Raw genomic sequence first — 44,837 nt, forward strand, 5'->3', positions numbered from 1 at the left:
AGTCGAGCGTTTTATAGGCCGTCAGACACACCGTAGAGAGGGGACCTCACCAAGGGGCCGATAACTCTCCCCTTATCTACGCTATAGCCCTCCAATTCGCAAGATTGATTCTTGCGAAAACGTGGAAAGCTGTGCCTGTCGTCCGCGCCGTCATGTCCTCCGAAACGGAAGGACGAAGGGCATATGTTGAGGACGCAAATCGCGGCCGTGATCGGCTGCGCGCGCGGGAACGCGCTTGAAGAAATCATGCGGGACGTTTGGAGCCGGCACGGAGCCGGGAAGCTTTCCGACGACGAGGCCAGCCAACTTTCCGCACTCGCCTACGAGCGCCGGGACGCTTTGCGGGGATCAGGGGCGCAGACCGTGTTCAACCTGGTTCTCCCTCCCCCGACCGAGCGATGCCCGACGCCAGTTCGCCGGCATAGTCATATCCGGGGCCGATCGGAGGGCAGGATATGGCAGCCGACGACACGCAAGAACGTGCAGGCGATCTTGAAGGCGGCCGAAATCTACAACGAGGCCGGATTGCACGAGAAGGGCGAGCGCAGCGGCCCGCTCGGATCGGTGGCGCTGGACGTGCTGCGGTTGTTCGTCAATCTCATCGACTTCCGCACCGGCCGGCTTGAGCCGTCAATCACCACGATCATGGACCGCTTGGGCCGGTCGCGCGATACGATCGTGCGGGCGCTGAAGAACCTGCGGGCGCATGGGTTCTTGGACTGGATTCGCCGCTACGAGCCGACCGGGAACGAGGGGCGCGGCCCACAGGTGCAGCAGGCCAGCAACGCCTATCGCCTGTCCCTGCCGGAGAAGGCCCGGCAGTTCCTAGGCCGGTTCAGGAAGGCCCCTCCCCCGCCTGCGGATCATGGACAGGACCAGAGGGCTTGGAGCGAGGCAATCGACGCCTACAAGAAGGCCCTGCCCCTCGATGAGCGAACGCAGCTCGACGTGGGCGACAGTCCGCTAGGACAGGCCCTTGTGCGCATGGCAAGGAGCATGATGAATAAACGTGAGTCCGATAAGCAGACTGAATCCCCCTCTAGTTCTATTCTCTATGTGAAAACATAAGCGGTCGCCGCTGTTCGGGCCGCTTGCGCGGCCCTGCGGCGGTTCCGGCCCGCGTATAGGCGGGCCGGCAAACGGCATCCTCACCACCTAAACCGCAACGCTTGCCCCTGCGGCCACCGTTCTATGGGCTTTCGAGAGGGAGCAAGGGGCAAGGGCTGCGCGAAACATGAAATCATGTAATCATGCTTGCATGTCAGCATGAAATGTGCGATTGTTGTTTCGTACGATACAAAAGAGGCCGCTATGTCCCCCGCCAATCCGACCGCAAAGACCTATGCCGCGCTGAATCGGGCGTTCGATTTTTTCAACGCCCGGCTTTTCGGCGGCGAGCTGCCGGCCTGCCTCGTGACCTTGCAGCGCAAAAACAAAGCCTATGGGTATTTCGCCGGCGGCCGGTTCGGATCGAAGGACGGCGCGGAGATCACCGACGAAATCGCGTTGAACCCGTCGCACTTCAAAAGCCGGACGGACGAGCAAAGCCTTTCGACGCTGGCGCATGAGATGGCGCACCTTTGGCAGCACCATTTCGGCAAGCCGTCGCGCGCCGGCTATCACAACAAGGAATGGGCCGCGAAAATGCACGCGATCGGGCTGCACCCTTCCGATACCGGCCGGCCGGGCGGCAAGGAAACGGGCCAATCGTGCAGCCATTACATTATCGAGGGCGGCCCCTATGCCCGCGCCTTCGCGGAGCTGGCGGCGCAACCCGACTTTTCCGCCCTCTATGTCGAGCTTTGGGACGATGCCGACGCCCGGAAGAAGCGCAAGGCGAAGTCGGCCAGCAAGACCCGCTACACCTGCCCGTCATGCGACATGAACGCTTGGGCGAAACCGGGCGCGCGGTTGGTGTGCGGTGAGTGTGACGAGCCGATGGCGGCCGAGGAAGCGGATGGCAGTTAACGGCTCAGAAATGCAAACATGCTTTCATGTTGAGTGGAAAGCATGTAACCTTCCTTGCATGAAAGGATGCAAACATGATTACAGTAGCGTTCTGCACGCAAAAGGGCGGGACCGGCAAAACGACGATCGCGACGGCGCTTGCGGTCGCGGCGCATCGAGCCGGGCAGAAATCGGCCCTGCTCGACCTCGACCCACAGACGAACGCCGTCAACTGGTTTGACCGGCGCGAGGGCGACGGCCCGGACGTGGCTTCGATTCAGCCCGGCGCTATCCGGCGCTCGCTGGACGCCTATCGCGGCCTTGGCATGGATTGGGTGTTCATCGACACGCCCGGCAAGATGGACAGCGCCTCGACCGAAGCGGCCAAACACGCCGATATGGTCGTGATCCCGACGCAAGCGCAGATTTTCGCGATCGACACCTTGGAGCCTCTAAAGCGGCTGCTGGACATGGCCGGTAATCCGCCCGCGTTCGTCGTGCTGAATCAGGTGCATCCGAACGCCGGGGGCAGGGCGGCTGACGACGCGGCCGCGATTGCGGAGCGGTTCAGCATGGCGGTTGCCCCTGTCCATATGTCCCGCCTGAAAGCCCATGAGGACGCGCCAGCCTTGGGGCAGACCGCGCAGGAGTTGGAGCCAGAAGGGCGCGCAGCGCAGGAAATAGCCGGCCTGTTCGCGTTTCTTTCTAAGCAAGCAAGCATGATTGCAGGAAATCATGAAAGGATGAAAGCATGAGCCGCAAGCCGTCCCTCTTGGCGAGCGCCATCAAGACCGCAGAGCAACCCGCCGCCGCCCCGGCAGTCGAGGACGTTTCGGATACGCCGGTAGAGCCGAAGCGTGGCGCTCGCAACTCGCAGCCGGCCGGGAGCTATGTTGCGCCGTCGCGGGCCAATAAGACGGCCAAAACGCACTACCTGCCGCCTATCTATTGGGAAACACTGGAAGAAGTCAGCTTTCGGACGCGCGACCCGCAAGGCAAGCGGATTCCGCAGGAGCGGCTTGTTGCCGAGGCGCTGAATCTGCTTTTCGCCAAATACAATTTCCCGGTCGTTCGAGAAGGTGGGGAGTAGGGAGCAAACATGATGACATGCAAGCATGTTTGCCGAAATGAGAATTGGATTGCGCTTTATATCTGTTCAGGTATAAGATGGCTATGAAACAGGACGAACGCCCGCTCGAATGGATTGCGAGCAGCTACAAGGATTTGATGGCGCTGCCGCCAGCCGTGCGCAGGTATTTCGGTTTTGCGTTGTCGTTGGCTCAGGCGGGTGACCAAGCCGATACGGCAAAGGTGCTTAAAGGTTTCGGCGGTGCCGGGGTGCTGGAGGTTGTCGAGAACGATGCGGGCGGCACGTATCGGGCCGTCTATACGGTGAGATTCGCGGAGGCAGTGTTTGTCCTGCATTGCTTCCAGAAGAAAAGCAAAAGCGGGATCGCCACGCCGAAGGCGGACATGGACATTATTCGCACCCGGCTCAAGGTGGCCGAAGCGATGGCGCAGGAGATGCGAGATGGAAAAACGGATCGTTGATGGTGTCGAGGTTTACCGCAGTTCCGGCAATGTCTTTGCCGATCTCGGGTTGCCCGATGCCGAAAAGCTCAAGATCAAGGCCGGTTTGGTGATCGAGATCAGGAAGGCGATGCGTGCCCGTGGCTTGAACCAGCAGGAGGCCGCAAAACGCATGGGCGTCCCACAGCCGAAGGTGTCGGGAATGATGCGTGGCGATTTCACCAACTTGTCCGAGCGTAAGCTCATGGACTGCTTGAACCGCCTTGGTTACGACATCGAAATCACCGTGAAGCCGGCGGCTGCCCCAGTCGGCCATTTGACGTTGGCGGTTGCGTGATCGTCATGGCCCGCTCCAGACGGAAAAACCCCGGTTGCGGTATAACCACGGCTGCGAGTGACAAGCCCTATAAGCAGCGCGAGCATCGTCGGGAGCGCGCGGCCGTGCGCAGTATCGACCTGATCGCCGACGAGCCGCCAGCAAGCCGAAGGTTCGGGAGCCGATGGTTTGGCGAGAAGGACGGCAAGCAATGGTTCGATCCGAAGCGTCATCCCAAGGACATGCGCAAATAGTCGGCGGTAATATGCTTATGCGAGATCGGCAATCATGCTTTCCTGCAATCATGTAAGCGTGAAAACAACTCGCCCCCGGCCGTCCCTACGGCCCGATTTGAAAGAGCGGGCCGGCCGGGGGCTACCGTCGCGGGTGTGGCTAGGTTGAGCGATGCCGGCGAGCAGCCGGCCCCGGCCCGGAGGGAACGCGCTCCCACATAGCGCCGAAGTGACCGGAGGGCCGCAAGAGAGAAGCCCCGGCGCGTCACAGGCTGTGTGAAAAGTCTGGGGTGAAATAAGCGGACAAACGATATGGCCGCGTGCCGATTACCTCGTCCTCGCTCTCATATTCGTCGCCCGCATGATGTTGAATGCTAAGATCGATAGAGCCATCTCGGTTCTGGTAGCTGGAAGGTTCCTGGTCAGAAAGCGTCCTCCAGCGGTCATTCGTTTGATAGTTCCGAAAGGGTGTTCGACGGAACAACGACGTTTCCGCATCATCTCGGGCGTTGCGCGCGCATTCATGCGATTGAGTGCGTCCTCATCGAAGTGCCTTTTGACAGACCGCCTGGCGACATTGGTGCACTTCGATTTGAGCAAGCAAGCAGCACAATCGCGAGCCTTGGCGATATATGCAACTGAGCGTGTTGTATCGTCGGACCGTCTGCGCTTCAGTATCTTGCCGCCAGGGCAAGAAAAACAGTCTTCCTGAGAATTATACGAGAAGAGGGTGCGATCAAAAAATGTGCCGTCACCCATGTTATTGACGGTACGTTTCGCTGGCGCACAAGCGACGATACCTTCGCCTTCACAGGCGGTGGCATGCTCGCCGCTGGAATAGCCAGCATCGGCCAAAACTGTCAGTTCCTCGATTTCCAGAACTTCGCGGGCTGCTTTTGCCATAGGGAAGAGCATACGGTTATCGGTCGGCTCATCGGTTACCTCATGATGCACAATGAAACCGGTTTCGACATCAACGACAGTCTGGACATTGTAAGCTGGCAGCTTCCGGCTCTTTCCAATACCCATAAGGCGGGCGTCATCCTCGCCACTGACGACTGTCGCCCGTTTTTCTTCCTCTAATCGCTTGGCCAGCCGATCCAATTCGGCCTTGCGCTCACCTAATGCGGCAACGGCGTTCGCGACTGCATCATCAGCGTCGGCCGGCTCGCTTTTGTCTGCAACGTCCAGGCCGGAGAGGTAGTCTGCGATCTCCCGGTCGAGCTGGTAGCGTTCATGATCTATCTGCTGATGGTTCAATACTTTCTTCGGGCTGGCAACGGCCCTGAACTTCGAACCATCGATGGCTACTGTGCGCGCATTGAAAAGGCCTGTGTCACGGCAAAGCAATACAAAAGCCCGACAGGCTCCGACAATCGATGGTCCGTTATTACGGCGAAAATCGGCGATCGTCTTAAAATCCGGTGCAAGCTGCCGCATTAGCCACATCGTTTCGATATTACGGCGACATTCCCGCTCCAACCGGCGTGAAGAACGAACTTCGTTGAAATAGCCGTAGATATACAGCTTCAACAGGTCGCGAGGAGAATAGCAGGGCCGACCGGTGCTAGCCGGAACTGAGCGACCGAAACCCAGTTCGATCATATCCAGACTGTCAACAAAAGCGTCAATTACCCGCACAGGAGCATCAGTCGCGACATAGTCTTCGACGCGATCCGGCAGTAAAAGGACCTGTCCGCGCTCCGTTCCGGCAATGTAACCCATTGATACCGCCACATCATTCGTGATGTGGCGATAGTAACTGATTTGCCAACCTTTTCACACAGCCTGGTCAGCGCCGGGACCGCTTATCCCATCTGGCGGGTTCGGGCAGGGGGGCTTTTCGCTTTTCGCGCAGCTCCGCTTTCATTTCCTCGCCCGAAATCCCCGGCCGGGGATCATCGGCCGCCGCCTTGATGCAGCGCTTGAGCAATTCCCGGCGCAGATCGGCATGGGGTTCCAGCTCCTTATGCTCGCCCAAGATCACGAACACGGCTTCGGACGGGTCGAGGAACTGGCCTTGTTCGATCCTGTCGAGCAGCCACAGGGCCAGAGAGGGCGGCAAATAGGCTTCAAACCGCAACCCACCCTCGTTGACCTGGTTGCGGAGCCGCTTGGCCTGTTCGACGGCATGGGCCTTGTCGGCGGGATCGGGCCATTCAAAAGCGTCGGTGTCGGTCATGGCTTCATCCTTCATGCTTGATCGAACAGCCCCCGGAACTCGGAATCGGCATAATAGGCCAGCTTGCCGGCGACGATCGGCCGTTGCCCGGCGAGGAACAGCAGCTCGATATGCTGCGGCAGGTTGCGGACCTCATCCGGCGTCAGCAGGGCGCGCGCAATGTGTTGTTGGCTGTAGGTGAGGCCGGTTTCCTCCGCGTCGATCGCGCGGGCCATGGTCTGGAACACCACGGTTTCCTGTCCGAGCAGATCGGAGACGAGGCGGGCGCTGTCGTGATCGTTGACGCCGAAGACCTGTAGGACGCCGGCGTTTGACAGGAAGGTGCCGGCGCGCTGCCCGTAGGTGGCGCGGAGCTGGTGAACGTCCTGCAGGATGGGCCAGAGCTGGACGCCATAGCCGGCCATGAGGCCCATTGCGCGCTCGACAGGGGCCAGATGGCCGAGGGCGGCGAACTCATCCAGCAGGTAGAGGACCGGCGCGGCCGGCTTGGCCGGATCGCGGGCCATGTCGGTGAGGCTCTGCGAGACGAGCAGGCGCAGCCATCGCGAATAGGTCGCGAGGCGATCGGGCGGCAGGACGAGGAACACGGAGACGTTGCGGCGCTTGAGATCGGCAAAGCGGAAATCGGAGCGGCCGAGAACGGCGGCCATGCGCGGGCTGTCGAGGAAATGGGTGTGGCGCTGCGCCGACGACAGGACGCCGGCCGCCTCGCGGTCGGATTTGCCAAGGTGGCGGTTTGCGGCGCGGGCGATCAGGCCGGAGGCGGCCGTTGACGCCTGCATGTCCTTCAGGAGCGCGGAGAACGCTTCAGGGGCGAGAGTGAGATATTCGCGCAGGGTGGCGAGGTTTCGCCTGTCGCGCGGCTCCACGGCGGCGATATGGAGGATCAGGCCGGCAATGAGCGCCTTGGCTTCCTCATTCCAATGCGCCTCGCCCGCCATGCCCGGTTCATCGAACACGAGGGCGTCGGCAAGGGTGCTGGCATCTTCGGCGACATCGAGGCCGGCCGGGTCGAGCGTGTCGAGGGGATTGAAGGCGGCCGAGGGCTGGCCGGAGACGGCGAAGGGGTCGAGGACGTGGACCGGGCCGAATTTCTGGCGAGCACGGCCGGCGATCTTCGCATTCTCGCCCTTGGGGTCGATGCAGATCACGGAGCGGTCAGCCGTGAGCAGATTCGGGATGATGGTTCCCACGCCCTTGCCGGTGCGCGTCGGGGCCATCGTCAGCAGATGGGCCGGGCCGTCATAGCGCAGCAGCTTTGCGGATTTCGGATCGCGGCCGATCAGCAGGCCGGAATCGGCGCGGGTGAGGGCGGCGGTTTCCTTGTTGGTGGCGAAGCGGGCCGAGCCGTGGGTTTCGCCGTCCATGTCCCCGAAATGCATAATCAGCGGATTGGTGATGAGCCGGAACAGGAGGATGAGCAACACCACGATCACGAAGAGGCCGAACACCACATTGGCGACGGGATTCTTTTCGATGCCGAGCGAAAGGAGCAGCCCCGATCCGGCAAAGGCCAAGACAAGGGCGACGATACCGAAGAAGACGAAACCGCCAATAACGGGCTTGATGGCCCGGAAGGGCGCGAGGCACAGCGCCGTAATCGCCCATACCGGATCACGGCGAGCCTCGCGCATCATGTTCTTGAGCGCGCCCCATGCAAGTGTCGCCTGATTCATGAAGCAGCCTCCCCGCCGTTCGGTGCCGTTTCCGCCTTGGGCGAGCCGGTGAGCAGATCGGCAAAGAGTTCCTTGTCGCCGTCGCGCGTCAGGAAGCCAGGCAGTTCCTTGCGCAGCCAGTCGCTTAGCCGCCGCGTGAAATCGGGATCGTTGGAGTTTTCGAGCCGGTGCAGGACGAGCGCACCGAGCAGCACCTTGCGGCGCGTGTCGTTCGCCCGTTCCTGTTTTCCCAAGCGGGCCTTGAGGCTGGCGCGCTGCGCGTCCAGTTCGGCTAGTCTCTGTTCAATCGTCTTGCGCGCCATGCTTCTCTCCTACGGATGGGGGCCGCGAAACACCATGATTTCCTTGCCATTCTTATCGCGAATTTCCACAAACCAAAGGTCTTTGTGATCGGCCATCATCTTTTCGGCCGCCCTGCGCAGTTCTTCCGGCATGTCGTCGGAGTAAAGCGTCGTCACGTCGTCGCGCTCCGGCTTCTTTAGGCCGCGCAGCAATTCGATTGCCGATTCGTCGTATGTGTCCTTGCTCATCTCTGGCCGCCTCCATTGGCTCTAGCCGTCCACTATAGCCGAAACCGTGCGTCGTTTCATGCAAAAGCGGCCATCGTGCTTGAAACTTCAACGCTTTTGCAGCACAATTCCGGCCTCAGCTTCATTGCATCGACCTTGCCACAGGCGCGACACCAAGCGACGAAAGAGCGAAGCGATTGAGTTGAGAAGGGCGCACTTACGAGTTGCTACGCAACTCAGCGCGCCGCCAGCTTGAAGGCTGGCGGGAGATGGCGAAACGGTATCGAGGCAACGTGTTGGCGATCTACCATTTCAGCATGAAGCCAGTTTCGCGGGCGAAGGGCCGTAGCACCGTCGCCTCAATGGCTTATCGTGCCGGGGAGAAGCTGACCAACGAGCGCGACGGCATCACGCACGACTACACGGCAAAGCAGGGCGTCGAACATGCCGAGATCGTCTTGCCGGAAGGCGTGAACACCGATTGGGCGCGGGATCGGTCGGACTTGTGGAACGCCGCCGAGTTTGCCGAGAAGAGGAAAGACGCCCGCGTTGCCCGTGAGTTCGAGATTGCCTTGCCGCATGAGCTTTCGGCCGAGCAGCGGCTAGAGGCAACGCGGGAGATTGCGCAGGAATTGGCGAACCGCTATGGCGCGGCCGTGGATTTCGCCATCCATGCGCCGCATGACGCCAGCGACGTTCGCAATCACCACGCCCATGTGATGATGACGACGCGGCAGGTTGGCGAGAACGGTCTTGGCGACAAGACCTATCTTGAGCGCGAAAACAAATGGCTGCTGTCGAATGGTCTAGCGACGACCGACATGCAGCTTCGCGACCTTCGGCAGACATGGGAGGGGATCGCGAACGAGCGGCTGGCGATGGCCGGGCTTGATATTCGGATCGACCATCGTTCGCACATGGAACGCGGGTTAGAGATCGCACCCACCGAACATATGGGCGTCCATGCCACGCAGATGGAACGGCGCGGCCTCGACGTGGCGCGCACGCGGCTGGACGAGGAAGCGGCGCAGCGGAACGCCGATCTTATCCGCGAGAAGCCGGAGCAGGTTCTAACCCTCATCAGCGGCGAAAAGAGCGTGTTCGACCGGCGCGACATTGCCCGGACGCTGCATCGCTACATCAACGACGATGTGCAGGAGTTCCAGAGCGCCTTTGCGAAGGTGATGGCCTCGCCGGCGCTTGTGGAGCTACAGCCGGAGAGGGCGGACCCGGCAACCGGCGAGATCGAGCTTGCGCGCTACTCGACGCGCGAAATGGTCGATATCGAAAGCGCCATGGCCGAGCGGGCGGTGCGAATGGCTCATGCCCGCAGCCATGGCGTTGATCGTCATCATGTCGATCGCGCATTAGAAAGACAGGATGCGGCAATCCAGGCAAGCGCCGGCGATAGTTCTGCACGGCTTTCCGACGAGCAGCGGCGGGCGATCGAGCATATCACCGGGCCGGAGCGGATTTCCGCCGTTGTCGGTTATGCCGGCGCTGGCAAATCCACCATGCTCGCGGCCGCCCGCGAGGCGTGGGAGGCCGAGGGCTATCAGGTCCACGGCGCGGCCTTGTCGGGGAAGGCGGCCGAGGGCTTGGAGGAATCTTCCGGCATCCAGAGCCGCACCCTTGCGTCATGGTCCCGCGGTTGGGACAACGACCGCGGCACGCTCGGCCGCGGCGACGTGTTCGTGATCGACGAGGCCGGCATGGTCGGCTCGCGCCAGCTCGCCCGGTTCGTTGGTGAGGCCGAGGCGCGGGGGGCGAAGATCGTCCTTGTAGGCGACCATGAGCAGTTGCAGGCGATCGGGGCCGGCGCACCGTTCCGGGCGATCACCGAAGAAATCGGCCATGCCGAGCTTTCCGAAATTCGCCGGCAGCGCGTGGACTGGCAGCGGGAGGCGTCGGTTGACTTCGCCACGCATCGCACGGCCGAGGGGCTGGCCGCCTATCATGAGCATGGCAATATCACCTTTGCCGAGACGGGCGAGGACGTGCGCGGTGAGATCGTGCGCGACTACCTTGCCGATCGCGATCAACGTCCGGACGGCACCCGGGTTGCGATGGCGCATCGCAGGGCCGATGTTCGCGCCATCAATGACGCGATCCGGACGGAGCTACAGGACCGGGGCGAGCTGGCGAAGGGTGAAGAAAACGGCGCGCTGACCTTCCAGACCAATAACGGTAGCCGAGAGTTCGCGCCGGGCGACCGCATCGTGTTCTTGGAGAACAACCGCGACCTTGGCGTGAAAAACGGGATGCTTGGCACCGTTGAAGCCGTCGAGCCGGGCCGGATCGTCGCGCAGCTCGACGGCCGAGGCGGGGATAGCATCAGCGTGCCGATGGGTGACTATCAGGCAATCGACCACGGCTATGCGACCACCATCCATAAAAATCAGGGGGCGACGGTCGATCGGTCCTATGTGATGGCGTCGGGGACGATGGACCGGCATCTAACCTATGTCGCCATGACCCGGCATCGTGACGGGGTGCAGCTCTACGCGGCACAGGACGAGTTCACCAATGCCGGCCGGCTGGTCGAGCATGGGGCCGCGCCGTTCGAGCATAAGGAAGGGAACAGCCAGAGCTATTTCGTGACGCTGGAAAACGACAAGGGCGAGCAGCGCACCCTATGGGGCGTTGATCTTGAGCGGGCCATGAAGGAGGCCGCGCCGGAGATCGGGGAGAGGATCGGCCTACAGCATGAGGGTTCCACCCCCGTCACCTTGCCGGATGGGACGCAGACGCACCGGAACACATGGAAGGTTCAGGACGCCGGGGAGCTGGCCTATAGCCAGCTAGAGCGCCGCCTGTCCCGGTCGGGCGTGAAGGAAACCACCCTCGACTATACCCGCGACTTTGCCGAGCGGCGCGGGATCGCGGAGCAAATGGGCATCCGCAGCGAAATCGAGATTCCGGCCGGGCTACGTGCGGAGCGGGAGTCGACGGCCGGGGATCATGCGCTTGATCGGAGATCCTCGCAAAAAGTCGGCGTGGATCTCGCGCAGGATCTTCGTGCAGATCCGCGCGAGGATCTCGCCGGCGATCGACAGCAGCGCCGCAATCCGTTCGAGGGCCTGAAACTCGGGCGCGGCGCGGCGGCCGAGGGGCCGCAGCAGGACCGCGCCGGCGAGGACGGCCCGCAGATCGACCAGAAAGGCCCGCAGCAGGCCGAGAAGCAGCGGCGCGGTATGTTCGCCGGCCTCAAGCTCAATGCGCGTCCTGCCCCCTCTCAGGAGCGCAGCGAGCGGCCGGAAAGGGAAGGGAGCTTGCGGCCGGCGCCGGCACCCGACCGGCTGGCCGAGCGGACGCGGCGGCAGTCGCCGCTTGAGGCGGCCGTTGACCGCTATGCGCGGGCCTATCAGTCGATCGACCAGCACCGGCGCGACGGCCTGCCGGTCCTCGACATGCAGCGGCAGGAAATCCGTGCGGCCGGGCAGCAGCTCGACCAGGTGCAGGGCGGCATGAAAGATTTGATGCGCTCGACCCTGCAACATGATCCGTCGACGGCGCGCGCCATGACCGAGCTTTCCGGCCGGGAGCGTGTCGCCCATGTCATCGACGGGATGAAGCGCGAAAACGCCGCCCTGCAAGACCCCAACGTCAGGGCCGAGCGGTTCGTTGAACGCTGGCAGGAGCTACAGGGGCAGCGCCGGGAGCTTCGCGGCTGGCAGCACGACGACGCCCGCGCCAAGGTCGAAAGCCAGATGAACGGCATGACCAAGAGCCTTGAGCGTGACCCGCAGGTAGATTCCATCCTGCGTAATCGCCGGCAGGAACTCGGAATCGGGCAGGAGCTTCGCCGGGGCCAGACCATTGCCCGCGAGCTGCAAGACGAAATGACACGCGGCCACCGGCTTAGCCGGGGCATCGGCATGGAAAGGTAGGCACGGAGAACATGGCGGAGCTGGACGACGACAGGGACGGAATCGAGCCGGAAGCACTGGACGAGGACGCCGGCGACCCGGCCGCCGCGTTCGACGCGCTCCGGCGCACGATCGAGACGCAGGGCGAGCAGATCGGCGCGGAAATGAAGGTCATGCGGCGCGGGCTGGAAGCGGCGTTCGATCAGCTCGAAAAGATCGAGCCGGCGCAGGACTACAAGCCCCAGCTCGCCCAGCTCGTGCAGGCGCTCGACAATGTTGCCGAGCGCCTGCACGGCGTCGAGCAGTCGCCCATTCTCCGGCAGGGGGCGCAGCACTATGCGGCCGTCCTCGAGCGCAGCGGCGAGGCCCTGATACGCACCGCCGCGCAGCAGCTCGAGCGGCAGGCGTCCGACCTCGAGCGCGCCGGCCGAAACCTTTCGGCGCATGTCGCCAGTGCGCGGGAGCGCGACCGGCAAAATTGGTGGCTTGTCGTCGCTTTCACTATCGGCCTGCTCGCCGGCGCGCTGGTGATGCTGTTCCTTCCGCGCCTGTTGCCGTTCTCGGCCGCGCCGCGTGTCGCCAGCGTCGTCATGGGCGAAACGCCGTGGCGGGCCGGAATGAGCCTCATGGCGTTCGACAGCCCCGAAGCATGGCAGCGGGTGGCGTCGGCCGATCAGCTCATTGAGGCGAACAGGGAGGCGGTAGCGGCTTGTTGGGAGGCCGCGCGCACGGCCGGCGAGGATCAGCGTTGCACCATCACCGTGAAAGCGCCGACAACGCCGGCGCAGTAGTGTAGAGGTGTCGCAGGTTTCGGGATTTCTGCGAATCCTTCGACCGCCCGCGCGGCGCGCCTGACAATTCCCATTTGGACTGCGATCTTTACGGATTCGCGAGGCGATTGCTGTAGCCTTCACCCATTGTTCTTTTGAGGTGTTGCAGCATGACGGGTGCGGTTTGGGTCAGCAGCGTGATGGGCAACTACCAAATCGGCATGAAGCAAGGTCTCCGTGCCAAATTCTATGGTCAGGAGTGGAACCCGGCTGAGTTCGTCATTCCGATGGTCAGCGACAAAGTCAAGGCAGCATACAGACGTCACTATCAGGGCGAAACACTCGCAAGGGACGATTTCACGGAAGCGGGCGCTGTCTGGGCTGAGAAGAATTTCAACCGCACCAAGGACCTCTTCACAGCGGGACCTTTCTACGCGGTAAAGGGCAAGTTGGCCGAGGTTCTGAACGATTTCGATCTTGGCAAGGGCGGCCTTGTTCCCTTCACAATCTATAAGGCCGATCTGGGGAGCATAAGGAAGTGTGTGGCAGTCATGCCGCCGCCTGTTTGCTGGTGGGATCCAGATTGTCGTTTGCCATGCCCGGATACCATTTCTCAAATGTTGACCGCAATGAGCGGTCGAGCGTTTGTGTTCGTGTCTGCAATAGCAGATGGGCGCCGGCCCTGCTCCATTGCATCTGCTGCTTTTTGGCGAACCGCTTGCTGACGACGAGGTTGACAGTGGCCTCGACGAATGCGGAAGAGATCCGTTCGCCGGACCGGTAGCGCTCGCCGTAATTGATCAAGCTGGCATTGTTGGCAGCGATGTAGGACTGGAATTCACCGATCGCCGTCAAGAATTTCCGCATGTTCGGATAATCGGTCTCCACGCATTCGGCGTCGCAATAGAGGTCGCCAATCTCCTCTCGCGCTAGGTGCTGGTTGCCATGCCAGAGATGCCATTTGATCCTTTTCAGCGCGTCAAGCATGTCGAGGCCTGCCTGCGCATCATGATTTTCCAGCCCCTGTGCGAACTGGCGAAGGACTGTGATCCGCATGGTGATGTGGAACCAGTCCAGCACATGCTCGCTGGCCGGAGCGATCATTTCAGCGAGTGAGAGCGGACTTCCTCGCCGCCGTCGGTGATAAAGGTAATGTCCTGATTGGCCTGCACGCCTTGTCTTTTGAGATGGTCGAGGATCCGCCGCTGCGGCTTGCGATCATGGCCATGAACGAAGCCGATATAGCGAGGATCGCCGTCTTCGGGCAGGGAACGTCCGACGATCAGCTCGAAGTTTTTCTTGCGGTCGTTGCGATCGCGGACATATCCACCGTCCAGGCCAATGACGATCCGCCCATCGGGAATGGGAAGGCCCATCCAGTCGCGCGGGCAGGAATCCTGCATGAAGGAAACCCGCTGTTCCGTCAGTTCGCGCTCGATGCGCCCTGCCGTTCGTAGCGCATGTTGCCGTACTGTCGTAGCATTGCTGCCGCAGTCGATCGGCAACACGTCGGCTAGCAGTTCGGCCGCTGCGGCATAGGGCACCAGCGACGCCCATCGCGTTTCGAGATACAGCCGCTCGGGCGCGACGTGATCCGGGATCAGTTGCCTTAACGGCGAGATTGTCGTCGGGCGGTTGCCCGTTTTTTCGATCGACAATCCATATCGTGGGCTTTGGAGCCTGATGTCGCCGAACAGCGTGTGGAAGGTGACAGGGTAATAACCCTTGTGGCGCAGGCGCCGGCCATCCGCCTGGCGACTTTCCGTCAGCCATAGCGCCACCTGGGTCTCCACCATCTTTTGCTGCAGCGTTGCAAGGAGAGCCTTGCTCTCGGCCAGAGACAGGCCAAGATCTTCCGCGCCCTTTGTGACCTTCTCCAGATCGGCGACGACCTCTCGCCCGACGACCATGCTGTCCTTACCAATGATTTCCATGACGACCCGAACCTGCATGTCGTACCCCTCTCAACGAGTTTTCCCAAATGGCCGGAGTGGAAAACCTAAGCCCGACTTCGCGGAACGTTTGCCCCTCCATGCTCACCGGAAACCATGATATGGCTCACCGGTTAGCAATCCGGAAAGCAGTTGGTAAACCACATGTCTTCGATCGATCGTGCCGCCAGCGCTATCGCCACCATCCTGATCCGGGAGGGGATCGACTACCTCCAGAGCAAGGCGGTGATCAAACGCGCGCGGACACAGGCCGGCCTCTCCGCACCGCCGGAACAGCGAACCTCGATCAACAGGCTGTCGATCGAGGAGGAACTGGCCTTCATCGATCATGCCTATGAGACGAGCGGCGCAACGGGGCTGCTCCTTCAGACGTTGCTGGAAACCGGCCTGCGCGTTTCCGAGTTCACGCGTCTTCGCATCGAAGATGTCAGCCTGGCGGAGCGCGTTATCGTCGTCATGCGCGGCAAGGGATCAAAACGCCGCGAGGTGCCGATCCGACGGGAACTGGCCCAGATGCTCAGGCTTCATATCGGCACAAGACGTGCCGGTCCCCTGTTCCAGAGCCGGGAACGTGGCAAGGGACCGTTACCCTATACCTATAGCCGTCAGCGCATCGGCCAGATCGTCCGGCAGATCGCTGCAAACGCCGGCATCACCAAGCGGGTCTATCCGCATCTGCTGCGCCACACCATGGCGACCAAACTACTATGGCTTGGCATGGATATCACCGACGTGCAGCGGTTCCTTGGACATGAAAGCATCACGACGACGCGGCACTATGCCGAAACGACGGCAGCGACCCTGCGGCGCAAGTTCGATCGGGTCACAGCGCCGGCCGTCCGCTCCTTGCTCTCCGGCATTCAGCATCACCGCGGTGACGATGCCGCCCTTCTTGCTGCCGATCTTCTCTCCGGCGATGGCCGGGATGAAAGGTTGGCTACATCTGCTGGTACATGAGGTCGAGATGCTCGCGCTGCTTCAGCCGCGTGTTGACGGCTTTTCGGTCGAATGGCTGGCCCATAAGGTCCGAACGCGCCCTGATCCGCGAAAGCAGATCCTCCAACTCGTCCTTTCGACGGATCGGCAAGGATGGCAAGCGAGCGGGTCTCGTTGATCTCCGTCATGAATTCCAGCGCCATGGCAAGATCTTCGCTCAGTTCAAGCCCGAGCGCTTCGTCCCGCTGCCACATCCATGTATCGGGGCCGCCGCTGTCTTCAGGCGGGCAGCTTTCTCCGCCCCCGATACAGCAGGGATAATGCGTGCCTGGTTTGAGAGGATGCCGCTCCTCCAGCCGCACTTCATGCTCCCAGGGAATATTGAGATCATATTCGTATGTAAACCGCTGACCCTTGCGCAGCTTCAGATCGTCGAGCGCGATGTCGGCGGACTCGGCGTTCAATTCCCATGAGCCGTAGCAAACCGTATGCAGGATGAACTGGTAGAGATGGATGCCGTCCCACCCCATCGCGACCTGCAGAACGCCATGCAGTTCTCTCAACGTCATTGTCGATGGAACCTGGACCCGGCGCCAGACCATGGGGCTCAAGCCCTTCAACCAGACCCGGAATTGCAGGATCGTCACCGGATCACCCGCTGGTTCGCCTTCCGTCGTCGCAGATGCTGAAGGTTGTCTCCGGCGCGGCGGTTTCAAAGATCAGACCTCGATAAAAATCAACACCCAACCCTATACCGTATTTGCCCAAGTCCGCTACCTGCCACACACTTCCTTATGCTCCCCCTTGAGACGCCAGCTTGCGCCACGCGAACAACTGGTTCGGCTGGATGCCGTGCCGACGCGCGACGATGCTCACCGTCGCGTCCGCCTCATAGGTCTCGTGGATGATCGCCAGCTTGTCTGCCGTGCTCCAGCGCCGCCGACGTTCCGGCCCGGAAAGGACTTCCATCTTAAAATTGCTGCTAGTCATATTACCAACATTACTCCTACCCACTTAACTAAGCGGGGGGAGCATGTCCGGGCCTTTCGGGGGCTAATTCACGGTTTGTTCAAGCGTATATCTGTGCCCCTTTAATGTTCAGGGGCCCTAAATGGGGTTTGAGTAGCATCGGAGCAGAAAAACACAAGAACCTAAGCGATTGTTTTTCCATCAAACGGTGGTTTGATGCGAAGGTGAAACTGACATTCATAAACCGCGATTTTCAGCGCGTGAATCTCACATAAACCCGTCCAACAATCTACCAACAGCAAACCTCAGACCGAAAATCAGGCTTATGTAGATTTTCTGCGCGTTTGCTACTCAAAGGCCGAGACCGCCACGCCCGCCGAGGCTTTTGTGGTGGGGACTATTCACCTCTTGTAACGGCTTGGCAATGTACCTTTCACGTCGCGAAACGCCTTGCTGAAATGGCTGAGATTGTCGAAGCCGACAGCGTAGGCGGCTTCGGTGACGCTCGAACCGGAGGAAAGTAATGCTGCGGCAGCATCCAGCCGCATCGTTCGTAGATAGGCATGAATAGATGTACCGATAACGAGACGGAAGCCTTCCTTGAGCCGGCGCTCGTTCAGGCCAACTTCGCGGGAAAGCCGCGCGATGGTCCAATTGGTGCTGTAGTGTTGCTCGATCAATGCCACGGCGGCGTGAAGCAGTTTCAGCTCTTCTCCGCGAAGGGGTTTGAGCGGCATGCTGTTCTGGCGTGTCACCGCATCAAAACCGACCGCAACCGCCTCGATGGCCTTGCTGTAAAGATAGGCGCGGCGGGCGAGACCTTCGCCAAATCGGCATTCCACTATGTTCGTGGCCACGTTCAGGAGTTCCAGGGGAGCCTTGAAACCGATAAGGAAAACTTCCTGGTCGGGAAGGCTATGATCCGTAATCACGGCACCGCCGAAGCGGGCAAACGAGATGCCGCCGAGCTTTTCAAGCAGGGGCGTTTCTACACGGATATCCACGAAGCTGAGGCGCCGACCGGCATTGACGTGGTTTTCGCCCCTAGCAATGCGGTCGCAGGCAAAGAAGACAGCTGTACCCGGCTGCACCTGAAAGGGCTTGGCACCATCCACGGAAAGCGTTCCGCTGCCATCAAGGAAGACCGAAAGGGAAAAGGTGGCCGGACCTTCGGGCCGGAAGACCAGATCCTCTACCGGCATAACTTCGATCGTGTAGATGGTCACGTCATCGTCGGGCTGTTCAACTCGCGTTGCCTTGCGCCAGCCAAGCTGGTCGATTTCCGTATCGACACATACCCTCCAGTTCATTAGGCTTTCCGTTGAAAGTTTCTTGCCCTTTGTATCCGGTGAAGTCTCTGTTGGGACCATCGGTTTCTCCCTCGCATCGGCTTTTAGTCCTGATTCCGTCAATTCACGCCCGGAAAACGTTAGCCTTCGCATTTTCTAACTGGAATATAGCGGTCAAGTTTATTTTGCAGGCATCGGGTGTTCAATATGTTACGCGGCAGAAAAATGGCTTTGACAGCCTCGGTATACCTTCTGGGGCTTTCCGGCACGGCTTCTCTCGCGCAGGATGCTGGCGGCGAGACAGTTCTGAAAACGATTACCGTCACGGCGGCCAAGCGGGAGCAGGAGATCGGCAAAGTAGACGCTTCTCTTACCGCTGTCACGGGAGCAGATCTCGCGGAACGCGGCATTCGCACGGTCGAAGACCTTCAAAAGGTCTTTCCCGGCGTCAGCATGGGGAATCGCGGAAACCGCATTTATTCCAACGTGACGGTGCGCGGCATTTCCTCGCCGGATCATTTCAATCCGACCGTGCAGGTCTATGTGGACGGCGTGCCGCAACTGCCCTCGACCTTTTCACAAATGCTGACTGATGTGGAGCGCGTCGAACTGCTGCGCGGGCCGCAGGGTACGCTCTATGGGGCCAACGCCTATGGCGGTGTGATCAATATCATCACGAAGAAGAAGGATGCCAACCGCTTCTATATCGAAACCAATGTCTCGCTGGACGAACCTTCCGTTGAGATCGGCGGCACGGCCGTGGTCATACCGGAAACGCTTTACTTCGACTATGCTGGCAGTTTTCGTCACTTTTCCGGCGATGCCGACGATGCGACGACCGGCAAGAATAATATCAACACCTCCAACAACGGGTATGGTAGGGCCGCACTACGCTATGAGCCGACAGGTGGCGACTTCGATGCGACCGTTTCCTTTGCGAAAGAAAAGCTGCTTTCGCACGAGGAGCTTTATTTTCTCTCCCCCGATGTCGACGACCGGATTTATCGTAGCGGGATTCTGGGCGCTCTCCCAGAACTCCGCCGCGATGTAACTACTCTTTCCGGCCAGTGGAATTATCGATTCGGCGACTTCACTTTATCGAGCGTTACCGGATATCAGAAAAGTGAGGTGACGCGCGATTTTTCAGGTGGCTATGGATGGCCGCATGACGATGAAACGATATCCCAGGAACTACGCCTGAGCTACATGGGCGATCAATTTAGCGGCGTTGCTGGGTTGTGGTACAGTCATAATGATTTTATGGGCCGGAAAAGCGCTATCGCGCCCTATTACGGCGTGTCGACCAACAACGTCGTAACCAACAGCGCAGCTGCTTTCGGTGAACTTATCTGGCACGCGACCGACCGCCTTGACTTGACTGGCGGCCTGCGCGCAACCTACGATCATTCGAGCATCGATGCTTTTCGCGCCGATACCTATGCCACCGGAATGGGGTTCGATTTCGAGCGTGATGCCGATTTCACTAGCCTCCAGCCGAAATTTACGGCGGGCTATCAGGTGACGCCGGATATGCGCGTTTTTGGCGTAGTCTCGCGCGGCTATAAGTCCGGCGGTTTCAACCACAGTATCTCTTCTACTATCGACGATGCGCCTTACGATCCGGAATCGAACTGGAACTTCGAGGCGGGCGTCAAGTCCACGCTTTTTGACGGCAACCTGGACCTTTCGGCAAGCGTCTATCACATCCGCTCTACCGACAAGCAAATCTATGTCGGTATTATTGGACAGCAATTCATCATCAACGCGGGTAAGGCGTCCAGCACTGGTATCGAGCTGGAGGCGGCATGGCGCGCGACCGAAAAACTGACGTTGACCGGCAATGCCGCTTTCGGACGTTCGAAGTTCACGGATTTTGTTGACCCCTATACCGGGGTATCCTACAATGGAAATCGCATTCCTTATGCGCCAGATGTGACAGCACATCTGAACGTTGCCTATGTGCTGAGCGATGATCTATTCGATGGTACACTGACGGCAAATACGGCGGCCAATATCTATTCGAAGACATGGTTTGACGAGGCCAATGCTGCTGGGCAATCCGGTTTTGCAACTTTTGATGCCAGCCTCAACTTTGCAAAGTCGGACGGGCTTTCGGCAAAACTCTACGTTCAGAACATTACCGACAAGTCCTATAAGACGTCCGGCTATATGAGGGGGACCTCGGAACGTGGAACGCTTGGCAAAGGCCGCACCTTCGGCCTGATACTGCGCAAGGAATTCTGACCGGTGAAATCGCCTCCTGTCTGGTCCATGCCGCGCGTCCTGCTTGCCGCAGGCGGTATCTACACTGCGCAGAGTTTAGTAGGTAGCCTGACATTCAGTGGTGTTCCCGCAGTACTGCGCGCCGAAAAAATCGCGCTTGAGCAGATCGGTCTGGTGTCGCTCGCCATGCTTGTCTGGGCTCTGAAATTTCTATGGGCAGCGCCCGTGGAACGTTGGCGTATTGCCGCTGGTGGCAAACGCCGCTCACGGGTTCTGATCATTACAGGAGAAGTCGTTGTCGTTCTCGCCCTTGTCGCCTTTGCTATGGCCGGAAAGGCGGACTTTTCGATCGTACTCGGTCTTCTGGTGATCGTAGCGGTGGTGTCGGCAACAGTCGATATCGTTTGCGACGCCTTCCTGATCGAGCAGTTTACAGACAACAAGCGAGGCTTGGCCAATGTCGCCCAAGTTGGGGGTGGTTATTTGGGGATGATTTTCGGTAGTGGTCTGTTCGTCGCCTCCTATGCTGCCTTCGGTTGGACTATCGCATCCTTACTGCTGGCTGCACTCGTTATTCTTTTCACGATCCCAATGGCGATGATCCGCGAGATTCCTGTCATACCATCGCAATCGCCCACCGAACCCCGCCTGTTGAACGGATTGCGGCGGCGAGAAGTTCGGATCGGCATCGCCATGGCGATCACCTTTGAACTGAGCGGACGGCTGGCGCAGGCCTTGGATGGACCATTTCTCGTCGATGCCAATCTACCGCTCGCAACGCTGGGTCTGCTGAAGGGTGCCGGCGGCGTTGCGGCGGGGCTTGTCGGCACGGCATTCGGCGGCACGCTTGCTCACCGGATCGGTTCTGTGAACGCCATGTTTTCCGTGGCTTGCCTTCATTGCGTGTCGCTTGCCGCGCTGGCTGGTGCAATTGTCTTTGCGCCAGACCAGCTTTCTCTCCTTGTTGGGCTATTCGTTCTGGAAAGCACCGTGATGGCCGCTGGGTTCGTCACCAGCTACGCGCGACTGATGGCGCTCACCGCACCATCGCAGCCTGGTGTCGACTTCACACTCTTTCAGTGCGCTAGCGCCATCGCTGCGGCCCTTTGCGGCATGGCCGGTGCAATGCTGGCGTCGCGGGTCGGATATGCACCGATCTTCGCCTTGGCCGCATTGCTGGCGATCTTAGTGCCGCCACTGCTTTTCCTATTCGAACACCGCCTTAAGCGAGGAATTTTAACATGACCAGACCTCTTGCCGTGATAGTCGGTGCCGGTGTTGCCGGTCTCGCAGCTGCCTGGTGGCTGGACAAGGCCGGCTGGCGTTCGCTGGTGGTCGAGCGCGCAACAGAGTTGCGCCAGAACGGTTACATGCTTGGCCTCTCGGGCCTTGGTTTCGATACGATAGGCCGCATGGGGTTGTTCGAGAAGCTGGAGGCTGTGTCATACCGGATCGATGAGAACGTCTATATGGATAGACGCGGTCGCGAACTTCTGCGGCTGCGTTATCGTGAGTTTATACGAGATCTTCCCTATCTCGCCATTCGCAGGACCGATCTCGTGCGGACGCTAGCCGAAAGCCTGCCCGCCACCGCCGAAATCCGCTTCGGTGAAACGATCAGGGGCTTTGCGGACAAGAACAGCCATGTCGAGGTGGCGCTGTCGAGCGGCGAGACGGTGATGGCGGATATTCTCATCGGTGCCGACGGCTTTCGTTCGAACAGCAGGCAGGCACTGTTCGGGCCAGACGGCGACTGTCTTCAGCCGCTGGGCTATTATTTTTCGGTCTATGATGTCGATGCTCCGAAGGATTTCGAGACCGATTTCGTTTCCTATGCGGAGCCGGGGCATCTCGCGGAATATTATGCGCTGCATGACGAACGCCTTGCCGCCATGCATGTCTGGCGCGATACACGGGATGGGCTGGAACGTGTGCAAGATAGGGCTGCACTGCTCCGAAGCATTAGCTCCGACAGCCATCCACAAGTCCGCGCGCTGCTCGATCAGGCTGAACGGGCGGACGATGCTATCGTCGTGGACAGCCTCACCATGATCGACCTGCCGCGATGGTCGAAGGGCAGGGTAATGCTGCTGGGGGATGCCGCCCATTGCCTGACGCTGGTTTCAGGGCAGGGAGCCGGCATGGCGCTTGCCTCTGCGGAAATGCTCGCGCAGGCGCTGAGGGACGGTGGCGATTTAACCGCTGCCCTTGCCCGGCACGAGGCACATCTGCGGCCGATCATCAATCGGCTTCAGGCGAGAAGCCGCAAGATGGCGGCGATCTTCATCCCGCAAAGCTGGTTAGCATTTCGCCTACGCAATTTCGTTATGCGCCACATGCCGCGTGCCTGGCTGGGGCGGTATTTCAGCAGTGCTATTCGATCGGAAGTCAAACTGGCACAAGGATAATCCATCGATATGATGCCGTGTGCATAGCATCATGAGTGCTAGAGCGTCGGGCAATAGATGAACAATCACCTGTCGCGGAAATCCTGCTTTTCACATCAGGTCGTTGTCAACGGCGGAGTAAAAACCGGCTAGGCGGCGGAGTAAAAGTAGGCCACGGTGACGCGCGCATGAGACCCCCGCTCGGGCTACGCCCTCCCGGCGGTCTCATGCGCGCGCGGCGATTTTTTTAGAGGGATTTCAGCCGGCCTTTCGGGCTCGGCTTTGGGCGAGACGGTAGCTTTCGCCGTTCATCTTGAGGATGTTGACGTGGTGAGTGATGCGGTCCAGCAATGCGCCGGTCAGACGCTCGGCCCCCAGGGTTTCCGTCCATTCATCAAATGGAAGATTGCTGGTGATCAGGGTGGCGCCACGCTCGTAGCGCTGGGAGATCAGCTCGAAGGGGCTCCGTGGGCATCTCTGCAATAATACCCGCTAAGGGAAAGCGAAGTTGTTTGGATTGAAACGGTTAGCGCGGATCGGCCTGAAGCGTTCGAGGGGTCGGTCAATTTCGTTCCAGAGATAGTCGCCGGTGAGTGCGATATGCGCCCAGGGCAGCGGCGCGACCTGAGAGAGCAGGTCGTCAGGAATATCGACGCCCTGACTGCGGACGTAGTCGACGGCACGGCTGAGATAGACGGTGTTCCATAGAATAATGGCGTTGACGACGAGGTTGAGGCCGGAGGCGCGATAGGCCATGGTTTCCGCCACGCGGTTGCGCAGCTCGCCAAGCTGGTGGAGGAAGACCGCCCGGGCAAGGGCGTGACGGCTTTCACCCTTGTTGAGGATGGCATGCAATCTGCGCCGGAGCTTGGTGTCGAGCAACCAGTCGCAAATGAAGATCGAGCGTTCAATCCGGCCCATTTCGCGCAGCGCCTGATTGAGCCGATTTTGCCGAGGCGATGCGGCAAGCTTCGTGAGGATGACGGACGGCGGCACGAGGCCCGCGCCAATCGATGCCTTCAGCCGCAAGACCTCATCCCAGTGCTGCTCGATCACATCCATGTTGACGGTTCCCGAGATCAGCGCCCCGAGCGGCTCGTACGCCGGGTCGGGATCGATGACGAAGAGCCTGCGATTGCCGAGATTGCGGATACGAGGAATGAGCCTATAGGCCCCTGAACATTAAAGGGGCGCAGATATACGCTTGAACAAACCGTTTGCGATACGTTGATTATTTGACGTGTTATGTGACGCACAAAATTCGCTTTTAGTCGCAATTTAACCCTGTCATCTAAACGCTCGTTTTTATGACAGGCGAATATATCTCAAGCAATTTCAGTGTTTCGAGATGCTACCGTATATCTGTGCCCCTTTAATGTTCAGGGGCCTTTGTGTTCTTCGGCAAGGGCGGCGAGATCGCCACCAACCGGGTCGACGAGCAGGAGGTCTCTGCCCTTGCGCTGCATCTGCTGCAGGCATCGCTGGTCTATGTGAACACCCGCATGCTTCAAACCGTTCTGGTGGAACCGAAATGGGCCGGTCGGATGACTGCGGAAGATTATCGCGGTCTGACGCCGCTGATTTACAGTCACGTCAATCCTTATGGCCGTTTCGACCTCGATCTCAACAGCCGGATCGATTTTGGGCAGTTGGCGGCATGAGCCAGGCTGGCTCGCCATCACATTTGGGTGCACTCCAGCGTAACATATGCATGTTACATCCTGCGCCACCATCGCAGCGTCACAAAAGGGTGGAATTGGATCTAAAGTGACGTTACAACGAGCAACCCACCCTAATGTGACGGATTTGCCATGAGTCGTGTCGGTTATGCCCGCGTCAGCACCATAGACCAGGATCTCGACATCCAGGTCGCGCGCCTCAAGGCCGCCGGGTGTGGGATCGTTCGCTCGGAAACCGGCTCCGGTGCGTCACGGACAGGACGGACGGAGCTGGAAACCGTTATGCAATTCCTGCGCGCCGGCGACGAACTGGTCGTCCTGCGTCTCGATCGTCTTGGCCGTTCCACACGCGATGTCCTGAACCTGGTGCATGAGCTTGAAGAAAAGGGTGCCTCTCTGCGCATCCTCGAACCCGAAGTTACGACGGCGGGCAATATGGGGCGGATGGTGATCACCATCCTTGGCATGGTCGCCGACATGGAGCTGACCTTCATCAAGGACCGACAGCGTGCCGGGATCGAGGCGGCGAAGGCAGAAGGCACCTACAAAGGTCGGAAGAAGAATGTCGACGATGAAGACATTCGCCGCCGCATCGCCGACGGCGCCAGCAAGGCGAGTGTCGCCCGTGATCTGAAGGTTTCCCGGATGACGATCTATAGAGCCCTGAAATCCCTGGCCCCGATGAGGCAGCCGCCCGAGAAGCCACCGTCCATCACCATTACCCTGCATTTGACGATCGAGAACTTCAGTAAAAACGGCCGTGGTCGGAAACCTGCGCGCGAGCGGATCGAGGCCATGCTCGAGCGAGACTTCGCCATGCAGAAGACCGGCAATTGCGACTACCAGATCGTCGTGCCTTACGACACGGATCCTGAAGGATCTGACCTCGATAACGAAATCAATGCCCTTTACTCTCAAATGGCCGATATAGCTGAGAGACACCGGTGCTCACTCGAAGCCGATATTTATGAAGTCGGCGGCGAAGGGCGGAGCTGGTAAGCTGCGCCGTTCAGCTTCTGTTCTTTACTTGGCCAAAATCGCATATGTGGAACGGCCCGCTTGGCAAGAGGTTTCCTCGTGTATTTCCCAAATGAGGACGGTGCGGTCATATGTCCGGCCTGTTTTTTGGCCTTTCAGCCATGGCCACGATGAGGTCCGCGGAGCAAATCGCCTAATCAGCTTCTCGCGCTGTAACGCGCTTGCGATTTTACGGTCTGATTTGCTTCGGGATGTCGTCCCGTTGGGTCATCACAATTGGCACCTTGCCTGCCTCTCCGACTGGTGGCCGGAAAGCTCGTATCTCTAAGCCTAGTCGATCATCTTTGCTCCCCGATAGGCGTCACCTCGAACGAGAAGAGCCCAGATGATGCGCGCGATCTTGTTTGCGAGCGCGACCGCGATAACCTTGAACGGGCGGCGTAACATCATGGCCGCAATCCATGGTGATGGCTGGTGGCCACGACGAGCGAGCTTGAGGATCGACGTCGCTCCAGCGACAAGCAGCGTTCGCAGTTGTTGGTTTCCGCGCTTTGAGATCGAACCGATCCGTTCTTTTCCTCCGCTGGAATGCGCACGTGGCGTCAACCCAATCCAGGCGGCAAAATCGCGACCGGTTCGGAAACCGGCGGGATCCGGCACGACGGCCCGAACGGTCGCTGCGATGATCGGCCCCACACCGGGTATCGCTGTCAGGTGCCGAGCGCTGTCGTCTTTTCTCACCGCCTCAAGGATTTTTCGATCGAGCCTTTCAATGCGTGCCGTCACCGTCTCGATTTGCTCGACGAGTTCTTCCAAAGCCATTCGCGCTTCAACCGGCAATCTCAGATCACTATGGTCGCGCACTATGGCGGCAAGGTTGACGATTCCAATCAGACCAGTCGCCCTGACGATGCCCAGTTCGGTAAGATGAGCTCTCAAGGCGTTGATCGTCTGGGTACGCTGACGGATGAGCAAATCGCGTGCTTTGAGCACCATTCCGGCAGCCTGCTCGTCCTGTGTTTTTGTCGTCACATAGCGCATGGTTGGTCGAGTGACCGCCTCGCAAATAGCTTCGGCATCCGCGGCGTCAGTTTTGTTGCGTTTGAGATAGGCCTTCACGTATGCGGGTGGCATCATCCGAACCGTATGTCCGAGAGCCTGAATTTCCCGCGCCCAATAATGCGCGCTGCCGCAGGCTTCCATCCCTACGAGGCAAGGCTGCAACTTGCGAAAAAAGTCCAACACCTGCGATCGACGCAGTGCACGACGCACGATCACGTCTCCTTCTTCGGCTATGCCATGAACCTGAAAAACGGATTTGGCCAGATCGAGCCCGACTGTGGTAATCTTCTCCATGGAGCGGTCCTTCTTCTTTGTGGCGTTTCAACACGACCACGTTAGGCACTTGCTGCCGTTTGAGAAGGGCCGTTCCACCTCATCAGCTTCGGGCCGACAGGGCCATTTAGCGGCAATCCCGAGAACGGCAATGATGACCTCGGCCATTTCAGACGTGGTATCGACAAGCGGTTCGGCCAGTGACCGAAAACCCGCGCCGACTGTCCGCAGCTCGTGCAAGATATTGAGAAGGTCGCGGGTATCGCGGGCCAGCCGATCAACGGCGGCGACAATCAGGGTGTCGCCAGCGCAGGTGATCCTGCACATGTTGAGGATCCATTCGACGCAGGTCTATCACGATCCCTTGCGCGCTGGCATCAACGACGTTCAGGAATTGTCGAAGACACACGAAGCCGCCCGGCATTCAGCCCTTCTCCTCTCAAAAGCCATTGCAACATCCGACTTCCCGCGAACGGGTATTCGAGATGCAGTTCGTCGATCCGGCGCATCAAGGCCAGATCGCCATCTGATACTGGACGCGGCAGATAATACACGCTGCCACGACTGAATCCGAGGAGCTTCGCCTGACGTGCGACCGACAGTTTGTGCTTGCGATCAATCATTTCTTTCCGCCCAGCAATCCGGCTTTGCCGAGCGCACCGGATAAAAAATCGTTCTCCAGTGTCAGTTCGCCGATCTTGGCGTGAAGTGTTTTGACATCGACGGTCGGCCCTGCCAGTTCGGCCTTGGCTTCATCTCCGAATACGCCCGTCGCCCCCTCAAGGAGCTGGTCTTTCCACTGCTTGATCTGGTTGGCGTGCACGTCGAACTGCTGGGATAATTCCACCAGCGTCTGCTCGCCCCTGATGGCGGCAAGTGCCACCTTCGCCTTGAAAGCCGGGCTGTGGTTCCGGCGCGGTCGTCTCGTCATGGTGTCTCCTGTTCCCGGCATCTAAGCCGATCTCAGGCAGAAATTCCACTTATCCTAGCTGTGCAAATTTCCCGAGCCAGCTCTAGGTTCTGGTCTATCGGATGCAGCCTCCGGCTTACCAAATTTAACCGCGCCCCTCCGATTGCAATACATGTGGCTAATACCACCGTGCGATGCCGCAATCGTCAGAATATCGTCTCTGAAGGCTCTTTCAATTCAGAGGCCAAGACTCATCTGCCACAGGCTCAATTGTTGACGCGATGAAGAATCAGGGCGTGGTCCGTCACGTCACCCAACAACTTCAAAATGCCACGAAAATCTAACTCGAAGGTGTCTACGGACATCCTGGCGCTTCGTACCCAAGGGATAGGCTTTCAAAAACGTCGCCAGGAAATGCCGCCTGCAGTAAATGCGATAAATTTTCTTTATCAAAGCAATCCATATTCCGGATTGGACGATTTGCACGCTTTATCGTGCAATAAACGAACATCAACATGGCAGGATATTTATGAGCGACAAAAAACTCTATCTCAATTTCACCGAAGCAAACGTGAAAGGTACAATCACTCTTTATTGGGACGTGGCGCCGGAAACCTGCAAGGCGATCTGGGGGGCACTTGAAAAGCCGATCCGCATCCCGGCTTCCCATGCCATGTTCTCCGGTCCAGAAATCATGATGGGCCTACCAGAAGAGAATCGTAATTTCGATCCGCGCGCCATCCCGCCAGAAAATCAAACCATTATCCCGGAAGTGGGGGAACTGCTCTGGTTTTACCAGCCCAAGAACTTCTTTAAGATCGATCCGGATGAATTTTGGGAGATCGGCATGTTCTACGGCGTCGGCGGCCGCACTTTCGGCCCTACTGGCTGGATTCCATGCACCTATTTCGGCCGCATGACAGAAGGTCTTGATCAGGTCGCAGAACAATGCCGCCTCATTCGCAAGGAAGGCATCAAAACGGTCGAAATCGGCCGCGTGGCGTGATCTTCGTGGCCGCTTCGATTAGATCGAGGCGGCCACTCAATAATATCGATAAAAAAAGGGGAACGTTCATGACCAAACTCGGGAAGCTTATGATTACAGGCGCCTGCGCATTGCTGGCTACCAGCGCGCTCGCCCAGGAACAGACCATTACTATCAATTCGTTTGGCGGTGCCTATGAGCAGGCCCACCGCAAATGCGTGATCGATCCCTTCGAAAAAGCGACGGGCGCAAAGGTCAATATCGTCACCGCCTATTCCGCCGATGCGTTCGCGCAGCTTCGAGCGCAGAAGGCCGCGCCGCAGTATGACGTCATCAATTTCTCCGGCGGTCAGGAAATCGTTGCGGCCAAGGAAGGTCTGATTGCGCCGATCGACGCGGCCAAGGTGCCAAATCTGGCTGACATCTACGATTTCGCCAAAGCCAATATTGCCAAGGGTGAGGGCCCCGCCTATTCGATCGCCGCAATTGGCCTTGTTTACGCTGCAGGTAAAGTTCCAAAGGCTCCATCAAAATGGGTGGATTTGGTTGACCCCGCATATGCTGATCACCTCGTCCTGACAGACATTTCCAACGGCTATGGCATGCTGGGCTTTCTGATGCTCAACAAGGTTGCAGGCGGCGATCTGAATAACCTCAAGCCAGGTCTCGACACAGTCAAGAAGATGCTCGATGCTGGCGCCGTTGTTGTATCGAAATCGCCGGAAATCCAGCAGGAATTTGCTCAGAATGACGCTTGGGCGGCGCCCTATGCTTCCGATTATGCCTTCACGTTGAGAAAGGCCGGCCTCGACGTCAAGTTCGTGCAGGGCACTGAGGCCACGCCCGCCAGTTTCATCACGGCAAGCCTTGTCGCCGGCCGGCCAAATACGGACCTGTCGCTGAAGTTTATCGACATGACCCTCTCGAAGGAGGCGCAGGCCTGCTTCGCCAACGAGCTGCGGTATACGCCCACCAATTCAAAGACGCAGCTTGCGCCGGATGTCGCTTCCGATGTCGTCTATGGTGAAAAGGGAGCCGCCAGCCTCATCCGGTTTGACCCGACCGTGATCGAAGCTAATCGCTCCGCCTGGGTAGAGGCCTGGAATAAAACGATTGGCCATTGACAGCTCGATGGTCCGTCTAAGGTGGACCTAAGACTGCTCGCGCTGCATCCGCCCTCCGGAACGGCGCGAGATCGAAAAGGGATCTAGGTGTATCCCATGTCTGTAGTATTGTGCCGCTCGCCAAACCTGCTTGCGAGTTGGGGCGACGGCCTTATGATCGGTCCTCATGACGGATAAATATGAAAACCTGGCCTTGTTGGTGCCGGGACTCGCACTCTTGGCGTTCGCCTTCCTAGCGCCAATCGCGCAGATGCTGATGCTTGCCTTCACTGATCCCGGAAACGGCGAATTCGGCGGCCCGTTACAGCATTTTTACCGCTTTCTTTCGGATGGCTACTACTTGGGAATCTTATGGCGCACAGTTCGCCTCTCGCTGACCATCACGGTGATCTCGGCGGTGATCGGCTTTCCGTTCGCATATATCGTCTCCCGGGTTTCGCCATCGCTCCGCCTTTGGCTGGTGGTCATGGTTATCCTGCCGCTGATGACCAGTGTAGTAGTGCGCACCTTCGGCTGGATGGTTCTGCTTGGGCGCAACGGTCCCGTATCAGATATTCTCCGCGCGCTCGGTCTGGTGCAGCGCAATTTTTCGCTAATGCATACTGAGACGGCCATAATCATCGGCATGGTGCAGGTTCTTCTGCCGTTCATGGTCTTGTCGCTAATTGGTGTCATCGGTGGTATAGATCGTCGCCTGGAAGAAGCCGCCCGGACAATGGGCTGCAGCTTCCTCAGCATGCTCCGCACCGTCATCCTGCCGTTGTCGTTGCCGGGACTGGTATCCGGTTCTCTGCTGGTATTTACTCTCTCGGCAAGCTCTTTTGTGACGCCCAGCCTGCTCGGTGGTGCGCGCATTGAGGTTCTCGCAGGCTCGATCTACAAGTCTGTGACCCAGACGCTCGACTGGCCGTTTGCAGCGGCACAGGCCGTCATTCTCTTCCTCGGCGTGGCGTTGCTGCTTGTCCCCTACATGACGCTGTCGGAGAAACGCAATGGTTAGAGCCGTTCCGCTTTGGCTGCGTGTCGTCAGTTATGTCTTCGTCACGCTGACAGCCACCCTTTTGCTTGCACCGCTCGTCGTGGTGATCGGCGTTTCATTTACGGAAAGCCAGTTCATTTCTTTCCCGCCAGTCGGCTTTTCACTGATCTGGTACAAGGCAGCATTGACATCTGATGCATATCTCTCTGCCTTCTGGCTCAGCCTTAAGCTGGCTCTGGCGGTGACTTTGAGCGCCACGGTCATCGGCGGCGCTGCGGCGATCGCGCTGTCGCGGCGCACACTGCCGTTTTCCATGCAGATGGAGACGCTGTTCCTTTCACCACTCGTCCTGCCAACTATCATCTATGCAATCGGAATGCTGATGCTGTGGAGCAGCACCTTCGGCGCGGTCTCCTTCCTGGCACTCTGGATCAGTCATACAGTCATCTGTCTGCCTTACGTGGTGCGCACGACGCTGGCTGTGCTGTCAGAGAGTGATCCGTTCTTGGAGCAGGCGGCCCGCACCATGGGTGCCAACCGACCACAGCGGCTGTTCCACGTCGTCCTGCCACAATGCCGGCCGGGTCTCATCGCCGGCGGCTTCTTTGCCTTCAACATCTCCTTCGACGAGGCTGTTCTATCGCTCTTTCTGCGCAATCCGCAGACGACAACGCTTCCAGTGCAGATCTACGGTCAGCTTGAATTCAGTCCCGACCCCACCGTGGCTGCCGTGTCGAGCATCATGATCGCCATCACTATCATCCTGATCGCCGTCATCGACCGCATCCTCGGCCTTCAACGTTTCGCGAGCTCCTGAACCATATGTCAAACGTACGCCTTTCCTCGATTCAAAAGACCTATGGCCCCGTTAAGGTGTTGCACGGTATCGATCTTAATATAGCGTCCGGCGAATTCGTAAGCCTTCTCGGAGCTTCCGGCTGCGGTAAGACTACGCTGCTTCGTATTGTCGCCGGTCTAGAAAATGTTTCTGCTGGCCGTGTGGAAATCGATGGTCGCGAGGTCACCGACCTTCCTCCGGAAAAGCGCGACATCGCCATGATGTTCCAGTCCTATGCGCTGCTGCCGCATCTGAGCGTCATCGAGAATGTCCGCTTTCCGCTGCGTATGCGCCATATCGGCAACCGCGAGCAACAGTATGAGCACGCCCGTGCTGCACTCGAAACGGTACAGCTTGCCCATCTTGCCGATCGTAAGCCACGGCAGCTCTCCGGCGGCCAGCAACAGCGTGTAGCGCTTGCCCGGGCCGTCGTCTCCGATCCCAAAGTGCTGCTGCTCGATGAACCGCTCTCTAACCTGGATGCGAGGCTGCGCGAGGACATGCAGGTAGAGCTGATCGAAATTCATCGCCGCCTGAAGCTCACCACCCTATTCGTCACCCACGACCAAGAAGAGGCTCTGAGCCTTTCTGATCGTGTCGTGCTGATGAATGCCGGGCGCGTCGAACAACAGGCCGCACCGCATGATCTCTATACCAGCCCTGCAACGGGCTTCGCCTCGTCCTTCCTCGGTGCCGCCAATCTCGTTCCCGCGACGGTTTCAGAAGAGGCGGGCGTGGTTTCCGCTATTCTCGCCGATGATCAGCGCCTAACGCTCGATCCGAAGACTACGGCTCGCGGCCCAGTGACACTGGCAATCCGACAAGAGGATGCCATCCTGCACGCCGCCGAGGCTGCCCCGGCCGGAAGCCTTTCTGCCGAGATTATCACCCGCGTCTATCTCGGATCGCGTTACCGCTACATCGTCCGGCTCGACGGTCATCGCCTCAGCATTCTCGCACCCAAGACGCCGGTGTTCGATACCGGTACAAAGATCGCCATCTCTGTCGCGCCCCCGCATATCCGCGCGCTTGCAGAATAAGCATTTCCAGGAGCTTTTACGTGTCTGTTTTCGATACCCGACTTCTCATCAACGGAGCCTTTGTCGCTGGTGAAGGCAATTCTGAAAATGTCTTCGACCCCGCCCGTGGCACGCTGATTGCCGAGGTCAATTCCGCCAGCTCGGCCCAGATCGAGGCAGCGGTCGCTGCTGCCTCTAAGGCCTTCGAAAGCTTCCGCTGCACGACCCCGAAAGAGCGCAGCCTGCTGCTTCTATCGATTGCCGATCGCATCCTGGCCGAAGCCGATGCTCTTGCCCGCGTTGAATCCATCAATGCCGGCAAGCCATTCCGTTACGTGAAGGCCGGTGAACTTGCCAATGTGGCGGACGTCTTCCGTTTCTTTGCAGGTGCCGCCCGCAACATGCAGGGCGCAGTCGGCGGCAATTACCGCTCATCTTCGATGACAAGCCTCGTTCGCCGGGATCCAGTCGGCGTCATCGCCTCCATCGCGCCGTGGAACTACCCGCTTCTGATGGCAGCCTGGAAGCTCGCACCAGCACTCGCCGCAGGCAACACCGTCGTCATCAAACCATCTGAAAATACGCCACTGTCGCTGATCGCACTTGGCGCCATCCTTAACGACATCCTGCCACCCGGCGTCGTCAACATCGTCTGCGGCAATGGACCGGATGTCGGCCAGGCGCTAATTTCCCATCCCGATGTCCGCATGGTTTCGCTGACTGGTGATATCCGCACTGGCCGCGCCGTCTTGCAAGCGGCCGCCGGCGAACGCATCAAGCGTACTCATTTGGAACTCGGCGGTAAGGCGCCGGTCATCGTCCTCAAGGACGCCGACATCGACGATCTCGTCAGCACGCTGCGCGAGGCGAGCTTCTACAATGCAGGGCAGGATTGCACTGCCGCCTGCCGCATCATGGTCGATCGCAGCATTGCCGCCGATGTCGAGACCGCCATGAAATCGATGGTCGAAAGCCTCGTCTATGGTGAGCCGGAGCGCAACGATGTAGAATTCGGACCCGTCATCAGCGCCCGCCAGCAAGAACGTATTGCCGGCTTCGTTGATCGTGCCCGCGCGGAAGGCGCAGAGGTTCTTACTGGCGGCGAGAAGACCGGTTCCGCTGGATTTTTCTACGCTCCTACTCTGGTGCGCGCGCCGTTCGCGGCAGAAATTGTCCAGAAGGAGGTCTTTGGGCCGGTTGTCACCATCACAGCCTTCGACGATCCGGAAGAGGCGGTACGGCTCGCCAACAGTTCCGAATACGGCCTTGCTTCCTCCGTCTGGTCTGCGGATCAGAAGGCAGCAGTTCGGGTCGCTAATGCGCTAGAATACGGCGTCACCTGGGTCAACACGCATGGTGTTTTCGCAACCGAGATGCCGCATGGCGGCATGAAGAATTCCGGCTACGGTTCAGATCTTTCTATGCAGTCCCTGCTTGAATACACACAGATCCGTCATATCATGCTGGCGTCTTAAACCCCATTACGACGACGTTTCGCAGGTTTTCCGTTCAGCATGCGCATTATCGACATGAAAACCTTCGTGGCGATTGCCCGAAACCGCCATTTTGGGCGGACCGCGCAAGAGATGAACATGACACAGCCGGCAATATCCAGCCGGCTTGTTGCGCTGGAAGGCGAGCTGGGACACCGCCTTGTCAATCGCAACGAGCGTGATTTCAGCCTGACGCCGGAAGGTGAGAAGGCGCTACAATCCTTCGAGAATATCCTCGGCGAACTGCACAAGCTTGATGCCGGCCTGTCTGGCCTCGATACACCGGTTCTGGCGCCACTAAGGGTCGGAGCAATTGATTCCGTTTCGTCCACTTGGATGCCGCATTTCATTGATGCACTGCATCAGCGGTTCGCAGGGCTGAAGATTGAACTAACGGTGGACGGAACCGAGCCACTGCTACAGGGCCTTAGCAAGGGGCGCTTCGACATCATTTTCGCCATCCAGCCGCTGATCGGTGAAGGGTTTCGAAGCTTTCATTCCTGTACGCTGCAGATGGTTTGGGCTGGGTCTCCCAAGCTGATAGAGAAAGAGAGGGTTTACAATGTCGCTTCGCTGGCCGACATGCCAATCATCTCCTTCCCCAAGAATTCACCGCCATATCAGATGATTGCACCGTATTTCCACGACGAGCAGATTTTGGCGTCAAAGCTGACAAGCTGCAACTCGCTGTATGCGATCATCAACCTGCTTGTAGATGGCTTCGGTATCGGCGCTATCCCTACCGTGACGATCATGCGCGAGATGCAAAGTGAACTTCTGTGCGCCGTCAATGTATCGAAGCGGTTCCCTCCGATGCCGATTATCGCTACCTATCAGTCATCGACACATCAGGACCTCGTGCGGGTCGCCGTCGAACAGGCAAACGAAAGCGCCACCCGCTTTTGCGAGCAAGTTCAATCAGAGATGGCGTGGATCGGCTAATTGGAAACCAGTTAACGTGAAAGCAAGTGACGCTACTTCGAGTAGCATCCGACCAATGCGACATTTTAAGCGGGTTATCTGCTCACCGTTTACCGTTCGTGATCCAAACAACTTAGCTTTGAGTCTTTCGCACGCAAGAAGGTTCCGGTTTCGGAACGAAGATATCAAAAAATTCTAAGGCACGCCCAGCGAATCTAAGAGATTGGGCCGTGCTTTTCGGCTGCGTTGATGCACAAACGCTTGTCGTAGTAATATCACCGTAGAAGCGAGCAGGATATCGCATGCTGAACACCGACACCCGCCAAGCGAACTGGCGCCGTGCCAATCCGGCCAAATACGACGCCCACCTGGCCGTCCAGCGCGCCTTGAACACGGGCGAGCTGGCAAAGCTGCCGTGCGAGGTCTGCGGCGACGAGACGGTGGACGCCCATCACGACCAGTATGATGAGCCTCTGAAGGTCCGCTGGCTGTGCCGGCGGCATCACACCAGGCTGCACCACTACGGCGAGGACATGTTCCCGATCAGGGAAGGTTGATAAAGGCGCAGCTCGCAACCCTATCGATCGGCCGGCTCGTCCCGCATCAGCGCCTCCAGCCAGTCCACCTCCCGATCCCCCATTTCCTGCGTCGCTATCGCAACTCTCAGCCTGCGGACCTCCCCGCATTCCGGACAGGCTTTCTGGCCCTGCCATTCCCGCTCGCCATCGAAACCACAGGCATCGCATTTAAACCGTGCCATCTGTCCACCTCACTGACCCGCTGATACGGTAATGGAGCACGCCTGCGGCTTTCCCGTCGAGGCGACGGCTTTGCGGCAGGCGGTGATCGCAGCGCTGTTGGCCTCAATCAGCCGATCGGCCGCCGAAACCCGCTCCCAGGACGCCGGACTGGAGAACCGCATCAATGCCATGCCGGAATTCCAGGCATCGTCACCCATCACGAAACTTGCCACGCGCGGCGCCGCCGAGAACGGCAGGATCGCCGGCGCAATCAACGTCAACAGGATGCCGGCCACCACACAGGAGCCGCCAACGCCCATCAACCACCAATTCTGTCGGCGCCGTTCGCGGGCTCCCTCCACATGGGCGGACAGGTTTCGGGTGACGCGCTCGAGATCAGATGACCGCTGCTCGAGCTTCTGAACGGCCGACCGCACCAACCCTTCGCCGCTGCGCTCGAGGACGCGGGCATAGTGCTCGGCCCCCTGCCGGAGAACGGGCGCCTGATGGATCGCCTGCAGATGCTCGCCCACGACGGCGAGCTGCTGCGTCATGCGACCCAGCTCGGCGCTATAATCGACCGTCGAACCCTGCCGTTCCAGCTGATCGAAAGCGGATTCGACACCCTTGCGGATTGTCGTCATCTCTCGGCCGAGATCGGCGGCTAGCTGTAGGCGCTTGCCAACATAACTGCTCGTACTCGCAAACATCGCGAGTTGCTGCTTGGATTAACTGACACTGGAGCGCGGGTTGTGCTCACGCTCATTGCCAATGTGCTCGCTAACATCCGTTTGCGCTTGCAAACGAGGATGGCGTACTCAGTTTAATTGCCAACGGTTTTTCGGGCCTCAACGAGGAACCTTGATCGACCCGTCCGCGATTCCTCCCGCGATGTTTGAGAGAACGGACGCGTATCGATGAAACGCGGGAAAGCGGCTGGCGGCGGCATCAATTTCCTTTCTGTACGGGCTGTCGAGAAGGGCTTTGAAGTCCGGCATGAGGTCAGCCATGCCGGAAAAGAGGCTGATGTCGTCAGCGCCGGTGAGCAGCAAGGCGTTCGCCCGCTCGTCGAGACGCTTCATGATCGCCAGCATTTCTGTTCTTGTCATCGTGTTTTCCTTGTTGCCGTTCGAGGCGCTTTGTTTTTGGCGCGGGGATATAAACCTCTGGTTGTGCTCAAGCGCCTTTTCAGAAACGAGGGATTTTGGCGATCCACGGTGAGCACTGCCCGGACCGTCGAATGGCACCAGAAAATCTTCTCAGAACTGTTATAGAAACCATTGTTGCAAAATGCTATATCTCCGACGGCTTTTGAGAACATTGGAACGGTTATGCGGGTTGGGTACGCCAGGGTCAGCACGATCGATCAGAATCCGGAGCTTCAGCTCGAGGCGCTGAGGCGTGCCGGCTGCGACAAGGTGTTCACCGAACGGGGGTCTGGCGCGCGGGATGATCGTCCGGAGTTGGGCCGCATTCTGTCCGATGTGCTGCGGACCGGCGATACACTGGTTGTCTGGAAGCTCGATCGGCTGGCGCGATCGCTGAAGAAGCTTATTACGACGGCGGAAGAACTGGAGCGTGCGAAGATCGGGCTGGTTTCCCTGACCGAGAATATCGACACGACGACACCAGGCGGCATGCTGACCTTCCATGTGTTCGGTGCGATCGCCCAGTTCGAGCGCGCGCTGATCCGGGAACGCACGACAGCCGGATTGGTGGAGGCACGACAACGCGGCCGCAAGGGCGGTCGCCCGCCGGCGATGCGCCCGAAAGACATTACGGCGGCACGCGCGTTGATGAAGGAAGGCAGCATCCCTGTGCGCAGCATCGCGGAGCGCATGGGCGTTTCGGTGGCAACCCTTTACCGCCATATCGGCAAGAGGGGCGGCGGATCTAAAGTCGCGGAGGCCGGGGAAGCCCATGGCTGAGCGGAGAAAGCGGCCGCCGGGAGAAGCTCTTGTCGATATTCGTCGCCGGCTGTCGCTTCTTTCTCCGCGAGATCCGGGTCGCACCGAAATTGTTGCCCGCGCTGCTGATGCCTATGGCGTCTCGATTTGGACGCTTTACCGCGCGCTACGGGAGTTGAGCCGCCCGAAATCCGTGCGGCGGGCCGATCATGGAAGATCACGGATCGCGCCGCAGCCGGAAATGGAAACCTATGCCGAAATCATCGCGGCGCTCAAAATCAGGACAACGAACCGGAAGGGACGGCACATCTCCACGGCGCGGGCCATAAAGCTGCTGGAAGAGGACGGGGTGGAGACGCCCGACGGACTGGTGCGCGCACCGCCTGGTCTTTTGAAACGCGCAACGGTCGATCGGTTGTTGCGGGTTTGCGGCCTTGACTATTTGCGCGTCACGCACCCGGTGGCTGCCGTTCGGTTCCAGGCGCGACGCTCCAACGAGCTGTGGCACTTCGACATGAGCCCGTCGGATCTGAAGCAGGTGGAAGCACCGCTTTGGGTCGAGGAAGGGCGGGGTCGGCCAATTCTGATGCTGTTTTCCGTGGTCGATGATCGATCTGGCGTGAGCTACCAGGAATGGGGCCTGTTCGACCAGGACTTGTTTGTCGAGCATGAGGGCAAGCGCTTCGGCCCATTCCAGCCGTCGCGTGGGGCGGTTCCTCTCTTCCGCTACCGTAAATACCAGAAGAGCAGGGTCGAGGAGCGGATCGACAAGGTGGTGCGCCTGGCAGACCAGCTTGGGCTCCCCCGCGCCGCGGTCACTGGCGGGGATCGTCCATTGCCGTCGTTACCTCCTGGCGCCGCCGGGCTGAGCGTGAGGCGAACGCCATTTCCTGAGCCCGCAATAGAGACCGCCTATCCAAATGGTCTGGCTGCCCGTGGGGCAATCGCAGACCAGCTTGGCAGGCCGATCGGCGCGATGAACGCCGCCGATCGTGCCTTCATCGATGAACTGCTTGGAGAAACTCTCGATAAAACGATGATCGCGGCACGCATTCGCGAACGCTTCCAGCTGCGAAGAAAGGAAGAATGATGCTCGCCGACGTTCAATCCAGCTACGGCCTCGACCGGCCTTTCCAGGGGGTCGGCAATTTTGAGACCGAACATCAGCGCACCATCATTCGCGAGGTGTGTGCTGCCGTCCAGACCGGCAGGCTTGTCGTTGTCTCTGGCCTGGTTGGTTCGGGGAAAACCCATCTATTGCGCCGCATCGAGGCCGAACTCACCAAGGCCGGCAAGGTCGCGCTCGCCAAATCGCTGGCGGTCGACAAGCGGCGCACGTCGCTGCCATCGCTCATTGAAGCCTTGTTCTACGATCTGTCGCCCGGCGATCGTGCGCAGGTGAAGATCCCCAAACAGGCCGAGCGCCGCGAGCGCGATCTACGCGACATCATGAAAAAGGGTAAAAGGCCCGTCGTGCTGATCGTCGATGAGGCCCATGATCTACACCACAAGACGCTCACCGGCCTGAAGCGGTTGATGGAGGTGGTCGCCGACGCTGGCGTTCTATTGTCCGTGTTGCTTGTCGGCCATCCCCGGCTGCGCAACGATCTGCGTCGTCCTCAGATGGAGGAAATTGGCTACCGGACAACCATATTCGACTACGAGGGGATCGGCTCTGCACGCCGTGACTATGTCGCATGGTTGCTTGGCGCTTGCGCCGCCGAAGGCGTCAAGGTCGGTGACCTCATTGAGGAAGACGCCATCGATCTCATCGCCGAGCGCCTGCGCACACCACTTCAGATCGAAATGCATCTCACCCTCGCCTTCGAGCAGGGCTTCCGTCTTGGCGCCAGGCCCATCACTGCCGAAATCGTCGAGCAAGTTCTCTCCCGTACCATTGACGATCTCGAACCGACGTTGACCCGCAATGGCTACGATGCCGCAGCGCTGGTGACGCATCTCAACGCTCGGCCATCGGATGTCCGGGCGCTCCTGGCCGGCACCCTCGACGCTGAACATTCACGCGAGTTGACCGAACAACTGCGCCAGGCCGGCGTTCCAGTTTGACCGTGCAATCGTTGGCAACTAATCTTGGCACGCCATCATCGTTTGCAAGCACGACCGGATGTTGGCGAGCGCATTGGCAAAAAGCGTGAGCACAACCCGCGCTCCAGTGTCAGATAATCTGAGCAGAAATCACTGATGTTGGCGAGTACGAGCTGTTATGTTGGCAAGCGCCTACAGGTAGCCACGTAGGACGGAGCTATTATTGGGATTTGCAATGACTGATGATCTACCCAAGGCAGTCCGCGCAGTAGCCAAGGGCAGCGGCTGGTCTGTGAAGCGAGATATTCTTTCGAAGCGCGTCAACGATCATGCCCTTGCTATTCACCCGCGCAGAGGGGCGCGAGGGATTATTGAATTCCGGGCGAAACCCATCGCTTGGGATCATCTACTCTGGTCGATCCTCCAAATCAAAGGCAATGAAAAACAGCCTATAAGCTTCCATTTCATTGGCGCATTTACGTGTGACACTCCCGCTTTGTTGCAGGAAACGGTCGACCCCCAAGCCTCCAATACAGAATTAGCGCAGCAAATGGTTCACCTATCGGAACGCTGTCTGCAATTGGTCAGCACATGGCAGAGTTACGATTTGCTTGTAGCTATTGAGGAAGAGCAACCACAGGAGCCATATCGCTATCACATCACCCGTGTTTTGGACCAGATATGTTCCGGAAATCGACAGGCGGCGCATGACATATGTGAAGCAGCCCGAGCTGGGAGGCTGGACATTAGGCGCTCGTTTTCTTCCGTCGATGAGCTGACGTCGCTGGATTCGAACGGGCGCAGACCAAGCCTAACATTCTTTCAGCTTGCAAAACTTTGGATGAGCCGTCACTGACCACAATGGGTTCAAACCGGCTGTTGCATAAATCCTGACTTTTGCGTGCCTGCAAAAATCAGCGGCCCATGCGATTCAACCCGGAGCTTTGCGATTGGCGACGATACCGGCATTATGAAGGAAGTCTAATCCAGAGGATGCAGCTGGACCCTGGCTATGTCGGGCATCACGCTCGTTTGCTCTGATAATCTTAAAGGGAAGCGCTGTGGAGCAAGAGAGTTCATATCGCGATCTCGCGAAGATACCTGGCCTTTCATCCCTGATCATTGCTGCGACCCTTTCCCGGCTGGCCGGCCGTATGTTCGTCCTGGCACTGGTTCTATTTGTGCTGGCGCGCTTCGCGTCGCCGGCATTGGCGGGGTGGCTTACATTTGCTGCGATCGTTCCGGGGTTACTGATCAGCCCTGTCGCGGGCGTGCTGCTCGATCGCGTCGGCCCGACAATCGCGGTCAGAATCGACATGATCGCAAGCGCCGTTTTCGTTGCTGCGATCAGCCTCGCGAGCTGGGCTGGATGGGCCAGCCCAGCCGTTCTGTTTTTCCTGGTGATGCTTTATTCTCTCGCGGGTCCGCTAGGGGCGGCTGGGACACGAACGCTCCTGCCGCGCCTGGTCCCCGCCCATGCGCGTGATCGGGCCAATGCGTTGGATACCGCAGTCTATGCGGTCGTTGACGTTGTCGGGCCAGCATTGGCCGGTCTGGTCGTCGCCTGGCACGGCCCCGAGATCACAATGTTCTTGATCGCTACAGCTTATGCCGGGGCAGCAATCTGCCTGTCCCTTGTCCCGCTCTTGCCGGGCCTGGCTTCCAAGCAAACATCCTTCCTACGCCAAACGCTCGAAGGCATTCAGATCGTGGCCCAGCAGCCGACCCTGCGGGGGCTGGCTATCTCCTATTCGCTGTATCAGGTCACCTGGGGTGTGCTGTACGTGATTGTTCCGGTGTTCGTGGCCTCTCACTATGACATGGCGGTTGGCAGCTCGGTTACCGGTCTGTTGTGGGGCGCGATGGGCATAGCCGGTGGCGTCGGCGCACTCCTGGCCGGGCATCTACGAACGACTGGCCGCGAGCGCCACATTATGGCGATTGGGATGGTTATCACTGCGCTTGCAGCGTGGCCAGTTGCGGCCGAATTCGGGTTCGGCGGGCTGGCGATCGGCTTGATGCTCGCCGGCGTGATGGCTGGCCCAATCGACGTAGCCTTGCTGACATTGCGGCAGCGGCGTACCGATCCGCAGCAGCTCGGCCGCGTTATGTCTATTTCCATGAGTCTGAATCTTTCAGGTTTCCCTCTAGGATCGGCCATAGCGGGCATGGTGATCACATCTTCGTTGTCGGCTACCTTTGTCATGGCTGGTATCGCCTCGGTGGTTGCGGCTCTTGCAATCGCCATGATCCCATCTGATCCCGCGCAAGCGGAAACGGCATGAGCCTCGGTGGAATCCGAGCCGCGAAGTGTCGCAAAAGTCAGTCGCGTAAGTCTGACTTTCGCACAAGACTTTTGCGACAGATTTTTCCCTGAAAAATCAGCGCCGGCGATTTTGTCGCAAAACTTAGGAGTGGCGCGACAACACCTCCCGGTTCATCGCCGGATGAAATCGCCGTGGGAGACCATGCGATAGAAGGGTATATTGGTCGTCCCGCCCGTCGCCGGACCTAGTTTCGGCTCCGGATGCGGGCCGAGCCAGCCCAATAGCTTCTCCAGCGGCCCCGCCGTCACCGGGTCCTTGGTGATTTCCAGCGTAATCGCCTTGAGCGAGTATCCGAGACCGAAAGCGGCGGCGAGGTCGTCGTGATCGACACGGCGCACGCTGGTCGGGTTGGAAACATTCGCGAACGTGACCAGCATGGGATAGAGCCTTGCTGGAACGTCCTGCCGCCCCGTTGCTCCGGCGATACTACTGCGCGCATCGGCCATGCCGCCGCGCCCTCCGACAAAAACCTCGTGGAGCAAGCCTTCCATGCCGCGCAGCAGCGCGAACAGATAGCGGCCGCCGCCGAGATCGACGGCAGGCGCTTCGCCGCGCAGCTTGTAGCCGCCGCCTCTGGCGTCCCCGACGATGAAGGGAACGCCGCCGCTCCATGTGACGTGCATCACGCTCGATCCCGACCGCTCACCCTGCGGCGTCTCGACCACCACCGTCACTTTCTGGTTCCACTCGTAGCTGTTGCCACACCCGGCCAGCGCCAAGGCGAGCATGGCGACGGCAAGGGCCGGCAGGAAATGGAATCGGGCGCGCAGCATCACAGGATTTAGGAATGTCACGGCACTACGATCCGCGCTTGCGCAAATTGGAAATCGGTCTTCGCCTTTGCAGCCACAACGGCGTCGTGAAGCCGACCGCTCATGAAAATCTTATTCTCCAGCTTGCGCTCGAACCACAAATCCGCGCCCTCCAGCGCCGCTGATGTGACGGCAATGTCGCCGTCCTCCAGCTTATAGGTGGCCCAAAGTTCATATCCATCGTGCTCAATCGTGCGGCGTGAACGCAGTCCCACCACTTTCTCTCCCGCCCTGCTCTGACTCGCTTCGGGCACGAAGCTGTTTTTCACCGCGCCGAAATTGAGCAGATAGAAGGGGCCGGGCAGGCGCGTGGTCTTGTCGGCCTCGAAAATCGGAAACTCGATCAGCTCGCCGTCTCCGAGATCGAAGCCCTTCAGAACCTCGGCCAGCTTGCCCTTGACCGCGAAAAACGGGCCGGCGCAGAATAGGTCGCCAACCCGCTTCCAGTTGCCTTCGGCGAACACATACATCGCTTCGGGGAAATCCGTCCGTGCGAGCTTGTCGCCGCGCAGGTGCCGTCTATGGGCGTCTCCAACGTCATCGTGCCCGCCCTTGCTAAGATCGAAGGTCGGGGGTGCCCAATCCTTCCCAAAATACTTCTCGCGAATCCCCTGCTTGTCGAAAAGATGACCGTTTGTCATCACGCTGCTAACCCAGACCGCACCCGTCATGCCGCAATCCCTCAAAAGAACAACGGGCGACGACTACAATAATCGGCTCGCGATTCCGTAAAGATGGCTGTCGAAATCCCAATTGTCAGCGTCGGCACGAGGACGGCCGAAGGATTCGCAGAAATCCCGAAACCTGCGACAGTCGCAAAATATGGATTTTCGCGACGAGTTCCACCCGCTAGATTCGGGCGGTGAACATAGCAGCGAAAGCCCCTACCCCATGATGATCGGATATGCCCGCGTCTCGACCAATGGCCAGACCCTCGACCAGCAGCGCGCGGCGCTGAAGGCGGCCGGCTGCAAGCGTGTGTTCGAGGAAAAGGCGTCTGGCGCGCAGCGCGGTCGCCCCGAGCTGGCGAAGATGCTGGACCATTTGCAGCCCGGCAACGTGGTGACGGTGACGCGGCTAGATCGCCTCGCCCGATCGACCCGCGATCTTCTCGACATTGCCGAGCGGATTGGGCAGGCCGAGGCCGGCTTGCGCTCGCTGGCCGAGCCGTGGGCCGACACGACGACGCCGGCCGGGCGCATGGTGCTGACATTCTTCGCTGGCGTTGCCGAGTTCGAGCGCAGCTTGATACACGAGCGCACGAGCGCCGGCCGAGCTGAGGCGAAGGCGAAGGGCGTTCGGTTCGGCCGCCCCCCTGCCCTTTCGGCCGAGCAGATCGCGCACGCCCGCCAGCTCATCAATGAGGATAAGAAGCCGGCCGAGGTTGCCCGGCTCTTGGGCGTGCACCGCGCGACCCTCTATCGGGCGCTTGATACCGCGCTGGCGAAGTAGTCGCGAGAGAGAGCAGATGATTTCATGCGTGCATGCAAGCATGTTTGCCTCTGTTCTGCCGGTTGGCGTCCGATTCGTGCCAGATCGCGCGCCGAGAGTGCCGGCGAGGGGCTATTCAAACCCCATGATTTCAGCGGCTTGGACTCAAGGGATTGCAGAATCAGCGATTTCCTGAATTACATGTAAATATGAGTCGTGTAGCCAAAGCACCGAGCAAGGAAATCGTTCGCGCGCATCGAGAGCGCCGGCGAGCTGCTGGCCGGGTTTTGGTGAACACCGATCTTCCGGCCGAGATGGTCAAAGCTATCGACCAGCTCAAGGAAGCCAAGGGCGTGCGGGGACGCACGCCGATCATCGAGGAAGCATTGAGGGTCTACATCGAGACGCAGCAAGGGACATAACGGCAAAACGCCCGACTGCGGCAAACAGTCGAGCGTTTTATAGGCCGTCAGACACACCGTAGAGAGGGGACCTCACCAAGGGGCCGATAACTCTCCCCTTATC

General features: G+C 59.3%; 43 protein-coding genes and 6 pseudogenes. 30 read left to right on the forward strand and 19 right to left on the reverse strand.

Annotation, left to right across the window (positions count from 1 at the left end; all coding sequences use genetic code 11):
- The first annotated feature begins 183 nt into the window (after positions 1 to 183).
- The 7 genes from KWJ32_RS23775 to KWJ32_RS23805 all read left to right on the forward strand — a co-directional run bounded on the left by KWJ32_RS23775 (position 184) and on the right by KWJ32_RS23805 (position 4,047).
- The gene (locus tag KWJ32_RS23775; RefSeq protein ID WP_256886346.1) at positions 184 to 1,068 is read left to right on the forward strand and encodes a helix-turn-helix domain-containing protein; all 885 of its coding nucleotides are present in this window, start codon (positions 184 to 186) and stop codon (positions 1,066 to 1,068) included.
- A gap of 243 nt (positions 1,069 to 1,311) precedes the next feature.
- Positions 1,312 to 1,968 carry a SprT-like domain-containing protein gene (locus tag KWJ32_RS23780; RefSeq protein WP_256886347.1) on the forward strand — a complete coding sequence of 219 codons (657 nt, stop codon included), beginning with the start codon at positions 1,312 to 1,314 and terminating at the stop codon, positions 1,966 to 1,968.
- Positions 1,969 to 2,042: 74 nt separating this feature from the next.
- Positions 2,043 to 2,702: a ParA family protein gene (locus tag KWJ32_RS23785; protein WP_256886348.1), complete on the forward strand. Its 660-nt coding sequence runs from the start codon at positions 2,043 to 2,045 to the stop codon at positions 2,700 to 2,702.
- Positions 2,699 to 3,037: a chromosome partitioning protein ParB gene (locus KWJ32_RS23790; protein WP_256886349.1), complete on the forward strand. Its 339-nt coding sequence runs from the start codon at positions 2,699 to 2,701 to the stop codon at positions 3,035 to 3,037. The genes KWJ32_RS23785 and KWJ32_RS23790 overlap by 4 nt, the downstream gene beginning before the upstream one ends.
- A gap of 83 nt (positions 3,038 to 3,120) precedes the next feature.
- Entirely contained in the window at positions 3,121 to 3,498 is a 378-nt protein-coding gene (locus tag KWJ32_RS23795; protein ID WP_256886350.1) for a type II toxin-antitoxin system RelE/ParE family toxin, read from the forward strand.
- A complete protein-coding gene (locus tag KWJ32_RS23800; protein ID WP_256886351.1) occupies positions 3,479 to 3,814 on the forward strand; it encodes a helix-turn-helix transcriptional regulator in 336 nt (111 codons plus the stop codon). The genes KWJ32_RS23795 and KWJ32_RS23800 overlap by 20 nt, the downstream gene beginning before the upstream one ends.
- A 5-nt stretch (positions 3,815 to 3,819) precedes the next feature.
- A complete protein-coding gene (locus KWJ32_RS23805; protein ID WP_256886352.1) occupies positions 3,820 to 4,047 on the forward strand; it encodes a hypothetical protein in 228 nt (75 codons plus the stop codon).
- A 306-nt stretch (positions 4,048 to 4,353) separates the two neighbouring features.
- Here the strand turns inward: KWJ32_RS23805 and KWJ32_RS23810 are convergent, their stop codons facing one another.
- The 5 genes from KWJ32_RS23810 to KWJ32_RS23830 all read right to left on the reverse strand — a co-directional run bounded on the left by KWJ32_RS23810 (position 4,354) and on the right by KWJ32_RS23830 (position 8,414).
- On the reverse strand, positions 4,354 to 5,751 hold the full coding sequence (locus tag KWJ32_RS23810; protein ID WP_256886353.1) for an IS1182 family transposase: 1,398 nt from the start codon (positions 5,749 to 5,751) through the stop codon (positions 4,354 to 4,356).
- Between the two features lie 67 nt (positions 5,752 to 5,818).
- The gene (locus KWJ32_RS23815; protein ID WP_256886354.1) at positions 5,819 to 6,208 is read right to left on the reverse strand and encodes a hypothetical protein; all 390 of its coding nucleotides are present in this window, start codon (positions 6,206 to 6,208) and stop codon (positions 5,819 to 5,821) included.
- 11 nt (positions 6,209 to 6,219) lie between these two features.
- Positions 6,220 to 7,884, reverse strand: coding sequence for a type IV secretory system conjugative DNA transfer family protein (locus KWJ32_RS23820; RefSeq protein ID WP_256886355.1), 1,665 nt, complete (start codon positions 7,882 to 7,884; stop codon positions 6,220 to 6,222).
- Positions 7,881 to 8,186 (reverse strand): mobilization protein, encoded by a 306-nt coding sequence (locus KWJ32_RS23825; RefSeq protein ID WP_256886356.1) that lies wholly within the window; start codon positions 8,184 to 8,186, stop codon positions 7,881 to 7,883. The genes KWJ32_RS23820 and KWJ32_RS23825 overlap by 4 nt, the downstream gene beginning before the upstream one ends.
- Before the next feature lie 9 nt (positions 8,187 to 8,195).
- Positions 8,196 to 8,414 (reverse strand): hypothetical protein, encoded by a 219-nt coding sequence (locus KWJ32_RS23830; protein WP_256886357.1) that lies wholly within the window; start codon positions 8,412 to 8,414, stop codon positions 8,196 to 8,198.
- 275 nt (positions 8,415 to 8,689) lie between these two features.
- Between KWJ32_RS23830 and traA the strand changes: the two genes are divergently transcribed.
- Positions 8,690 to 12,283 carry a Ti-type conjugative transfer relaxase TraA gene (gene traA / locus KWJ32_RS23835; RefSeq protein WP_256886358.1) on the forward strand — a complete coding sequence of 1,198 codons (3,594 nt, stop codon included), beginning with the start codon at positions 8,690 to 8,692 and terminating at the stop codon, positions 12,281 to 12,283.
- 11 nt (positions 12,284 to 12,294) lie between these two features.
- Positions 12,295 to 13,053 carry a DUF6118 family protein gene (locus KWJ32_RS23840; protein WP_256886359.1) on the forward strand — a complete coding sequence of 253 codons (759 nt, stop codon included), beginning with the start codon at positions 12,295 to 12,297 and terminating at the stop codon, positions 13,051 to 13,053.
- 528 nt (positions 13,054 to 13,581) lie between these two features.
- Here KWJ32_RS23840 and KWJ32_RS23845 read toward each other — a convergent pair.
- Positions 13,582 to 14,984: pseudogene (locus KWJ32_RS23845) on the reverse strand (ISKra4 family transposase).
- Positions 14,985 to 15,128: 144 nt separating this feature from the next.
- On the opposite strand from KWJ32_RS23845, the gene KWJ32_RS23850 reads away from it, so the two are divergent.
- On the forward strand, positions 15,129 to 15,941 hold the full coding sequence (locus KWJ32_RS23850; protein ID WP_256886360.1) for a tyrosine-type recombinase/integrase: 813 nt from the start codon (positions 15,129 to 15,131) through the stop codon (positions 15,939 to 15,941).
- Here the strand turns inward: KWJ32_RS23850 and KWJ32_RS23855 are convergent.
- The 3 genes and pseudogenes from KWJ32_RS23855 to KWJ32_RS23865 all read right to left on the reverse strand — a co-directional run bounded on the left by KWJ32_RS23855 (position 15,851) and on the right by KWJ32_RS23865 (position 18,199).
- Positions 15,851 to 16,636 (reverse strand): plasmid pRiA4b ORF-3 family protein, encoded by a 786-nt coding sequence (locus KWJ32_RS23855; RefSeq protein WP_256886361.1) that lies wholly within the window; start codon positions 16,634 to 16,636, stop codon positions 15,851 to 15,853. The two genes, KWJ32_RS23850 and KWJ32_RS23855, sit on opposite strands and share 91 nt — an antisense overlap.
- Positions 16,637 to 16,733: 97 nt before the next feature.
- Positions 16,734 to 16,910 (reverse strand): annotated as a pseudogene (locus KWJ32_RS23860) (transposase); the annotation flags it as partial.
- Between the two features lie 380 nt (positions 16,911 to 17,290).
- Positions 17,291 to 18,199, reverse strand: a complete 909-nt coding sequence (locus KWJ32_RS23865) for an AraC family transcriptional regulator (RefSeq protein ID WP_256886362.1) — start codon at positions 18,197 to 18,199, stop codon at positions 17,291 to 17,293.
- Between the two features lie 210 nt (positions 18,200 to 18,409).
- On the opposite strand from KWJ32_RS23865, the gene KWJ32_RS23870 reads away from it, so the two are divergent.
- Genes KWJ32_RS23870 through KWJ32_RS23880 form a run of 3 tightly spaced genes read left to right on the forward strand, consistent with a single transcriptional unit; the run spans position 18,410 to position 22,809 of the window.
- Complete coding sequence (locus KWJ32_RS23870) at positions 18,410 to 20,422, forward strand: TonB-dependent receptor (protein ID WP_256886363.1); 2,013 nt, start codon at positions 18,410 to 18,412, stop codon at positions 20,420 to 20,422.
- Between the two features lie 3 nt (positions 20,423 to 20,425).
- Positions 20,426 to 21,646 (forward strand): MFS transporter, encoded by a 1,221-nt coding sequence (locus KWJ32_RS23875; protein WP_256886364.1) that lies wholly within the window; start codon positions 20,426 to 20,428, stop codon positions 21,644 to 21,646.
- The gene (locus KWJ32_RS23880) at positions 21,643 to 22,809 is read left to right on the forward strand and encodes an FAD-dependent monooxygenase (protein WP_256886365.1); all 1,167 of its coding nucleotides are present in this window, start codon (positions 21,643 to 21,645) and stop codon (positions 22,807 to 22,809) included. The genes KWJ32_RS23875 and KWJ32_RS23880 overlap by 4 nt, the downstream gene beginning before the upstream one ends.
- 237 nt (positions 22,810 to 23,046) lie before the next feature.
- Here KWJ32_RS23880 and KWJ32_RS23885 read toward each other — a convergent pair.
- Both KWJ32_RS23885 and KWJ32_RS23890 read right to left on the reverse strand, forming a co-directional pair.
- Positions 23,047 to 23,247, reverse strand: a pseudogene (locus KWJ32_RS23885) (ATP-binding protein); the annotation flags it as partial.
- 33 nt (positions 23,248 to 23,280) lie between these two features.
- A pseudogene (locus KWJ32_RS23890) lies at positions 23,281 to 23,958 on the reverse strand (Tn3 family transposase); the annotation flags it as partial.
- A 218-nt stretch (positions 23,959 to 24,176) separates the two neighbouring features.
- Here KWJ32_RS23890 and KWJ32_RS23895 point away from each other — a divergent pair.
- Together KWJ32_RS23895 and KWJ32_RS23900 are read left to right on the forward strand one after the other, a co-directional pair.
- Positions 24,177 to 24,449: pseudogene (locus tag KWJ32_RS23895) on the forward strand (Tn3 family transposase); the annotation flags it as partial.
- 150 nt (positions 24,450 to 24,599) lie between these two features.
- Complete coding sequence (locus KWJ32_RS23900) at positions 24,600 to 25,466, forward strand: recombinase family protein (RefSeq protein ID WP_256886366.1); 867 nt, start codon at positions 24,600 to 24,602, stop codon at positions 25,464 to 25,466.
- Between the two features lie 309 nt (positions 25,467 to 25,775).
- On the opposite strand, the gene KWJ32_RS23905 is transcribed toward KWJ32_RS23900, so the two are convergent.
- The 3 genes and pseudogenes from KWJ32_RS23905 to KWJ32_RS23915 form a co-directional block, all read right to left on the reverse strand.
- The gene (locus tag KWJ32_RS23905) at positions 25,776 to 26,801 is read right to left on the reverse strand and encodes an IS110 family transposase (protein WP_256886367.1); all 1,026 of its coding nucleotides are present in this window, start codon (positions 26,799 to 26,801) and stop codon (positions 25,776 to 25,778) included.
- A 27-nt stretch (positions 26,802 to 26,828) separates the two neighbouring features.
- Positions 26,829 to 27,107 carry a recombinase family protein gene (locus tag KWJ32_RS23910; RefSeq protein WP_256886368.1) on the reverse strand — a complete coding sequence of 93 codons (279 nt, stop codon included), beginning with the start codon at positions 27,105 to 27,107 and terminating at the stop codon, positions 26,829 to 26,831.
- 59 nt (positions 27,108 to 27,166) lie between these two features.
- Positions 27,167 to 27,711, reverse strand: a pseudogene (locus KWJ32_RS23915) (IS3 family transposase); the annotation flags it as partial.
- A 508-nt stretch (positions 27,712 to 28,219) separates the two neighbouring features.
- Here KWJ32_RS23915 and KWJ32_RS23920 point away from each other — a divergent pair.
- The 8 genes from KWJ32_RS23920 to KWJ32_RS23955 all read left to right on the forward strand — a co-directional run bounded on the left by KWJ32_RS23920 (position 28,220) and on the right by KWJ32_RS23955 (position 35,606).
- Positions 28,220 to 28,696, forward strand: a complete 477-nt coding sequence (locus tag KWJ32_RS23920) for a DUF3830 family protein (protein ID WP_256886369.1) — start codon at positions 28,220 to 28,222, stop codon at positions 28,694 to 28,696.
- Positions 28,697 to 28,764: 68 nt separating this feature from the next.
- Positions 28,765 to 29,799, forward strand: coding sequence for an ABC transporter substrate-binding protein (locus KWJ32_RS23925; protein WP_256886370.1), 1,035 nt, complete (start codon positions 28,765 to 28,767; stop codon positions 29,797 to 29,799).
- A 166-nt stretch (positions 29,800 to 29,965) separates the two neighbouring features.
- On the forward strand, positions 29,966 to 30,799 hold the full coding sequence (locus KWJ32_RS23930; RefSeq protein ID WP_256886371.1) for an ABC transporter permease: 834 nt from the start codon (positions 29,966 to 29,968) through the stop codon (positions 30,797 to 30,799).
- Positions 30,792 to 31,595 carry an ABC transporter permease gene (locus KWJ32_RS23935; RefSeq protein WP_256886372.1) on the forward strand — a complete coding sequence of 268 codons (804 nt, stop codon included), beginning with the start codon at positions 30,792 to 30,794 and terminating at the stop codon, positions 31,593 to 31,595. Before KWJ32_RS23930 ends, KWJ32_RS23935 begins: the two co-directional genes overlap by 8 nt.
- Before the next feature lie 5 nt (positions 31,596 to 31,600).
- Complete coding sequence (locus KWJ32_RS23940; protein ID WP_256886373.1) at positions 31,601 to 32,656, forward strand: ABC transporter ATP-binding protein; 1,056 nt, start codon at positions 31,601 to 31,603, stop codon at positions 32,654 to 32,656.
- 20 nt (positions 32,657 to 32,676) lie between these two features.
- Positions 32,677 to 34,110: an aminobutyraldehyde dehydrogenase gene (locus tag KWJ32_RS23945; protein ID WP_256886374.1), complete on the forward strand. Its 1,434-nt coding sequence runs from the start codon at positions 32,677 to 32,679 to the stop codon at positions 34,108 to 34,110.
- Between the two features lie 54 nt (positions 34,111 to 34,164).
- The gene (locus tag KWJ32_RS23950) at positions 34,165 to 35,070 is read left to right on the forward strand and encodes a LysR family transcriptional regulator (protein ID WP_256886390.1); all 906 of its coding nucleotides are present in this window, start codon (positions 34,165 to 34,167) and stop codon (positions 35,068 to 35,070) included.
- Positions 35,071 to 35,351: 281 nt separating this feature from the next.
- Complete coding sequence (locus KWJ32_RS23955) at positions 35,352 to 35,606, forward strand: hypothetical protein (RefSeq protein WP_256886376.1); 255 nt, start codon at positions 35,352 to 35,354, stop codon at positions 35,604 to 35,606.
- Between the two features lie 20 nt (positions 35,607 to 35,626).
- Here the strand turns inward: KWJ32_RS23955 and KWJ32_RS23960 are convergent, their stop codons facing one another.
- From KWJ32_RS23960 to KWJ32_RS23970, 3 genes are all read right to left on the reverse strand, one after another.
- Positions 35,627 to 35,809: a hypothetical protein gene (locus KWJ32_RS23960; protein WP_256886377.1), complete on the reverse strand. Its 183-nt coding sequence runs from the start codon at positions 35,807 to 35,809 to the stop codon at positions 35,627 to 35,629.
- 9 nt (positions 35,810 to 35,818) lie between these two features.
- Positions 35,819 to 36,499, reverse strand: coding sequence for a DUF6118 family protein (locus KWJ32_RS23965; RefSeq protein WP_256886378.1), 681 nt, complete (start codon positions 36,497 to 36,499; stop codon positions 35,819 to 35,821).
- A 138-nt stretch (positions 36,500 to 36,637) separates the two neighbouring features.
- Positions 36,638 to 37,036: a hypothetical protein gene (locus tag KWJ32_RS23970; protein ID WP_256886379.1), complete on the reverse strand. Its 399-nt coding sequence runs from the start codon at positions 37,034 to 37,036 to the stop codon at positions 36,638 to 36,640.
- 84 nt (positions 37,037 to 37,120) lie between these two features.
- On the opposite strand from KWJ32_RS23970, the gene KWJ32_RS23975 reads away from it, so the two are divergent.
- The 5 genes from KWJ32_RS23975 to KWJ32_RS23995 all read left to right on the forward strand — a co-directional run bounded on the left by KWJ32_RS23975 (position 37,121) and on the right by KWJ32_RS23995 (position 42,027).
- Positions 37,121 to 37,717 (forward strand): recombinase family protein, encoded by a 597-nt coding sequence (locus tag KWJ32_RS23975; protein ID WP_256886380.1) that lies wholly within the window; start codon positions 37,121 to 37,123, stop codon positions 37,715 to 37,717.
- Entirely contained in the window at positions 37,710 to 38,786 is a 1,077-nt protein-coding gene (locus KWJ32_RS23980) for a hypothetical protein (protein ID WP_256886381.1), read from the forward strand. Before KWJ32_RS23975 ends, KWJ32_RS23980 begins: the two co-directional genes overlap by 8 nt.
- Positions 38,783 to 39,763 carry an AAA family ATPase gene (locus KWJ32_RS23985; protein WP_256886382.1) on the forward strand — a complete coding sequence of 327 codons (981 nt, stop codon included), beginning with the start codon at positions 38,783 to 38,785 and terminating at the stop codon, positions 39,761 to 39,763. Before KWJ32_RS23980 ends, KWJ32_RS23985 begins: the two co-directional genes overlap by 4 nt.
- A 214-nt stretch (positions 39,764 to 39,977) precedes the next feature.
- The gene (locus KWJ32_RS23990) at positions 39,978 to 40,598 is read left to right on the forward strand and encodes a hypothetical protein (RefSeq protein ID WP_256886383.1); all 621 of its coding nucleotides are present in this window, start codon (positions 39,978 to 39,980) and stop codon (positions 40,596 to 40,598) included.
- 205 nt (positions 40,599 to 40,803) lie between these two features.
- Positions 40,804 to 42,027 carry an MFS transporter gene (locus KWJ32_RS23995; RefSeq protein ID WP_256886384.1) on the forward strand — a complete coding sequence of 408 codons (1,224 nt, stop codon included), beginning with the start codon at positions 40,804 to 40,806 and terminating at the stop codon, positions 42,025 to 42,027.
- Between the two features lie 152 nt (positions 42,028 to 42,179).
- On the opposite strand, the gene KWJ32_RS24000 is transcribed toward KWJ32_RS23995, so the two are convergent.
- Both KWJ32_RS24000 and KWJ32_RS24005 read right to left on the reverse strand, forming a co-directional pair.
- Positions 42,180 to 42,863 carry a hypothetical protein gene (locus KWJ32_RS24000; protein ID WP_256886385.1) on the reverse strand — a complete coding sequence of 228 codons (684 nt, stop codon included), beginning with the start codon at positions 42,861 to 42,863 and terminating at the stop codon, positions 42,180 to 42,182.
- Positions 42,860 to 43,552 carry a hypothetical protein gene (locus KWJ32_RS24005; protein ID WP_256886386.1) on the reverse strand — a complete coding sequence of 231 codons (693 nt, stop codon included), beginning with the start codon at positions 43,550 to 43,552 and terminating at the stop codon, positions 42,860 to 42,862. The genes KWJ32_RS24000 and KWJ32_RS24005 overlap by 4 nt, the downstream gene beginning before the upstream one ends.
- 220 nt (positions 43,553 to 43,772) lie before the next feature.
- Here KWJ32_RS24005 and KWJ32_RS24010 point away from each other — a divergent pair, with 220 nt between their 5' ends.
- Together KWJ32_RS24010 and KWJ32_RS24015 are read left to right on the forward strand one after the other, a co-directional pair.
- Positions 43,773 to 44,333 carry a recombinase family protein gene (locus tag KWJ32_RS24010; protein ID WP_256886391.1) on the forward strand — a complete coding sequence of 187 codons (561 nt, stop codon included), beginning with the start codon at positions 43,773 to 43,775 and terminating at the stop codon, positions 44,331 to 44,333.
- Positions 44,334 to 44,521: 188 nt separating this feature from the next.
- Complete coding sequence (locus tag KWJ32_RS24015) at positions 44,522 to 44,734, forward strand: ribbon-helix-helix protein, CopG family (protein WP_256886387.1); 213 nt, start codon at positions 44,522 to 44,524, stop codon at positions 44,732 to 44,734.
- Positions 44,735 to 44,837: the final 103 nt, after the last annotated feature.

It is taken from the genome of Ochrobactrum sp. BTU2, from assembly GCF_024539785.1.
Taxonomy (GTDB): domain Bacteria; phylum Pseudomonadota; class Alphaproteobacteria; order Rhizobiales; family Rhizobiaceae; genus Brucella; species Brucella anthropi.

Excerpts from the sequence above, each read along its gene's own strand:
- KWJ32_RS23775 (WP_256886346.1), top strand. The coding sequence starts at position 184 with ATGTTGAGGACGCAAATCGCGGCCGTGATCGGCTGCGCGCGCGGGAAC.
- KWJ32_RS23780 (WP_256886347.1), top strand. The coding sequence starts at position 1,312 with ATGTCCCCCGCCAATCCGACCGCAAAGACCTATGCCGCGCTGAATCGG.
- KWJ32_RS23785 (WP_256886348.1), top strand. The coding sequence starts at position 2,043 with ATGATTACAGTAGCGTTCTGCACGCAAAAGGGCGGGACCGGCAAAACG.
- KWJ32_RS23790 (WP_256886349.1), top strand. The coding sequence starts at position 2,699 with ATGAGCCGCAAGCCGTCCCTCTTGGCGAGCGCCATCAAGACCGCAGAG.
- KWJ32_RS23795 (WP_256886350.1), top strand. The coding sequence starts at position 3,121 with ATGAAACAGGACGAACGCCCGCTCGAATGGATTGCGAGCAGCTACAAG.
- KWJ32_RS23800 (WP_256886351.1), top strand. The coding sequence starts at position 3,479 with ATGGAAAAACGGATCGTTGATGGTGTCGAGGTTTACCGCAGTTCCGGC.
- KWJ32_RS23805 (WP_256886352.1), top strand. The coding sequence starts at position 3,820 with ATGGCCCGCTCCAGACGGAAAAACCCCGGTTGCGGTATAACCACGGCT.
- KWJ32_RS23810 (WP_256886353.1), bottom strand. The coding sequence starts at position 5,751 with ATGGGTTACATTGCCGGAACGGAGCGCGGACAGGTCCTTTTACTGCCG.
- KWJ32_RS23815 (WP_256886354.1), bottom strand. The coding sequence starts at position 6,208 with ATGACCGACACCGACGCTTTTGAATGGCCCGATCCCGCCGACAAGGCC.
- KWJ32_RS23820 (WP_256886355.1), bottom strand. The coding sequence starts at position 7,884 with ATGAATCAGGCGACACTTGCATGGGGCGCGCTCAAGAACATGATGCGC.
- KWJ32_RS23825 (WP_256886356.1), bottom strand. The coding sequence starts at position 8,186 with ATGGCGCGCAAGACGATTGAACAGAGACTAGCCGAACTGGACGCGCAG.
- KWJ32_RS23830 (WP_256886357.1), bottom strand. The coding sequence starts at position 8,414 with ATGAGCAAGGACACATACGACGAATCGGCAATCGAATTGCTGCGCGGC.
- KWJ32_RS23840 (WP_256886359.1), top strand. The coding sequence starts at position 12,295 with ATGGCGGAGCTGGACGACGACAGGGACGGAATCGAGCCGGAAGCACTG.
- KWJ32_RS23850 (WP_256886360.1), top strand. The coding sequence starts at position 15,129 with ATGTCTTCGATCGATCGTGCCGCCAGCGCTATCGCCACCATCCTGATC.
- KWJ32_RS23865 (WP_256886362.1), bottom strand. The coding sequence starts at position 18,199 with ATGAACTGGAGGGTATGTGTCGATACGGAAATCGACCAGCTTGGCTGG.
- KWJ32_RS23880 (WP_256886365.1), top strand. The coding sequence starts at position 21,643 with ATGACCAGACCTCTTGCCGTGATAGTCGGTGCCGGTGTTGCCGGTCTC.
- KWJ32_RS23900 (WP_256886366.1), top strand. The coding sequence starts at position 24,600 with ATGAGTCGTGTCGGTTATGCCCGCGTCAGCACCATAGACCAGGATCTC.
- KWJ32_RS23905 (WP_256886367.1), bottom strand. The coding sequence starts at position 26,801 with ATGGAGAAGATTACCACAGTCGGGCTCGATCTGGCCAAATCCGTTTTT.
- KWJ32_RS23910 (WP_256886368.1), bottom strand. The coding sequence starts at position 27,107 with ATGTGCAGGATCACCTGCGCTGGCGACACCCTGATTGTCGCCGCCGTT.
- KWJ32_RS23920 (WP_256886369.1), top strand. The coding sequence starts at position 28,220 with ATGAGCGACAAAAAACTCTATCTCAATTTCACCGAAGCAAACGTGAAA.
- KWJ32_RS23925 (WP_256886370.1), top strand. The coding sequence starts at position 28,765 with ATGACCAAACTCGGGAAGCTTATGATTACAGGCGCCTGCGCATTGCTG.
- KWJ32_RS23930 (WP_256886371.1), top strand. The coding sequence starts at position 29,966 with ATGACGGATAAATATGAAAACCTGGCCTTGTTGGTGCCGGGACTCGCA.
- KWJ32_RS23935 (WP_256886372.1), top strand. The coding sequence starts at position 30,792 with ATGGTTAGAGCCGTTCCGCTTTGGCTGCGTGTCGTCAGTTATGTCTTC.
- KWJ32_RS23940 (WP_256886373.1), top strand. The coding sequence starts at position 31,601 with ATGTCAAACGTACGCCTTTCCTCGATTCAAAAGACCTATGGCCCCGTT.
- KWJ32_RS23950 (WP_256886390.1), top strand. The coding sequence starts at position 34,165 with ATGAAAACCTTCGTGGCGATTGCCCGAAACCGCCATTTTGGGCGGACC.
- KWJ32_RS23955 (WP_256886376.1), top strand. The coding sequence starts at position 35,352 with ATGCTGAACACCGACACCCGCCAAGCGAACTGGCGCCGTGCCAATCCG.
- KWJ32_RS23960 (WP_256886377.1), bottom strand. The coding sequence starts at position 35,809 with ATGGCACGGTTTAAATGCGATGCCTGTGGTTTCGATGGCGAGCGGGAA.
- KWJ32_RS23965 (WP_256886378.1), bottom strand. The coding sequence starts at position 36,499 with ATGTTTGCGAGTACGAGCAGTTATGTTGGCAAGCGCCTACAGCTAGCC.
- KWJ32_RS23975 (WP_256886380.1), top strand. The coding sequence starts at position 37,121 with ATGCGGGTTGGGTACGCCAGGGTCAGCACGATCGATCAGAATCCGGAG.
- KWJ32_RS23980 (WP_256886381.1), top strand. The coding sequence starts at position 37,710 with ATGGCTGAGCGGAGAAAGCGGCCGCCGGGAGAAGCTCTTGTCGATATT.
- KWJ32_RS23985 (WP_256886382.1), top strand. The coding sequence starts at position 38,783 with ATGATGCTCGCCGACGTTCAATCCAGCTACGGCCTCGACCGGCCTTTC.
- KWJ32_RS23990 (WP_256886383.1), top strand. The coding sequence starts at position 39,978 with ATGACTGATGATCTACCCAAGGCAGTCCGCGCAGTAGCCAAGGGCAGC.
- KWJ32_RS24005 (WP_256886386.1), bottom strand. The coding sequence starts at position 43,552 with ATGACGGGTGCGGTCTGGGTTAGCAGCGTGATGACAAACGGTCATCTT.
- KWJ32_RS24010 (WP_256886391.1), top strand. The coding sequence starts at position 43,773 with ATGATGATCGGATATGCCCGCGTCTCGACCAATGGCCAGACCCTCGAC.
- KWJ32_RS24015 (WP_256886387.1), top strand. The coding sequence starts at position 44,522 with ATGAGTCGTGTAGCCAAAGCACCGAGCAAGGAAATCGTTCGCGCGCAT.